Source organism: Collinsella sp. LCP19S3_B6 (genome assembly GCF_052121815.1).
Classification (GTDB): Bacteria; Actinomycetota; Coriobacteriia; order Coriobacteriales; family Coriobacteriaceae; genus Collinsella.
On sequence record NZ_JBQKDN010000005.1, the window covers coordinates 57,672 to 103,761 of the forward strand.

Genomic DNA, 46,090 nt, shown 5'->3' on the forward strand with positions numbered 1-46,090 from the left:
GATGTCCCTCGAGCAGCTCCGGCTTTTGGGGCCAGCCCTGCGTGGCGAAAGTCCACAGCTGCGAGCTGAACCAGGTGTCCAGCACGTTCTCGTCCTGATGCACGTGATGACCGCCGCACTTAGGGCACACGTCGGTGTCCTCGGTAAGGGCATCCTCCCAGCCGCAGTCCTCGCAGTAGAACACGGGAATACGGTGGCCCCACCACAGCTGGCGGCTGATGCACCAGTCCTTGAGGTTCTCCATCCAGGTGGTATAGGTCTGCGTCCAACGCGCGGGGTGGAAGGTCACCTTGCCGGAGTTGACGGCATCGAGCGCCGGCCCCTTGAGCTTGTCGACGGCCACAAACCACTGCTCGGACAGCCACGGCTCCAGTGCGGAGTCGCAACGGTAGCAGTGCATGACGGAGTGATCGTGATCCTCGACGTGATCGAGCAGGTCGTGCTCCTCAAACCACTTGATGACGGCCTCGCGGCACTCCTCGCGGGTCATGCCGGTAAACTCGCCGTAGCCCTCGACGACCACCGCATGCTCGTCAAAGATGTTGATCTGCGGCAGGCCGTGGGCCTGACCCATGGCGTAGTCGTTGGGGTCGTGGGCCGGGGTGACCTTGACAAAGCCGGAGCCAAAGTTGGCGTCGACATGCCAATCCTCAAAGATGGGGATCTCGCGGTCGACGATGGGGAGCTTGACGGTCTTACCCACAAAGGCGGCCTTCTCGGGGTCCTTCGGGGAGACAGCCACGCCCGTGTCGCCGAGCATGGTCTCGGGGCGCGTAGTGGCGACGACGATGTAGTCCTGGCCGTTGACCGGCTCGGTCAGCGGGTAGCGCAGGTGCCACAGGTGACCCTTCTCGTCCTTGTACTCGGCCTCGTCGTCCGAGATGGCGGTGGTGCAGTTGGGGCACCAGTTGACGATGCGCTTGCCGCGGTAGATCAGGCCGTCGTGGTACCAGTCGCAGAACACCTTGCGCACGGCCTGGGCGTAGTCCTCGTCCATGGTAAAGCGCTCGTTATCAAAGTCGACGGAGCAGCCCATACGCTTGATCTGCTCGACGATGATGCCGCCGTACTCGTGGGTCCAATCCCAGCAGGCGTCGACAAACTTATCGCGGCCGATCTCCAGGCGGCTGATGTCCTCGCTCTTGAGCTTCTTGTCGACCTTGGTCTGCGTGGCGATACCGGCGTGATCGGTACCGAGCACCCAGCGGGTGGACCTGCCGCGCATGCGGGCCATGCGGATGATGGCATCCTGGATGGAGTCGTCGGTGGCGTGGCCCATGTGGAGCTTGCCGGTCACGTTGGGAGGCGGAATGGTGACAGTGCAGTCGCCCACGCCCTCACGGCGCTTGTAGTAGCCGCCGTCGAGCCACTTCTGCAGGATCGCCGGCTCGTTGGTCGACGGATCGTAGTTTTTGGGCATCTCTTCCATATATCTCTCCCGTCCCACCGGGGAGGAATGTAGGCCCGCCAGGGTCTGCATTCCTCCCCTTAGGTATCGATTACTTCAGTCTGATACGACTTCGCTGAGGCTTAAACAAACACACAGAATAACACAGGTAGTTGGGGTTATTGCGTATATATAAAATAGCCTCCGACCGCGGGTGGTCGGAGGCTATTCAAATTCACATTTGCGAAACCTACCATTTAGGGACAGGTTTATTTTGGTCGGTTTTATATGGGCAAACATCATTCTCCCTGATAAAACCTGCCAAAATAAACCTGTCCCTTTTTGGCAGGTTAGCCGTAGATGCGCTGGGGCTGTTCGGTGCCCTTTACGGAGGCTTCGGTCACGATGACCTTGGCGACTCCTTCCTCGCTCGGCAGGTCGAACATCGTCTGCTGCAGCACGTCCTCGCAGATGGAGCGCAGGCCGCGGGCGCCGGTCTTGCGGGCAAGCGCCATGCGGGCAATCTCGTGCAGGGCGGCGTCCTCAAACTCAAGCTCAACGTCCTCGAGCTGGAACATCTTGCGGTACTGACGCACAACGGCGTTCTTTGGCTCGGTCAGGATCGACACCAGGTCGTCCTCGTCGAGCGCCTGTGTCTGGGTGACGACGGGCGTACGTCCCACAAACTCGGGGATCATACCAAAGGCGTTGAGGTCCTGCGGGAGCACCTGACGCAGCAGGTCGTTCTCGTCGACCGAGGTGGGGCCGGCGATCTCGGAGTTAAAGCCCACGCCCTTGTTGCCCACGCGATCGGCGATAATCTTGTCCAGACCCACAAAGGCACCGCCGCAGATAAACAAGATATTGGTCGTGTCGATCTGCAGCAGCTCCTGCTGGGGGTGCTTGCGGCCGCCGGTGGGCGGAACGCTTGCCACCGTGCCCTCAAGGATCTTAAGCAGCGCCTGCTGAACGCCCTCGCCCGAAACGTCGCGGGTGATGGAGAGGTTCTCGGCCTTGCGGGCGATCTTGTCGATCTCGTCCACGTAGATGATGCCGACCTGCGCACGCTCGATATCGCCATCGGCAGCGTTGATGAGCTTGAGCAGGATGTTCTCCACGTCCTCGCCCACGTAACCGGCCTCGGTGAGTGCGGTGGCGTCGGCGATGGCAAACGGCACCTCGAGGATGCGCGCGAGCGTCTGGGCGAGCAAGGTCTTACCGGTACCGGTGGGACCGAGCAGCAAGATGTTGGACTTGGCGAGCTCCACCTCGTCCATATCGTCGTCGAGCCGCGAACCCGCACCCGAGGCCTCGTCAAAGGCCGAAAGCGCGGCGCCGCCCTCGATCACGCGACGGTAGTGGTTGTACACGGCAACCGACATGGCGCGCTTGGCGTCTTCCTGACCCATGACATAGGCCGAAAGCTCGTCATAGATCTCGTGCGGGGTCGGCACGTGCGTGATGACCTGACGCACGTCGTCCTCGAGCTCAAAGCCCTCGGCCTCGGGATCCATGGCAGGCTGCCCGGCAGCCTGACCGTGGTCGTTGAGGAAGCCCGGCAGCTTGCCGTTGCAGGCGGCATCCATAAAGTCCGAAGCCAGCGACTCCTCCAAGATCTCGGAGCAGGCGGCAACGCACTCGTCGCAGATAAAGATGTTGGTGGGGCCCTTTACAAGGCGGCGCACCTGACCCTGCTCTTTTCCGCAGAAGGAGCAGCGGATGGGGTTGCCGTTCTCGTCAAAGTTGTCCTGCATGTTACCGGCCATCCTAGGCGTCCTTCGCGGCAAGATCGCGCGAGGTAACGATACGGTCGATCAGGCCGTAGTCAAGCGCCTCGGCAGCGGTCAGGTAGTTGTCGCGCTCGGTATCGGCCTGGACCTTCTCGATCGGCTGGCCCGAGGCGTCGGACAAGATCTGGTTGAGCTCGCGACGGGTCTTCTTGATCTCCTCGGCCACGATCTCGATCTCGGTCTGCTGACCCTGGGCACCGCCACTGGGCTGGTGAATCATGACCTTGGAGTGCGGCAGGCAGAAGCGCTTGCCCTTGGCGCCGGCCGAAAGCAGCACGGCGGCCATAGACGCGGCCATACCGACGCAAATGGTGGAGACCTGCGGCTTGATAAAGTTCATAGTGTCCAGAATCGCCAGGCCCGAGTAGACCTCGCCACCGGGCGAATTGATGTAGAGCGAGATATCCTTCTCGGCATCCTGGCTCTCAAGATGCAGCAGCTGGGCAACGACCAGGTTGGCGCTGACGGAGTTGATCTCCTCGCCCAAGAAGATGATGCGGTCGTTGAGCAGGCGCGAATAGATATCGTAGCTGCGCTCGCCGCGCGGCGTCTGCTCGATAACGTATGGCACGAGGGCGGAATCGAACTTAGCGATCATACGCATCTCCATTTCTCTCTTGCGGACCAAATTGGTTCTAGATAAACGTACGGTGCCCGCATGCTATGCATTGGCTGGCACCGTACGAAGCAACCGAATAACCGGTTTATAACTTTACCCCATCACGGGCGCCTGCATGCGCTCGCGGGAAAGGTGGCGAGAATTACTCGGCGTCCTTGGCGGTCTCGTCGACCTCGGTCACCTTGGCGTTCTCGACCAGGTGGTCGACGGCCTTGGAGCGACGGATGGACTCGCGGACGGCAGGCATGCGTCCATCGGCGATGAACTCGGCCTTGGAAGCCTCGACGTCCTTGACGCCAGCCTTCTCGAACTCGGCGTTGACGTCGTCCTCGGTGACCTCGATCTTGAGCTCACGGGCGAGGGCGTCGAGCGCCAGTGACTCGCGGGCAACGTCGTTGGCCTGCTTGTGCAGGTCGCCGATGAACTGCTCCATGGTCAGGCCGGAAGCGGGCAGCCAGGTGTCCAGCGTCATGCCGCGGGCAGCGAGGTTGGACAGGAAGTTCTGGCCAAGCTCCTCAAAGACAGACTGCTCGTAGTCGGCGTCCATCTCCTCGAGCTGCAGGCGCTCGGCGAGAGCGGCGACGCAACGGTTCTCCTTCTCGGCCGGAAGGCGGGAAGCCTTGTCCTGCTCGATCTCGAGCTTGATGGCGTCGCGCATAGCGTCGATGCTGTCGAAGCCAAAGTCGGACTTGACGAGCTCGTCGGTGAGCTCGGGGGTGTTGCGGACCTTGATGCCCTTGACGGTGACCTCGACGGTGTGGGTCTCGGCCTCCTCGCCCTCCTCGACCTCGTCGGTCCAGGTGACGGTCTTGACGTCGTCGACGTTAGCACCGATCAGAGCCTCGTTGAACTCCTTGGGGTTGCTGTCGCTACCGGCGATGAGCATGCGGCCCTCGGCAGCGAAGTTGTCGGCGTTCTCGACGGCCTTGAGGTCGACGGTAACGTAGTCCTCGGCCTCGACGGCACGATCCTCGACGTCCTCGAAGGTGGCACGGTAGTTGAGGAGCATCTCGACCTGGTTGTTGATCTCGGACTCGGTGACCTCCGCGGGAGGCATCTCGATCTCGACGGCGTCGTAGGAGGAGAGCTCGGCGGCAGGACGCAGAGAGAACTCGACGGTGTAGGTGTAGTCCTCGTGATCCTTGGCGAGGTCGAGCTCCTTGTAGTCACCGTTCTTGGTGGGGACGATGTCCAGCTCGTTGAGGACGGCGGGCTCGTTGGCGGCGATCAGATCGTTGGTGGCCTGAGCGAGGGTGGCTTCGGCGCCAAGAGCAGCGTCGATGACCGGACGGGGAGCCTTGCCGGCACGGAAGCCCGGGAAGCGGTACTTCTTGGCGGTGTCCTTGTAGGCCTTCTTGATCGCGGCGTCGACGTCGGCGGCCGGGATGGTGACCGTAGCGGTGAGCTTGGCGTCCTTGACGTCAGAAGCGGTGATGTTCAACACGTTCCTCCTCATACTGCCCAGCTTATCTGAGGTGCTGGTACCTTTATGCAACAAAGTGTCGCGACGGCCGAGGCCGACGCAGGTGCGTTGGTGCGGGCGAAAGGACTCGAACCTTCACGGGAATCCCACCAGAACCTAAATCTGGCGCGTCTACCAATTCCGCCACGCCCGCATGAGCGCACAGACTAGGAATGATAGCAGATACGAACGGCAAGCGCACGCACACCTTTTTAGGCCCACGACCTCACCACGAGTTACAGCGGAACAGGGTAGCTAATTTGGGACGGGGCGTTTTTTTGTTACCCCCCCACGCGGGGTTGGTCAAAACCCCCGGCCCCAAATATCAAAACCCCTAGGGCATTTCCCCCGGCCCCCCCACAGCCCCCGTTTAAACCGCGGAACGGGGGAGGTATTGGGGGGGGGGGTTTTTTAGGCACCCCCCACCGGGGGGTAACAAAAAAACCCCCCGTCCCAAATTAGCTACCCCCATCGGCTATCTCCCGCAGCCCACAATTCGGTTGAAAAGTGGGCTGCAGTTTCCTCGGGCTTGCCAAAGAGCGGCGGCTGCCGCGCCTCGCCTACTCCCCCAGCAGGGCCTTCTCGGGCGTGATCGGCAGCGAGCGAACCTGGTGGCCGGTGGCGTGCGCCACGGCCGAGGCAACGGCGGCGAGCGGTGTGTTGATGACGACCTCGCCGATCGACTTGGCGCCAAACGGGCCCGTCGGCTCGTAGCTCGGCTCAAAGGCCACGCGAATGCTGCCGATATCCAGGCGCGTGGGCAGCTTGTAGCTCATAAAGTTACCGGTGCGCAGGCGGCCGCGGTCGTCGTGCTCGACAATCTCGTAGAGTGCGTGACCGATGCCCTGGGCAATGCCGCCCTCGGCCTGGACGCGCGCGAGCGCCTCGTTGATCACGGTGCCGCAGTCCACAGCCGCCGCATAGTCCACCACAGTCACCTTGCCGGTGGCCTTGTCAACCTCGACCTCGGCAATGCCGGCCATAAACGGCGGAGGCGAAACGGGCAGGCAGGCAGAAGCATGCGAGGTGAGCGCGTCGCCGCCCGCGATGTTCTTTACGCACAGGTTGGCAAAGTCGCGCAGCGTGAGGTAGCGGCCGCACTCGCGAGCGGCGCGCTCGTCAGACAGACGCACGTACTGGCCGTCGAAGACCACGTCGGCGGCGTCCACGTCCCACATCTGGGCGGCCTTGGCGCAGATCTTCTCGCGCAGCTCGGTCGCGGCATTCTTGGCTGCCAGGCCCGTCACGTACGTGCCCGAGCTCGCGTACGAGCCGGCATCGAACGGCGAGACGTCGGTGTCCACGCCGCGCACCACGATAAGCGAGCTCTCCACGCCCAGCTCCTCGGCGGCAATCTGCGCCAGGATCGTGTCGACGCCCATGCCGTTATCGGTGGCTCCGGTGCCGATGGTAATGAAGCCGTCCTCTTCCAGGCGCATGTCGATGCCGGCGATATCCACATTGGAAATGCCCGAGCCCTGCATGGTGAGCGCGCAGCCCAGAGCACGCACGCGGTCGCCCAGGTCCACGGCCAGCGGCTTGTCGCGCCAGCCGATCATGTCCATCGCACGCAGCAGGCAGCGGTCGAGCGCGCAGGCGTTGAGCTTTTCGTTGTAGTACTGCGGCATAATCTCGCCCTCGCGCACGATGTTCTTAAGACGCAGGTCGGCGGGATCCATGTGCAGCATGTCGGCGAGCTCGTTGACGGCGCTCTCCACGGCAAACTGGCCCTGGGTGGCGCCGTAGCCGCGATACGCACCGCCGCGGTTGGTGTTGGTGTAGACGGCGTCCCACCTAAAGCGGCTCGCCTTCACGTGGTTGTAGATGGGCAGGCTCTTGTGACCCGAGAGGCCGATCGTCGTGGTGGCATGTTCGCCATACGCGCCGGCGTTGGACAACGTGTGCAGGTCGATGGCCGTGATGGTGCCGTCTTTCATGGCGCCCAGCTTGACGGTCATCTGCATCTGGTGACGCGAGTTGCCCGCAGTGATGGTCTCCTCGCGGGTGTAGCAGCAATAGCTCGGACGGCCAGTCTGCTGCGTCACGAACGCCACGAAGATCTCGCAGCAGCCCGTCTGCTTGGAGCCAAAGCCGCCGCCGATGCGCGGCTTAATAACCTGCACCTGCGACTGCGGAATGTCGAGCGACTGCGCGACCATGCGGCGCACATGAAAGGGCACCTGCGTGGAGGTGGTCACCGAGATGCGGCCGAACGCGTCGGTCGTCGCGAAGGCACGGAAGGTCTCCATGGGCGCGGTCTGCGTGGCCTGGCTGGTGTAAGTGCGCTCAAAGACGATGTCGCTCTGGGCGAAGGCCTCGTCCAGGTCGCCAAAATCGCTGGTACCGCTGCACACCAGGTTGCGAGCAACGTCGCCGCCCTGCGGGAACATAAAGGTCACGTCGCCCTCGGGGTGGACCACGATGTCGTTATCGAGCGCCTGGGTAAAGTCGAGCAGGGGCTCGAGCACCTCGTAGTCGACCTTGATGAGCTTGAGTGCCTTGTCGGCGGCCTCCTCGGTCTCGGCGGCGACGATCGCCACCTCCTCGTTTTGGTAGCGCACCAGGTTCTCGAGGATCAGGCGGTCGTAGGGGCTCGGCTGCGGATAGCTCTGGCCGGCGATGGTAAAGCGGCGCTTGGGCACGTCCTCGTAGGTGTAGACGCCCACCACGCCGGGCACCTTCAGGGCGCGCGACGTATCGATGGAGCGGATCTTGGCACGGGCATACGGGCTGCGCTTGAGCTTGACGATAAGGGCGCCGGCGGGCACCAGGTCTCCTGTGTAGACGGGACGCCCCTCGAGCAGGGCCTTCGAGTCCTTCTTGGGCTGCTTATGGGTGATCTGCTTGTACGAGACACCATCGCAGCTGGTGTCGTTGACCGGAAGCTCGGGCATCTCAAAGCCCACCTGCACGCCGGACTCGTTAAGGAAGCGGACGATGGCGCGCAGCTGGCTCTCGTAGCCGCTGCAACGGCAGAGGTTGCCGGCGAGCTGGCGCGAGAGCTCTTCGCGCGTGGCGACGAGGCTCGGGTCCTCCTTGGCGGCGCGGGCAAGCGCCAGCACGTTCATGATGAGGCCGGGGGCGCAAAAACCGCACTGCTCGGCGCCTTCGGCAGCCATTGCGTGGGCGAGCGCCTCGGACTCGGCCTTGAGGCCTTCGAGCGTGGTGACGGAGCGGCCCTCGACGCGCGCAGCGGGAACCGAGCAGCTCAGCACCGGGTCGCCGTCGAGCCACACCGTGCACAGACCGCAGTTAGTAGTCTCGCAGGCGCAGCGCACCGACGCGCAGCCCTGCTCGCGCAGCAGCGCAAAGAGCATGGTGTCGGGGGCAATCTGAACCTTGACCTTGCGGCCGTTGAGCGTAAAGGAAAGATCGATGAGTTTGGCAGCCATTAGCGCACCTCGCTAGAATCGACGCCGGGCACGCGGCGGCAGGAATACTCGTCCGTGGCAAACTTAGGCACTTGCACGCCCTCGAGCTCGCGGGCAAGCGAGGCCGAAAGCTCGATGCCGGCGGCGCGGCGCACGGCCTGCACGGCAAGCGGCGCCGAGATGCAACGGCGATAGTCGGCCGAGCCCCACAGGTTGGTGCCGTAGCTCAGTGCGCGTACGGACGCGGCCAGGGCGCGCAGCTCGTCCTCGGAAGGCTGCTCGCTCACCAGGCCGCACGCCTCGCCCTGCAGCAGGGTCGCGCGCAGCGGGCGTGCGCCCACGGTGACATGCCAGCTGTTGTCCCACCAGGCAGCGGTGACGTTTAAGGAGGGGAAGTCGGTCGCGGCCTTGCGCACGGCCTCGTAGCTTGCGCGGTAATCGTGCTTAACGACCACCACGTGCTCGATCACGTCGCGCACGTAACCCATATCCACGAACTCGGCGAGCGGCACGCGGCCGGCACCCGTCAGCTCAACGTACGAATCGAGCGCCAAAAAGGCCGAGAGCACGTCCGAGAAACCAAAGCGACCGTAGATGCTGCCGCCCACCGTGGCGGTGTTGCGCAGCTGCACGCCCACGATATCGTGGACGGCGAACTCAAAGACATGGTTGACAAGCGCGTTGAGCTCGGCATGGCGCTCGAGCTGGCGCAGGGTGCACATGGCACCGATGCGAAACTCGGTCTCGGTCTCCTCGATCTGATCGAGTCCGCAGGCCGAAAGGTCAATCGCCGTCGCCACGCGACGCGAACCCAGGCGCATCCAGATGCCGCCGCCCACAATCTTGTTGTTGCGGTTCTTCTGTAAGAGCTCATAGGCTTCGGCCGCGTTTCCAACGCGAACGTAGGTACCGAACTTGAGCACGTTCTCCCCCATCTCTTCACTTGTCCAGTACCTCTAAGTGTACCAAACGAGGGCGCACAGCCCTCGCCACCATAGAAAAAGGCTCCCAGCCGGATGGCTGGGAGCCTCATCACATGCTATGTCAAGCGAAGATTTAGCAGACGCCCTGGGCGAGCATGGCGTCGGCGACCTTCAGGAAGCCGGCGATGTTAGCGCCCATGACAAAGTTGCCCTCCTGGCCGTACTCCTTGGCGGTGTCGTCCACGTTGTGGAACATGCCGCGCATGAGCTGCTCGAGCTTGCCGTCGACCTCCTCGAAGGTCCAGGACAGGTGCTCGGCGTTCTGGCTCATCTCCAGGCCGGACACGAGCACGCCGCCGGCGTTGGCAGCCTTACCGGGCATAAAGGCGACGCCGTTCTCCTGGAAGTAAGTCGTGGCCTCGATGGTCGTGGGCATGTTCGCGCCCTCGCCGACCACCTTGCAGCCGTTGGCGACGAGCGCCTGGGCGTCCTCGAGCAGCAGCGTGTTCTCGCGAGCGCAGGGCAGCGCGATGTCGCAGGGCAACTGCCACACGCCGCGGCCGTCGCCCTCGTGCCACACGGCGTTGGGCTTCTCGTCAACATACATGGCGAGCGTGACGCCCTTGTCGTGGCCGGAGCGCTTCTTGTTGTAGACGTGCTCGAGCACGGTGTAGTCGATGCCGTCGGGATCCTCGACCCAGCCGTGGGTATCGGAGCAGGCGAGCACCTTGCCGCCGAGCTGGGCGACCTTTTGGACCGCGTAGATAGCGACGTTACCGGAGCCGTGAACGACAACGTTCTTGCCCTCGAAGGAGTCGCCGCGGCTCTTGAGGTACTCGTCCACAAAGTAGACCAGACCGTAACCGGTGGCCTCGGTACGGGCGAGCGAGCCGCCAAAGGAGAGGCCCTTGCCGGTAAGGACGCCGGTCCACTCGTTGGTCAGGCGCTTGTACTGACCGAACATGTAGGCAACCTCGCGGCCGCCAACGCCCAGGTCGCCGGCGGGAACGTCGGTGTTGGGGCCAATGTGGCGATAGAGCTCGGTCATGAAGGACTGGCAGAAGTGCATGATCTCGTTGTTGGACTTGCCCTTGGGGTCAAAGTCGGAGCCGCCCTTGCCGCCGCCCATGGGAAGGGTGGTCAGGCTGTTCTTGAGGATCTGCTCCAGACCCAGGAACTTGAGCATACCCAGGGTGACCGTCGGGTTAAAGCGCAGGCCGCCCTTGTAGGGTCCAATGGCAGAGTTGAACTCGACGCGGTAACCGCGGTTGACCTGAACCTTGCCCTGATCGTCGACCCAGGGAACACGGAACATGACGATGCGCTCGGGCTCGACGAGACGCTCCAGCAGGGCGGCCTCCTCGTACTCGGGGTGGGCGTCGAGCGCCGGCTGGATGGTGCCGAGGATCTCGGTCGCGGCCTGGATGAACTCAGGCTGCTCGGGATAGCGGGCCTTGAGCTCTTCGAGAACTTTCTGCGTGTAGCTCATGCTTCCTCCAATGATGGGAAACGAAAATGTCGGTCACGGCACCCCATGCGCCGCGAACTTTATCGTGTATGGATAATATCGCACTGTTGCAGCAAAGTTTCGCATAAGCCGACGAGCAGATGTTTCATTTTGATTACGATGCAGGTAGAAGCGTTTTTGAGCGCCCGACGTACAAATCGCGTGTTTCGAAGCTGTTTCGTCCACATGTTCCAAACCACCACATTGGGGACACATGATGCGCCCGGGCACACCGGCGGCAAGACAGACGACACGGCCGACCCGCACAAAAACAAAACAGCGCCTTTGCGGCACGCAGCAAGACCGCGAGCACAAAAGCGCTGGTAGCGTGTGGCGGGAACGTATGTGAATCGAACACATCCAAGACGTTTTGCACGCCTCGCAACGGTTTTGAGGACCGCGGAGCCCACCGGAGCCCATCCGTTCCCAAGTGCGGCGGTATTTTACCAAACCGAGCAGCCAGTCTAGCGTAGGGACCTCAGGCCGCCGGCTTCCTTGTCGAGCACCGTAAAGCGCACGGCATCCAGGTGCTCCAAGATGCTGATGGCACGTCTGCGCGACACGCCCAGCGCCTCGCGCAGCACGCTCGTGGTGGCAGCGCCGCCGGCTGCCTCAATGGCAGCGGCGACAAGCTCGCGCGCATGGGCTTCCGAGATGGCAGACAGGGCAACGTCGCGCTCGACCTTAACGATCGAGCGGTTGAGCGAAAGCTCGCGCAGGGCGCGCGTCATGGTGTCGCGGTCGAGCTGTAGTCGCTCACCCACCTCGGGCAGCGTCGGCGCATCGAGGCCGGCCCCGTCGAGCAGCGCCACAATGCGCTCACACGCCTCGCGCACCACACGCGCCGCGGCGGCAGCGGAGTGCGGGTCGAATACCTCGGCGCCCTCGGCGGCGCACACGCCACGCGAGCAGCCCTCGGCAATCAGAGCCGCGGCAACGCCTTCATCGGCGGCAGGCCACGCAGCATGGGCAACGGCGCCGGGCGTAAAGCCCGTCTCCTTGGGAGCCGCCGCGTGCATGGCAGACAGGGTCGCCGCCAGCACGTCCATGGCGGCATCGAGCACGGCGCCATTCGCATACAACGTGCCGCCCGAGCCGGCAAGCTCGCAAACAACACCTCGCGCCACCAACTCGCCCAGCGCGGCATCGGCCTCACCGGCAACAAGATCGAGCGCCTCGGCAACATCAGCCGCCGCAACCGGCAGCGCTTGCAGCGCCAGCCACGCGTCTACGCCAGCAACGGCATCGCCGGCTTCAAGCGCCGCAAACAGCGCACGCTCGCCGGCCGAAAGCTCACGCGAGCGACGGCAGCGCGAAAGCAGCACACGCCCGCCGCCGATGAGCATAACGGGCGAATACGACAGCACCACGGCATGGTCTCCGGCGCGCAGCGGCAATGGCTCCTCCAGGCGCACCTGCACGGTACGGGTCTCGCCCACCGCCATGGGGGCCTCGCCCTCCAAAAGCATGACGCGGCCGATGACCTCGGCCGTGCCGGCCATCACGTGCACGCGCGCGCCCGACTCGAGCACGCGCGGCTTGGCGCCCTCGCGGCCCAGGTAGGTAAACGTCATCATAAAGCGCAACGTCTGACCAAAGCGACCCTCCACGCCCAGCATCTCACCACGGTCAAGCGCCGCGACACCGTCACCGACCAGGTTGAGCGCCACGCGTTGCCCAGGCAGCGCGCGCGGCGTATCGCCATGCACCTGAATCCCGCGCACACGACAGACCGTACGCGACGGCAAAGCCATCAGCTCGTCGCCCACCGCAACCGGCGCATCGTGCAGCGTTCCCGTAACGACGGTGCCGACACCCTTGATCGTAAAGCAGCGGTCGATCGGCAGGCGAGACGCGGCATCGCTCCGATCGGAACGGTCGCGGCAGGAATCCCAGCAAGCGGCAACCTGCTCGTCGAGCACCGCAAGCAGCCCGTCGATCCCCTCGCCCGTCTTGGACGACACGGGCACAATCGGCGCGCCCGCAAACACGGTACCCGACAAAAAGTCATCGACATCGAGCTCGGCAAGCTCGGTCATCTCGGCATCGGCCAGGTCGCACATCGTCAGCGCGACCACCATATGCGTAACGCCCAGCAGCTCCAGCACATGCACGTGCTCGCGGGTCTGCGGCATCACGCCCTCGACGGCCGAAACCACCAGCACGGCCACGTCGATACCCGTGGCGCCCTGCACCATGGCGCGCAGGTAGTGGGCATGGCCAGGCACGTCGACCAGGCCGACAATCTTGCCACTCGGCAGCGCCAGCTCGCCAAAGCCAAGCTCAACGGTCATACCTCGACGACGCTCAATCTCCAGACGGTCGGGATTCTTGCCGGTCAGTGCCTCGATCAATGCCGACTTACCGTGGTCGACGTGGCCCGCCGTGCCAACGATAACGGGACACTCCACCAGCGCCTGGACCTCACTCATCGAGCAAGCGCCTTCTCAACGCATGCGGCAAGCGTCGACGCCGCCGTCTCGATATCGCGGTCGCCCACGAGCGTACGGACGTCAAACAAAATGCGATCGTGCGAGGTTCGCGTGACGACCGGCGTGTCGAAGTCCTGGACAAGCGAGCGCTTGAGTGCATCGACCGTCAGGCGCGCGTCAACAAGACGCACGGCAACGCACATCGTGGGCAGCTCCATGGTAGGCAGCGAGCCGCCACCGGGGGTCGACGATTCCTCGACGATCTCCACCTGAACGGCGCACGGGCAACCGGCTTTATCGAGCCCGGCGACCATACGATCGCGCAGCTTGCGGGCACGTCGCTCCAAATGGGCCTGCGGCAGCGTAAGCATGCTGAGCACCGGAATATCGCGATGGGCCGCATCCGCCCCGTCCATGTAGATACGCAGCGTGGCCTCGAGCGCCGACAGAGCCAGTTTGCCCGGACGCAGAGCGCGCATGAGCGGATGTGCGCCGCAAGCCTGGACCAGATCGCGACGGCCCATGATGATGCCCGCCTGCGCCGCGCCCAGAAGCTTATCGCCCGAGCACGACACGATATCGAGCCCCGCCGCGACCGAAGCCGGCGTGGGTTCCTCGCCACCGCGCACCAGGATGTCATCGGGCAGGAGCGCGCCCGACCCCTGGTCCTCATAGAACAGCAGGCCATGCTTGTGAGCAAGCGCCGCAAGCTCCCGAGAGCTCACTTCCTCGTGAAAGCCCTCGATGCGATAGTTGGAAGGATGGACCTTGAGAATCATGGCCGTATCGGGCGTGATGGCTTGCTCATAATCTGCTAGGTGCGTGCGGTTGGTGGCGCCGACCTCGACGAGCTTGGCGCCCGAAGACGCCATGACATCGGGGATGCGAAAGCTGCCGCCGATCTCGACAAGCTCGCCGCGGCTAACGATGACCTCCTTGCCTGCGGCATGGGTAGCCAGCACCAGCAGCACCGCGGCGGCGTTGTTGTTGACCACAAGCGCGTCCTCGGCACCGGTGAGCGAGCGGATCAGCTGCGCGGCGTGTTCCTTGCGCGACCCGCGCGAGCAGGTGTCCACGCTGTACTCGAGCGTACTGTACCCGCGCGCAACCTCGGCCACGGCCTTTGCCGCTGACTCCGCGAGCGGGGCGCGGCCCAAGTTGGTATGGATGACCACGCCCGTGGCGTTGACGGCAGGGCGCAGGCTCGGCAGCGCGGAGCGGTGCGCACGCCACTCGATCGCCGAGGCCAGGTCGCGCTTAGAGCGCGGGGCGGCACCGGCGCGAATGGCGGCGCGTTCCTCGTCGAGCTCGGCCGTGACGGCGGCATGCACCACCGCGTCGCAGGTCTCCCCCGCCGCCTTCACTACCGGCCACTCGGCGAGCAGCTCGTTGACGGAGGGAATGGCGCGCAGGCGGGCGCGAACCTCATCGGACATGTTCTGGCTATCGCTCATGTGCGGCCTTTCAAAACCAAAGGTGAATCAATCGTTCGAACGTCAAACAGACGGTACCCTACGCCTCAGACTTCTTGGCGTAGATAAACCAGTAGCCGAGCGCGACCAGAACCGCACCGCCCACGATGTTGCCCAGAGTGGCGGCGGACAGGTTAAACGCAATGCCCGCGGCGTTGAGCGCATCGGCGCCGGCGACATCGGCACCATAGCCGCACGCGTGCATCACGGCACCCATGGGCAAAAAGTACATATTGGCAACGCAGTGCTCAAAACCGCAGGCCACAAAGGCGGCGATGGGCAGCAGAATGCCCACGACCTTATCGACCACGGTCTTGCCGGCGGTACCGATCCACACGGCCAGGCACACAAAGATGTTACACAGGATGCCGCGGAAGAAGATCGTCAGCCAGTCGATCGTCACCTTGCCGGCGGCGACACTCACCATGGAATTGGCGACCGCCTCGCCGTTGAGCTTGTAAACGCCGGCCATGTACACCAAAAAGACGATGAACAAGGCACCGGCAAAGTTGCCAAGCCATACAACGACCCAAGCCTTGAGCATCTGGACCAGGGTGATCTTTTTGCTCTTGAGCGCGCAGACCATAAGCGAATTACCGGTGAACAACTCGGCGCCACACACCAGCACCAGCACCAGGCCCAGGCAAAAGCACAGGCCGCCCACGACGCGCTGGGCGCCCCAGCCCAGCGTGCTGTCGCTCAAAAACACCGTAAAGAATAGACCGCCGAAGGCGATAAACGCACCGGCGAACATTGCCAACAGAAAGGCCTTATCGACCGGCAGGTTAGCCTTGGTCACGCCGGCAGCCTCGGTCTTGGCCTCGATTGCGGCGGGCGCCAGGCAATCGGGAGCAGGGTACTCCACCTTGGAATCTGCCATGTCAATCACTTCTTTCCTAATCACCAGGGACAAGCGTTGCTACAGCTCCTGTCCCAAGCGGACAAAATGGGAAAAGTCGCTGGCGGCCACGGCATCGTACACGGCGTCAACGGCGTCAAAGACTTCCGGGGACATGGGGTTGTAGAACTCCGTGTCGCCCGGCTGAATCCCTATGAAGAAGATATCATCGCACGATTGCTCGATTTCTTCGATCAGAATCGACAAAGGGAGCGAATGCGTGGTGAACATCGACTTGCGGGCTACGTCGTGTTTGTCGAGCAGGCGGATGGTGCCACCTGCTGAGCATGCAGGCCAAAGTCGTCGTCAAACACCGAGATGCCGGCCTTGGCCGACCCGCGAAAACCGCGCTCGTCGAGCAGCGCATCGCAGGCCTCGAGTAGCGACGGCACGTGCCAACCATAATCTGCCAGATAATAGCCGGCGTTTCCTGGCCGAGCAATCTCAACCTGAAGCTCAGGTGCAAGTTGCGGTGAAATACGGACTACATGGGCCATAAAAGCCGGAAAACAGTCCGTATTTCACCGCAACTTAGGAGGGGATGTGGGGTCTCCGGCATGTATATGAAAATGCTCTGCTTCCAAAAGGAAGCAGAGCCATTCATCAATCTTATGGAGCGGGCGACGGGAAGTCCAAGGGTTTGCTTCGCAAACCCTTGTTTCGCTGCGCTGGAAAATGCTCACGCATTTTCTCGGCTTCGCACCCTGCCGGGTTCGATTCCCGTCGCCCGGCACGCTTATGAAAACGGCTCTGGCACCAAATAGAGCCAAAGCCGTTAAAACTATCCTATGGAGCGGGCGACGGGAATCGAACCCGCGTCATCAGCTTGGAAGGCTGGGGTTCTACCATTGAACTACGCCCGCAAGATATGGTCGGGACGACAGGATTTGAACCTGCGACATCCTGCTCCCAAAGCAGGCGCGCTACCAAACTGCGCCACGTCCCGAAGGTGTTGAGCAGCTAAGGTCTAAACCTTGCGTGTCCCAAAGCGAAGGAAATTATAGGGGAGACTTCCCGCCTGTGCAAGCGACGATACCCTAGCTCCTCGAATGTGCGACAAACTGGCTATGAACCAGACCGATCACAAACGCCACCACAGCGACCGGCGCCCACGCAGCGCCGATATCTGCCAGCGGCAGCGCATCGAACGGCAGCCACGCGCCCGCAAAGAACGCGTCGCGGACCGAGGTGATCACGCTCTGCACCGCGACGACGCCGCCGACCCAAACCCACACCCGCGGATGCGCATCGCAAAAACCGTGCACCAGGCCCATAAGCACCAGCACGATGGCAACGGGATACAGGGCGTTGAGCATGGGCACCGAGAACATGAGGATCGCGTCGAGGCCCACGTTGGAGAGCACGCAAGAAAACGCCGCGAACACAAAGGCGAGAACCGCAAAGGGACGGCGCATAGCCTCCTCGGAAGCCCCCGCTCCCCCTTCGACCACATACGTCTCGCAGAAGTAGCGCGAGCAGCAGCTGATGAGGCCGATGCACACGTTCATGCAGGCGAGGAAAAAGATCGCAAAGACCACGACCGTGCCGGCAAGGCCAAAGTGCATGGAGGCAGAGCGGGCAAGGATGGCGGCGCCGTTGGTGGCGTCGGGCATAACCGTGCCGAGCTGCATGCCGGCAAGCGCCAGGCCGCAGTAGATGATGGCCATGAGCACGCCGGCGATCACACCGGAACGCGAGATCTCGAAGGCCACGCGCCTGTCATCGGTCACGCCCAGCTCGTGGATGGTCTCGGCGATGATAATGCCAAAGGCGAGCGAAGCGAGCAGGTCCATGGTCTGGTAGCCGGTCAAAAAGCCCTGCACGGCAGCACCGGCATCGTAGGGAGCCTGCGGCGCGGCAGCCGGTCCCAACGGCGAGACCACGGCGGCACCCACGACCAGCACGATGAGCGCAATGAGCGCGGGGCCCGTAATGCGGCCGAGCACGCGCGTGATGACGCCCGGACGCAGCGTGAGCGCAAACGCGACGACAAAGAACCCGATGGCAAACACCAGACGTGCCGTGCCGAGCGAGACGCCCTCGGGCAGCAGCGGCACCAGCATCTCGAAGGCCGTGGAGCTCGTGCGCGGAATAGCCAGGCACGGGCCGATGGCTAGATACACCGCCGCAACGAAGAATTCGCCAAACTTAGGATGCACACGCCCGGCCAGCTCGCGCGCCGTTCCGGCAAGCGCCACGGCGATAAAACCCATGACGGGTAGGCCGATGGCGGCGATGAGAAAGCCGAGCATGGCGAGCGGTGTGGCAGAGCCTGCCTGCAGCGCCAACAGCGGCGGAATAATGAGGTTGCCGGCGCCAAAGAGCATCGAGAACAGGGCGATGCCGACGGTAACGACATGGTCGGAGCGCAGGCCGCGCGGGGCGGATGAGGCCATGGGACCACCTTTCGGGTCGAAACAAAAACGGAACGGGCAAAAGACCCGTCCCGCAAGTATATACGCTCTAGCAGGCTAAATCGCGGAGCGCGTCAATCGCGGTGTCGACTTCCCCGTCCGTGTTGAAATACCCAAACGAGAAACGAACGACACCCTGACGCTCAGTCCCGAGCGCGCGGTGCATGAGCGGGGCACAATGGGCGCCGGGGCGCGTCGCAATCCCCCACCCCTGCATGAGCGCATCCGAAATCTGGGCAGAGTCGATATCGCCCACGTTGAGTGAGACGATCGCCGAGCGCACGGGCTGGTCAAAGGCACCGTAGAGCTTAATCCCCGGAATCTCGCGCACACCGGCGAGGAAGCGCTCTGCAAGCGAGCGCTCATGCGCCGCAATCGCCTCGACCCCGCCTTGTGCCTCGATAAAGTCGAGGCCGGCAGAAAGGCCCGCGATGCCATGGCCGTTGAGCGTGCCCGCCTCAAGGCGCGTGGGCCACTCAAGCGGCTGCAGCGCATCGAAGCTGTGTACACCGGTGCCGCCCATGGCCCACGGCGCCACGTCAATGCCCTCCGCCACGGCCAGGCCGCCGGTGCCTTGAGGTCCCATGAGCCCTTTGTGGCCGGTAAAGCACACGACATCGAGCCCCATGGCATCCATGTCAATCTTCGCCGTGCCGGCAGACTGAGAGGCATCGACGATCACCAGCGCACCTGCCGCATGGGCCATGGCCGCTACGCGCGCAATGTCGACCGCGTTGCCGGTCACATTGGAGGCGTGCGTCACCACCACAGCGCGCGTGCCCGGCGTCACCAACCGCTCGAGCTCGTCGTAGTCGAGCACGCCGTTCGCGTCGCAGCCCGCATGCTCAACCGCCACACCCTGTTCCGCCGCCAGGCGATTGAGCGGGCGTAACACCGAGTTGTGCTCGAGCACCGTCGTGACCACACGGTCGCCGGGGCACACCACGCCACAGATGGCGGTGTTGAGCGCAGCCGTGGAGTTGAGCGTAAAGCACACATGGTCCGCTCTGGGGCAACCCAAAAGGCGCGCGAGCTTGGCACGGCAACCGTGAATCGTACGAGCCGCATCGAGCGCACCTGACGTCGCGCCGCGCCCGGCATTGCCGAGCGAGCACATCGCCTGCGTCACGGCATCGATGACCGCCTGCGGCTTGAGCATGGTCGTCGCCGCGTTATCCAGATAGATCATCGCACGACCTCCCACATGTCAATCACCGTAAAGCCCTCGGTGGGAACACCAGCTGCGGCAAGCTCGGCGCGCAGCAGCTCCTCATCGGCAGGCAGCGCCTTCCACGCCAAGCCGCAGCCGGCAGCGACCTCCCCGGGCACGGGAATCGTGCGCCCGGGGAGGCCGCGCTCGATGCATAGGGTCTCGCACCCCATGGCGGCCGCCGTGGTGGGAAACGTGATGACAAGCGCCGGACGCTTCTCCCTCATGGCAACTCCAACCAATACGCTACGGGCGCACGACGCGCACGGCCTGCTCCATCTTCTCCACGATCACGTACATGTTGGTGACCTCGCCCACCGCAAGCTGGTCTTTAATGCCAAAATGGTCCAGGCAGGTACCGCAGGTGAGAATCTCGACGCCCTGCTCGGCCAGGCCCTTCAGGTCATCGAGCACCGGCGAGCCCTCGACGGTGAGCTTGGCGCCGCCATTGTAGAACAGCATGGTCGCGGGCAGCTCCTCCTGCTGCGTCACGGCAAAGATAAACGCCTTCATGAGCTTGTGGCCCAGCTCGTCGTCGCCGCGGCCCATGCAGTCGGTGTAGACGGAAATGACGAGCTTGCCCTTGCCGGCGCTGGCATCACAGAAGGCAGCACCGTCCTGCTCGGGGTCCGCAACGGCCACGGCACCGGCGGTCGCCACGGTCACGTGCCACTCGGCGTCAGAAACCTTCTCGAACGAGGCCGTGCAGCCCTTCTCCTGCGCCATCTTGGAGATGTTCTTGACGGCGGTCTCGTTATCGACCGAGGTCACGACAACGCCCTCGCCATCGAGCTGCTTCAGGGCTTTGAGTGTCTTGACGACGGGCAGCGGGCAGGCATCGCCCATGGCATTGACTTCAATCTTGGTAGACATAGCTTTTCCTTTCGAAAGAACCGTTCTAGAGAACGGTAAACAGTTACATAAACGTGCGGGCTAGCGGACAACGTGGACGGCAGAACCGCCCGGCACCGGCTCGCACACGCGGCCGACGACGGAGGCGATACGTCCTTCGGCATGCAGACGGCGCGCAAGCTCATCCACATCGGCAGCAGGTGCCGCGATAAGCAGGCCGCCCGAGGTCTGCGGATCGTACAGCGCGTCGAGCATCCCCGGCTCCAGACCATCGTCGACTGCCACGCGCGGGCCAAAGAAGTCCTGGTTGCGGTAGGCGCCGGCAGGGATAATGCCAAGGCGTGCCATGTCGAGCACCTGGTCAAAGAGCGGCACCGCCCCCGACACAAGCTCAATCTGCACGCCCGAGCCCTCGGCCATCTCGCACGCATGTCCGATCAGGCCAAAGCCCGTGATGTCGGTGCAGCCATGAAGCTCGAGGTCCTCGGCCAGACGAATCGGAGCCTCGTTGAGGGTCCGCATCGAGTCAAACATGGCTGCGGCCTCGTCCTGTTCGATGAGCTCGCCCTTAATGGCCGTAGTGATGATGCCCGAGCCGATCGCCTTGGTCAGCAGCAGAACATCGCCTACGCGTGCGCCGCTGTTGGCGAGCATACGGTCAAGCGCGACAAAGCCACTCACGGACAGGCCGTACTTGGGCTCGTCGTCGTTGATGGTGTGGCCGCCCGCGATGGCACAGCAGGCCTCGACGCACTTGTCGGCGCCGCCCGCCAGAATCTGGCCGGCAACCTCAACGCCCAGGCAACTGGGTATGCAAAGCAGGTTCATGGCATGGCTCGGCCGTCCGCCCATGGCGTATATGTCCGACAGCGAGTTTGCCGCGGCGATCTGGCCAAACAGGAACGGGTCATCGACCATCGGTGGGAAGAAGTCGATGGACTGCACGAGGCCCAAGTTATCGCCAACGCGGAAGACGCTCGCATCGTCGGAGGTATCGAACCCCACGAGCAGGTTGTCGTTATGCACATTGGGTAAGTCGCCCAGGACCTGGGCGAGGGCTCCAGGAGCCAACTTAGCGGCTCAACCGCTCGCGGCAGTCATCTGCGTGAGCTTCATGAGATCGTCAGCCATCGATACCTCCTCTCATCGGTCAATCAGTTCCTCCCAGTATACGCATGACGGCGCCGAGAGCGGGCAATTTATCGCACCGGCCCCCTACGCGAGCGCCTGGGCTCGAATGGCCGCGCCGATGGCACCGGCAAAGCGGGCCTGGGGCGAGGTGGTGACTGGCGAGCCCACCAATGCGCCAAGACGCTCGACGACATAGGCGTTTTCGCACAGACCACCGGTCAGATAGTACGGGGCGCCCGCGGCTTGCGAGGCCATGGTCGCCGCACGCGACACGACGCTGTCGATCACGCCACGCGCAATGTTCTCGCGCGGCTCGCCGCGGCCGATCAGACTAATGACCTCGCTCTCGGCAAACACCGTGCACATGCTGCTGATCTTGGTGGGCTCGCCGGAACGCGCCAGGTCGGCAGCCACGTCATAGCCAGCCGCTGCCAGTGCCTCGCGCAGCCGCTCGGAAGCATCGACCGAGGAGAACCCGGTTGGCTGCACGCAGGTCCACGTCACCGAATCCACCCCATCGACCACAGCGGCCTTAGCCGCCGTAGAAGCCCTCGAGCTCCTCCTTGAGCAGGCGGCACTCCTCGTACCAGCCTTCACGCTCGTAGGCGCGGTCGCGACCCTGAGGAAGATGCAGAATGTGCGTGCGCTTAAGCTCCCCCAGCAGCTCGTACATCTTCTTCTTGCCGTCACAGGTGGTCTCGCCGATGATCATGTCGCTAAAGTACGTAAACGGGCACTTTTGCGAGCAGGCAAAGCCGTACGTCGACTTGATGAGCGGACACAGATTTGCCGGCAGCACCTTCTCGCCCTCGGGAATCACCTCGTCGGACGTACCACACAGAGCCACGCTTGCAGCCCCCGCGGCATCGTCGTACGACAGCATCGTGTGCCGTCGTTTAATAAATAATTATCTTAATTGATAAGAGTTTGTCATCCCTCATTCGGCGAACGGTAAGGCAAAGCCGCCGAGACTTATATCCCCGACGGCATTACCCGGCGCTATCGACAGACCAAATGGATCCTACTGGCATCAAAATGCATGCGCAGCGTCTCGCCTGCTTGTGGCAGCTCGTCGACAGGTACGCTCACCTTGTTGACCTTCCACTGCAGACGCGTTGGCGCATCGACGCGCGGTACGTCCAGCAGCACCAGGCGCTCAAAGCGCGAATCGCTCACTCGGGCCACGTGCAAATCATAGCTGTTGCGGCCCCGCTCGGCACGGTTGTCCACATGGAAGTAACTTGCGCGAATGCCCAGGTACACCACATTATCGGGAACCTCGCGACCCACGTTAAAGGTCATGCCCCAGTCGAGGGCCTCAACTTCTTCGTCGCCGATCTTGCGCGCCCGGCTTGTGTTCTTGCAGCCCGTCAGACGCAGTGCCGCCAGCGTCTGCGGACGGCGGACCACGTCCTCGACGGATCCGATCTCCTCCACATGCCCGTTATGCATCACGCAGATGCGCTGGCAGAGGCGGCACGCTTCGTCGATGTCGTGGCTCACGTAGAGCACGGTGCGGTTGCAGACATCGAACAAGTCGAGCATGTTCTGCTCGAGGGCGCTCTTAAGATAGGAATCGAGCGCGCTCATGGGCTCGTCGAACATAAAAATGCCCGGATGCGCCGCCACCATGCGGGCGAGCGCCACGCGTTGCTGCTGCCCGCCCGAAAGGCGCGCGGGGTAGCGGTCGGCAAAATCGGCCAGGCCGAAAATGCCCAGATAGCGCTCGGCGAGCTTTTTGCGCGCGGCGGCGTCGCCCGCATCCTTTACGCCGGCGCATACGTTATCGGCCACCGTCATGTTGGGAAAGAGCTGATAGTTTTGGAACAGCAGGGCACACTTGCGCTCCTGAGGCGACAGGTTGATGCCCGCCGCCGAGTCAAAGAAGGTCATGCCGTTGACGACGATCTTGCCCTCGTCGGGCGTCTCCACGCCGGCAATGCAGCGCAGCGTGCAGCTCTTGCCGCAGCCCGAGGCGCCCAGCAGCGCCACACGCTCCTCGCCGGCCTCAAGCTGCATGTCGAGCGTAAACCCGGGATAGTGCTTTTTGATATCCAAAACGAGTGACATGGCCTATCGACCTCCCTGCAAAGCGGCATCATCGCGCATGAGCTCGGCCAGCGCCTCGCGATCGATACGCAAGGCATCGCCGCCCGCCGGGTCGAGCGAATCGCCCCGTCCGGCGAGATCCTTGGCCTGCTTGCGCTCCGCACGGGAAAGGCCGCGCTCGCGATACTTTTGCGAATGCGCAGTGTACATGTTGATGAACAGGATGACTAGGAAACTAAACATGATCACGACGGCGACCCAAAAGAGGGCCACCGACGTATTGCCGCCCATCCATTCAAAGTAAATCGCAATCGGAATGGTCTGCGTAATACCGGCGTAGTTGCCCGCAAAGAACAGCGTGCAGCCAAACTCGCCCATTGCGCGGGCAAAGGCGAGCACCGTGCCGGCGGCGATGGAGGGCCAGCCGAGCGGCATCATAAGCTTGGCAAAGATACGACGTTCGGACCATCCCAGCGTGCGCGCCGCATCGAGCATCTGCGTGTCGAGGCTCTCGAAGGCACCGAGTGCCGTACGATAGACGAGCGGGAACGACACCACCACGGCAGATATCACCGCCGCCGGCCACGTAAAGACGATCGAGATGCCGTGCGCGATAAGCCACTGGCCCACCCCGGTCGAGCGGCCAAACAGCATGAGGAGCAGAAAGCCGCAGACCGTGGGCGGCAGCACCATAGGAATCGTAAAAACCGAATCGAGCAGGCCCTTGATGCGACTCGAGGTACCCATAGTCTTCCACGCGGCGAACAGCCCCAGCGCAAAGGAGATCAGCAGGGCAAGGCCGCTCGTTTTTATGGACACCCAAAACGGGCGATAGTCGATGTCGCCCAAGAAGGCTGCGGCGCGCTCCGCCAGCGACGGCGGCACCGTCGTCGACACGTCCGCATACCGCACGAGGGCGGCGTTATCGCTCCACAGGACGCCGTCACCCAAATCTAGCTCGGCATTCGCGGCGTCGGCGGCATTCACTACCGTGTAGTAATCGCCGTTGCCGCCCTTCACCTTAAACTGATAGCGGTAATCGCTCTGCACCAGCGCGTTATCCGAGGTAAAGACCCATTCGAGATTAGAGTCCTCCAGCAACGCCCCACCCATGGAGTGCGACTTGTCGAGCCCCACGAGCATCTTCTTGAGCGCCTTTTGGTCATCTGCCTTTGAGATATCGAGCCCCGCGTCTTTGGCGGCATGGGCGTCGAGCCAGACCACGATGCTCTCAGGCGTCGTCACCGTCACGAGGGTCGTCTTCTTGTAGATAGGAAAACGGTAGCCCTCGGGCTGACCCGCAAACGAACGGGCCGTGCCCTTGGCATTGCGCTCAAACGCGTTGAGGCCAAACCCGACGCCATCGATAAGCGCGGAATCTTCGGTCGCCTGGCGGCCATCGGCGGTGGTAAAGAGCGCCTCGGCCCGAGCAACCCCGGGCGGTGCGGTCAGCACGCACAGAACCGCAGCCAGCACGGCGAGCAGGCGAATCGTTTTCCTTGACACGGGCGACTCCTCAAACACAGGGCAACGGCGCGCGGACACGCCGGTTCAATCAAGAGGGCGGGCGATCGCGAGAACGCCCGCCCTCAAGCATATCGTTATGCAGCGATGTTGCGAACTACGCGGAAAGCTCAAAGCCGTACTTAGCCCAAATCTTCTGGGCTTTCTTGTTGGTCAGGCAGAAGTCGATGAACGCCTTGGCCTCGTCGGCGTGCTCGGAGCTCTCGGCGACAGCGCCGGGATACACGATGGTCTTGTGCGAGTCCTCGGGGCACACGAAGGCCTCCTCGATGCCGTCGTAGCGGAAGATATCGGAGCTGTAGACAAAACCGGCCACGCAGTCGCCCGTAGAGACGTAAGACGCAGCGGTGCCGACCTTGTCGGCCAGAGCCACCTTGTCGGCGAGATCGGGCGCATACTCGCCGTCGTCGCCCTCGGTGCCGGTGTAGAGACCCACAGAAGCCAGCGCCTGGTTGGCGTACTTGCCGGCGGGAACGATCTTGGCGTCACCGATGGCGATCTTGCCGTCCAGGTTCGCGACGTCGGCGATGGCCTCGACCCTGGTGTCGGAGCCCTCGGCACGAATGACCACGAGGTCATTGACGAACATGTCCTCACGCGTGTCGGCGTCGACGAGCTCGGCGGCCTCGGCGTCGTCCATGGTGCCCTTGGAGGCCGTGATGAGTACGTCGACGGCGGCACCGGCGCGCATCTGCTCGACAAGGTCGCCAGACGCCTTAAACTGCGTGTCGGCAAACGTGGTGCCGGTCTGGTCGGTATAGAGCACCTGAACCTCGGGCAGGGCCTTCTCGAGCGAGTTGGCGGCAAAGACCTGCAGCTCGACAGCCTTCTTGGACGAAATCTTGGCGGAGCCGGCATCGGAGCCAGTCGGCCCAGACGTCTTGTTGCCGGAACAGCCGGCAAGCCCAAGGCCGGCAGCGGCGACAGCGGAAAGTGAAACGAACCCGCGGCGAGAAACCGTATCGAACATGTTCAACCCTTTCGAACGCTACGCCCGGGCACCCCGCCGCAAGCTTTATTCTGTTACTAGATTATACTTTTGCACGGATAGTGTTTGTGATAAATATTTCTCGTCTAATAATTTTCCTTTACCGATAACCACGAGACGGCCCGCACTGTCGCTGCATAAAAAAGGCGGAGCAGCCCGTAAGGTCACTCCGCCGCAGGTAATGCGCTTATTTGGCGTGCCTGCCCCCCGCCGTCATTTGAGCTGCGTGCTCCAGCTGGTCGCTCACAGCCTCCCAGCTTTCGCGGGCCGCTTTCGTTGATCCCGGAAAGTTGATGACAAGCGTATGCCCACGCTGCATGCACACGGCGCGCGAAAGCATAGCGCGGCGCGTCTTGGTCATGGAGTACGCACGGATTGCCTCTGCAATACCCGGTACATCGCGGTCGCAGACGGCACGCGTCGCCTCGGGCGTCACGTCGCGCATCGAAAGGCCCGTGCCGCCGCAGGTGAGCACGACATTGGCGTGGCACTCATCGGCCGCTTCCACAATGGCATCACCGATCTCGCTGACGTCGTCGCGCACGACCACATGCGAGGCGACCGTCCAGCCCTGCGCCGCGATGAGTTCCTCGAGCGCAGTACCCGCCTCGTCCTGGGCAAGATCGCGCGTATCCGAGCACGTCACAATCGAAATCTTCAACTCCATAGCGTTCCTCCTATAGCACCGCGCCCTCAGGTAAGTCGACACGCACGACATCCACGACGTCGCCCGCCCTGAGGTCACACGGGCCTTCGTCAATACGCAGCAGGCAGTTGGCCCGCTGCATCGTGCCGAGCAGCGCCGAATTCTGCGTCTTGGCCTCGGTCACCAACAGCTCACCGGTCTCGGGGTCGCGCAAAACCGTGGCACGATCGAAGAAGCGGCGATGCTGTCGCTTCTTCACGCCGTGTGTGAGCTTCGCCTGCTGCACGGGACGCACGCCCTCGGCAAAGCCGCGCATCTTGCGGATCGCCGGGCGGGCAAGCATCTCAAAGCCCACATACGCCGCCGCGGGATTGCCCGAAAGTCCCAAATATGGCTTGCCCCCAAGCAGGCCAAACGTGATGGCCTTGCCGGGACGCATCGAGATGCGGTCGAACAGCACCTCGCCCTCGCGCCGAACGAGCGCCGTCACATAGTCGTAATCACCCGCAGAGGCGCCACCACTCGTAATGACAAAATCGCACTCCTGCGCGGCGCGATGCACCAGCTCGGCAATCGCCTGCTCATCATCGGGCGCAATGCCGTAGAACACGGGCTCGGCTCCTGCATCGAGCGCCTCGGCCATCAACGCCGACGAGTTGGAGTCGCGAATCTGCCCGCGCGCCGGCACGTTACTCGGTGCGACCAGTTCCGTCCCCAGCGAGATAATGCCCACGCGCGGCGCGGCATGCACCTTCACGCTCGCATACCCGGCGCTCGCCAGCAAGCCGGCGCCCGCCGGAGCCACAACCTCTCCAGCGTACATCACGACGTCGCCAGTATGCGCTTCCTCAGCAGCCGATCGAACGTTCTCCCCCACCTTGGCAGGCGCCGAGAATCTCACACGCGAACCCTCGTTGCCGTCACCGTCGAGCACATCGACAATCTCGTACTTCACCACGGCATCGGCACCTTCGGGTACCGGCGCGCCCGTCATGATACGAACCGTGTCGCCCGCGCCGATTGCGCCCTCAAAGACATGGCCCGCCGCCTCGTGCCCCACGACAGAAAGCGTCACGGGCGCATCGGTGGACGCTTTGGCGAGGTCGACGGCGCGCACGGCATATCCGTCCATAGCGCTGTTAGCAAACGGCGAAATGTCGATATCGGCCACCGCGTCCTCGGCCAAGGGAAGACCGGCAGCCTGCCACACGGGAATCTCGACGAGATCGGTCGGAGCAACGTGCGACAGAACAATCGACTGCGCGTCCTCCAGCGGAATGAGCTTCTCTGCCATATGCACCTCTTAATGCCACAGCGCACAACGGGGGCGCCAATTCTTTATGCTTGTCTCAGTATAATCCCCTGCCGCACGACGGCGAAACGACCCACGTTCTCGAATACATCTGTCGACCGCAAGCCGCGAAACAGAACCGAAACCGACCTGCCGGTTTGTCACGTTTGGCACGTTCTATAATGCTCGTGTTGCAACCTAAAAGAGGAACGTATGGCTTTTACCGACAAACCCGAAAGCGCAAACGAGGCGCAGGATCATTCCCAGCCGCTCGACGACGACGGCTTTTTCTCCCTGAACGACGTCATCATGGCAGGCAGGCAACAGCTCACCCGCTCCGAGCATCTCTTGGCTGCCGACACGCGCCGCAATGCCCACAACCTACTCGCGAGCGCTAAGTTGCTCGTACTCGTCGTCATCGTCTCGCTCGCCATGGGCGTTGCCGCTTGGGCGTTTTTGGCCTCGTTGAATATCGCGACCGACTATCGCGAGCACCATACGTGGATTTACGCGCTGCTTCCCGTTGTGGGCGTTGCCACCGCATGGGTGTACAAAAACCACGGTCTTGCCGCCAAACGCGGTAACAACCTGGTCATCGACTCCGCTCTGGGCACACGCCTCATCCATAAGCGCATGGCCGTCCTCACCTTCGTCTGCTCCACGCTCACGCACCTAACGGGCGGATCGGCCGGTCGCGAGGGAGCCGCGGTGCAGATTGGCGGCACCATCGCCAGCAACATCTCAAGCCTCGCCCACCTCAAAAAGCATGACCACCACGACCTCATGCTCGCCGGCATCTCGTCGGCCTTTGGCGCCGTATTCGGTTCGCCCCTTGCCGGAGCTTTCTTTGGCATGGAGATGTGCTTTATCGGCAAGATCGACTACACCGCAGGGATCTACTGCCTGGTCGCCTCGTTTACCGGCTACTTTACATCACTCGCCCTGGGTACCGAGTACGAAGCGAATGCCATCGCCAGCGTTCCCGCCATGACGCCCAAAACGGTCGTTATCGTTGTTATCAGCGCCATTATCTTCGGTCTGACGGCACGCCTCTTTGCCTGGTCGGTTCGAACCGTCAAGAGCCTGTACGGTCGCTTTATCACCAATTACCTCGTTCGCGCGCTTATAGGCGCACTCGTGGTTTTGGCTGTCTATGTTCTCCTCGACGCCTGGGACTACGCCGGCCTTTCCACGTGGCTTTCGGGCGCCGGGTTTGCCGGCAACACCACCCTCGCCGACGCCGCCATCAAGCTCGTCGTAACGGCACTCACCCTGGGTGCCGGTTTCCAAGGCGGCGAGGTCACGCCCCTGTTTGGCATCGGTGCGGCACTCGGTGGCTGGATCGGTTGCCTTACCGGGCTCGACCCCAGCTTTCTGGCGGCTCTCGGCATGCTCGGCGTGTTCTGTGCCGGCCTTAACGTGCCCATCACCACCTGCATGATGGCCATCGACCTGTTCCACGGCACGGCCGCCGGGTTCTTTGTCATCGTGGCCTTTATCAGCTATCTCGCCGGCGGACACCGCGGCGTGTACCCTGCCCAGCGCATCATCTCACCCAAGCGCCGTTCGCTTATAGTGGATGAGGGCGGTACGGTAGCGGATGCTATCGAGCGCCACAACGACCTGATAGAGTAGACGTAAGTATTCGCCGTGCAGCCACAATCGGGGGGCAATTCGACCCGAGCGCGACCGCACCGTCACGCCATATGCCGGGAGTCGCCCATGCACGCAACTGATTTTGGTCGCACGCTCATCATCGCCAACCCAGCCGCCCAATCGGGTGCGGCGCGCGAAGTTGCCGAGCGCCTGCAACGCTTTTTGGACATGACTGCACGCGCATCCCAGTTTGACCTGGTATTGACCGAGCGTATGGGGCACGCCAAGGAGCTGGCCGCACAGGCTCAGGGCTATCGCACCGTTATCGCCCTTGGCGGCGACGGCGTGATCCACGAGGTCGTCAACGGACTTATGGCACAAAAGGAGGACCCCCGCCCCGCTCTTGCCATCCTACCCGTGGGTTCCGGCAACGATTTTGCCCAAACGCTCGGTATAGAAGATTTCTCCGGCAAGGATTTTGGCGCGCTGCTCACCTGCGAGCCGCAGCGTCAGGACATCGGTCGCATTCGCTCATGGAACCCCGCAAGCGGTAGCGGCGAGGCTTCCGTTGAGTACTACGACCAGACGCTCTCCGTCGGTATTGACGCCGCCATCGGCCTGGGCACCACCGAGCTGCGCAAAAAGACGGGCCTCACCGGCGCTCCGCTCTACACCCTCTCGGGACTTGAACAGTTTGGCCTGCGCTATCGCAACTACCCCATGACAGTCAGCTTTGACGGCGCGCCCGCCGAGCGCGTGAGGGCGATCATCATGGCGATTCAGCTGGGCCCCACCTATGGCTCGGGCTATCGCATCTGTCCCGACGCCGACCCGTGCGACGGCATGCTCGACGTTTGCTACGCCTGCGGCCCCGTTCCGCGCGCGGTCGCGCTTCCCATGTTCCTTTCGGCCAAGGACGGCCACCATACCAAGTTGCCGCCGGTTTGCATGCGCCGCTGCCGCCATGCCGAGCTTACCTTTGAGGAGCCCGACTACCCCATCCAGGCCGACGGCGAACCTGTTATCGCCTCGCGCATCGAAGTCGACATCCTACCCGGCGCCCTCCAAGTCTGGCGTCCAACCCGCTAACCACCCCTATGTTGCGGTGAAATAGGGACTGTTTATGCAGGTAAAGCCGCAAAACAGCCCCTATTTCACCGCAACTTATCGAGAAGATCACTCCTTCCCGCCCGGCTTGCGGCGGTTGGCCTTTTTAATGGCGTTGAAGTGCTTGTCATTAAGTCTGCGCTGGCGAGAGCGCTGAGGCACCTTGGTCTTTACGCGTCGACGCGGTGGACGCCCGCGACGCTCAAGCTCAGCGCGTAGCTTACGCAAACAGCAGCTACGATTTTGGAACTGACTGCGACTCTCGCGCGCCGTCACGGTAATCCCCGTAGGGATATGTTTCATGCGCACCGCCGAGTCCGTCGTGTTCACGCCTTGCCCGCCCGGACCCGTCGCGCGAAACACCTGCACCTCGCAATCGCGCGCCAGCTCCTCGACCGACATCTCGACATAGCGCGCATACTCACGCCATCCCATCTTGTTCTCATCCATATCAACACCCCCCTCATACAAAAAATGTGACAAAGGGACAGTCCCTTTGTCACATCGCATACCAATCGCTTGTGTTGCGAGCCTAGGCGAAGGTGATCTCGCCGTTCTCACAGTCCATATCGGCGATACGGGCCAGGCTCTCAACACGGAAGCCGCGCTCGCGGAGCTTATCGCCACCGCCCTGGAAGCCCTTCTCCACCGCAATGCCAATGCCGGACACCTCGGCACCCGCAGCCTCGCAGATCTTGATAAGACCCTCGAGCGCGCATCCGTTGGCCAGGAAGTCGTCGATAATCAGGACCTTGTCGCCCTCGGACAGGAAGCGCTTGCCAACGATGACCGGGTACTCCTTCTGCTTGGTAAAGGAGTAGATGGTCGTGGCATACTGCTCGCCGTCGAGGTTGATGGACTGCGCTTTCTTGGCAAAGACCACCGGCACGCCGCCAAAATGCTGGGCCGCAATGCAAGCCATGCCAATGCCCGAAGCCTCGATCGTAAGGATCTTGTTAATCTCGACATCCTCGAACAGACGGGCCCACTCGGCGCCCATGTGGTCAAACAGCTCAACGTCGCACTGGTGGTTGAGGAAAGCATCAACCTTAAGGACATTACCGGCCTTTACGATGCCGTCATGGCGAATACGGTCCTCAAGCTCCTGCATGGCGCAACCCCTTCTCACGGCAACGATACCGCGCGATTAATAAACGTTGTTCGATAGTCTACCACGGACCGACCCCCGCCCGCCCCACAAGCCGCATCGCACCACAAAGCCGCATCGCCGCACAAGCCGCAAGCAGATACACCGAGCTTACCAGCTGAATGCGATCGAGGCCCACGCCCAGCTCCTTTTGCATCACGGGCAGCGTCACGGTCACGACGGTCGAATCCAGACACACCATAAACGTCATGATGAGCACCGTAAACAGAATCGCCCATTTGTTCTTGCCATGGGTGTCTCCCTCAAGAGCGATGTGTTCGCGGCGCAGTTGCTCTGCGGTTTTCTCCATATCCATCCTTTCGAGTGGCGCAACACAAAAACGGGGCCCCAATCGCCTGCAAACAGTCGCGATTGGGGCCCCGCCTACGGTATCGGAGCTAAAGGTCGCCGAAGCTTTCTGCCGGCATCGGCGCCTTGCACGAACGCTAGCCTAGCACTGCTCAAGCGCCTGCTCAAGGTCGGCAATCAGATCGGCCGTGTCCTCGAGGCCGCACGACAGGCGCACCATGTCGGCGGAGATACCACAGGCGATAAGCTCCTCATCGTTCATCTGGCGGTGCGTGGCGTTAGCGGGATGCAGGCAGCAAGTGCGGGCGTCGGCCACATGCGTGGCGATCTGAGCGAGCTTGAGGCTCTTCATAAAGGTCTCTGCCGCCGCGCGACCACCGTTAAAGCCAAAGCTCACAACGCCGCAGGTGCCGTTGGGCATGTACTTTTGAGCTAGGTCATAGTACTTGTCGCCCTCCAGACCCGGATAGCTCACGAAGCGCACCTTGGGATGGCTCTGCAGGAACTTGGCAACAGCCAGGCCGTTCTCGCAATGACGCGGCATGCGCACATGCAGGCTCTCGAGCGAGCTGTTCAGGAAAAACGCCGCCTGCGGGTTCTGCATGGGGCCGAGGTCGCGCATGAGCTGAGCGGTTGCCTTGGTAATGAAGGCGCCCTCGCGACCGAACTTCTCGGCATAGGTCACGCCGTGGTAGCTCTCATCGGGCGTGGTGAGACCCGGGAACTTGTCCGCATGGGCCATCCAGTCAAACTGGCCGTGGTCGACGATCACGCCGCCCAGGCAGGCCCCATGTCCATCCATGTACTTGGTGGTGGAGTGCGTAACGATATCGGCGCCCCACTCAAAGGGACGGCACATCACGGGCGTCGGGAAGGTGTTGTCGACCATCAGCGGCACGCCGTGGTCATGCGCGGCCTTGGCAAAGCGCTCAATATCGAGCACGGCAAGGGCGGGGTTGGCGATCGTCTCGCCAAAGACGAGCTTGGTATTGGGCTCAAAGGCTGCCTCGAGCTCCTCATCGGTGCAATCGGGGGCAACGAACGTGCAGGTAACGCCCATACGACCCATGGTATGGGCAAGCAGGTTGTAGGTACCGCCGTAGATGGCCGAGCTTGCGACCACATGATCGCCGGCGCCGGCCACGTTAAAGATCGCGAGGAAGTTCGCGGCCATACCCGAGCTCGTGAGCATCGCAGCGGTGCCGCCCTCCATCTCGCAGATCTTGGCGGCAACCAGATCGCACGTAGGGTTCTGCAGACGGCTGTAGAAATAGCCAGACTCCTCCAGGTCAAACAGCTTGCCCATGTGCTCGGACGTGTCATACTTCCACGTGGTGGACTGGTAGATGGGCACCTGGCGCGGCTCCGCGTCTCCCGGGTGATAGCCGCCCTGAACACATGTCGTACCGATGGTCTGCTCGCTCATATCTAGCTCCCTTGCCTGGGTTACATTTTTATCCGGTTCACGATACCGCTACCCCGCACCCCTCTCAACCCATCCCCAAGGTAGGTTATGAGACAAATCAACCGGGGGCATTTATCGCAGATCTTGGCATTTATTCGATAGATAAAAATGAGGCATACATGAGGCTTTCGATGAACAAATGCATCGGCAAGGGTACCATAGGCGAGTACACCGTTACCGAGGAGACAACGATGAAGCAAATCGATACTGCCCAGCTCGACATCACCGCCTGTCAGGCTCAGGCTGCCGAATACCACGCCCGTGGCTTTAACTGCGCACAGGCCGTCGCCTGCACGCTCGCACCCGCCGTCGGTCTCGACCCCCAGACCGCCTTTATCCTCACCGAGGGCTTTGGCGCCGGCATGGGCGGCATGACCGAGACCTGCGGCGCTATCTCGGGCGCCGTGGCCATCATGGGCGCTGTAATGAGCGACGGCATGGATAACCCCAAGACCAAGGGCCAGACTTACAAGCTGTCGCGCGAAATCGCCAAGCGTTTTAAAACGAAAAACACGACGACCGTCTGCGGCACGCTCAAGGGCATCGGATCGGACAATGGTCCGCTCCGCAGCTGCCCCGGCTGCATCGACGACGCCATCGAGATCGCCTGCGATGTGCTAAAGCAGCTCGCCGATTAAACGGCGGCAACAGAAAACGACGGCCGGCGTGCTTGGGATTCATCCAAAAGCACGCCGGCCGTCGCCGTTAGAACTCGGCAAATTTGGGAGCGCCGACCTCAATCTCCTCGCGCCCCGCCATAAGCTCGCGCATCTTAGCGCAAAACGGTTCCTGCTCCCCCGCCTTAAACACCAAATGAATCGTCACGGCATCCGCGTAATCGGTATCCGAAACCTTGGCACCCGAATCCTGCGCCAAACGAAGCACCTGCTCATACTGCGGATAGGCCACGTGCACGTCAACAGGCACGACGCTCGTCATCTCAACGACCTGCCCTGCCTCCTGAGCAGCTGCCACCGCCGCCTGCGTCGCCGCGGTATAGGCGCGCACCAAGCCACCGGGCCCCAACAGCGTGCCGCCAAAATAGCGCGTCACCACGCAGCAAACATTTTTGAGCCCAGCGCCGCGCAACACCTCGAGCGTCGGCATGCCGCTCGTGCGACTCGGCTCACCGTCATCACTCTGACGCTCGCGTCCATCGACCAAAATCCACGCGGGAACATTGTGTCGAGCGTCGTAATGACGCTTGCGAACCATCTCGATGAAGGCATTCGCCTCATCCTCGGATTCAATATGGACCAGCTGGGCAATAAACCGGCTCTTGCGATCCACAAACTCGCCAGAAGCCTCAATATTCGATCGCAGAGTAAAATAGCTGTCCAACAAAGCCCCTCAACAAAACTAAGCGCGGCAACAAACAGCCTCAATAATACGGCAAAGACAGCACCGTTGTCCTCGCCAACAAGAGCGAAAACGCCAATGATGCCGTCACCAACAGCGAGAACCCGCCAGCGCGAGCAAGGTGCCTTGAAAGACGAGATTGCAACAGAAATGAGGCTGCCGATGACCAGGCAAAAACAGCGAGATGCCAAGAACGGAACCGCCGATGATTCCGTCAACGAAAGCGAGAACCCGTCAGCGCGAGCAAGGTGCCTTGAAAGACGAGGGCATTGACCTTATGGTCATGCCCGAAGGCTTGAAAGGCAGATTGTCGCGCTGACGGGTTCGCAGCGTCAACAAAGTGCCGAGTGGGCCTATAAGCCGGGTTCTGTCGTGAACGGTCATTTATCTTGTCTGCACGTTACCGTGCAGCTCCACGCACGCTACCCGAACGCGGACCGGGCCGGCCCATAGCGTTCCTATTCGCGCTTGCTCCGGATGGGGCTTGCCAAGCCGCCGTGTTGCCACGACGCTGGTGGTCTCTTACACCACCGTTTCAGCTTTTCCCTTTACGCCTTGCGACGCAGGTGGGAGTCTTCTTTTCTGCGGCGCTTTCCGTCGGATCACTCCGCCCGGCCGTTAGCCGGCATCCCGCCCTCTGGAGCCCGGACTTTCCTCACGCGTGCCGCAAGCAGCACATCGCGCGACCGTCTGGCCCACTCAGCAGTGCAAGAGTGTAACACACCGTTGCCGCAGGCAAAGGCACAACACAAGCGTTCGACACGATATACCAAGAACCATGCCATGCAGTACAATAGGGTCGTCGATGGGCAACGTCGCCAGTCGAGACGCGACCGCGCTCCGCACCCCTCCGTCTACTCGGTGCGTTCCCGCCTCCTCCCCGAGGCGGGATGTCGGCATTTTCATGCACCGACAACCCAATAGCCCCCGTGAACAGCCCGGACAGCATTGCGCACGAGTAGCATTGCGCACCTCACCGGCAAACGCAAAAAGGGACCCGTCCATTGCGGACGGATCCCTTAAAGCAAGTGATCGTCAAACCGATTTACTCGGCGTCGGTCTCCTCGTCCTTCTTCTCGGAAGGCAGCGGGGTAACCTCGATCTCGACGCCCAGAGTCTCAGCAGCGGACTTCATAGACAGGGAGATACGACGACGGTCGAGGTCGATCTCCATGACCTTGACCTGAACCTTGTCGCCCACGTGGGTGACCTGAGAAGGCTGGTCGACGTGCTTGTTGGCCATCTCGGAGATGTGCACCAGGCCCTCGATGCCCTCGCCCAGATCGACGAAAGCGCCAAACGGGACAAGCTTGGTCACAGTGCCCTCGACGATAGCGCCGACGGGGTACTTCTTGACCAGTGCGCGCCACGGATCCTCGGTGGTCTGCTTGAGACCCAGGGAGATGCGCTCGCGGTTGAGATCGACGTCGAGAACCTCGACCTCGACCTCCTGGCCGACCTTAACAACCTCGGAAGGATGGTTGACGTGGTTCCAGGAGAGCTCGGAGATGTGGATGAGGCCGTCGATACCGCCGAGGTCGACGAAGGCGCCGAAGTCGACGATGGAGGAAACGGTGCCCTGGAGACGCATGCCAGACTTAAGCTTGGACAGGATCTCGGAACGCTCGGCCTTACGGGACTCCTCAAGCACGACGCGACGGGAGAGAACGACGTTGTTGCGGTTGCGGTCCATCTCGATGACGCGGGCCTCGATGCGGGTGCCCATGTAGGAGGTGAGGTCCTTGACGCGACGGAGGTCGACGAGGGAAGCGGGCAGGAAGCCACGCAGGCCGATGTCGAGGATCAGGCCGCCCTTGACAACCTCGATAACCTCGCCCTCGACGTTCTCGCCGGAGTTGAACTTCTCCTCGATGCGGTTCCAAGCACGCTCGTACTCGGCACGCTTCTTGGAAAGGACCAGACGACCGTCCTTGTCCTCCTTCTGGAGAACCAGGGCCTCGATGGAATCACCGAGTGCAACGATGTCTGCAGGGTTAGCGTCCTTGCGGATGGACAGCTCGCGGACCGGGATAACGCCCTCGGACTTGAATCCGATATCAACGAGCACCTCGTCATGCTCGATCTTAACGACAGTACCGTTAACGAGATCGCCCTCATCAAAGTCGGTAATCGTACCGTCGATGAGGTTGTTCATCTCCTCCTCGTTGACATCGTCAAGAGAGAAAATGGACGAGTTCTGAATCTCACTCAAAGGTGGACCCCTTTCGAACTACGGGGCCCCGATTGCTAGGACCTACAGAAGGGTGCGACAAGCACACAACGTTTAGGAACACTCGGGAGCCGACAGATACTAATGTGACGCTTATGCAATCACGTTCGTATAGGTTACGTGGAAATCACTTCGATTTCAAGCGTGAACTGCGATTTTTTACTCGTATGGAGACTTTTTCGCAATCTTGTGAACGACCGTCTCCATAAGTTGACGATAAGCAGTTGAGTATACGGCTTTGGGGTAAAGTATCCGGAGCCAACGTTCTAAACGATTTTTCGAGAAAGGTGCCCGCGTGCTCAAAGCAGTCGTTTTCGATATGGACGAGACGCTTCTCAGCATCAATCTCAACGCGTTTATCCTTCGCTATTTTAAGGATGTCTCGTCAATGCTCGCGGATATCGGACGATGCAGCCGCGGTGGTACGATGGCACGCCTCGGCACCATCCTGGTCGACCTCAACGCCAATCGCCGAAGCGGCACGGACAATCGCACCAATCTTGAGTTTTACCGCACCGAGGTCGAGCGCAGGTGCGGCATCTGCCTCTCGGACCCACTCATCTATGAGGCTTTTATCTACTATGAACGCGAAGTTCTCCCGTACAAGAATGACGATGCCATCAATGCCCACGCCATGCCGGGTGCACACGCCGCACTCCAGGCTGTACGGGACGCAGGACTGCGTTGCGCACTCTTTACCAACCCCAGCTTTCCCCAGGGGGCCATCGAATGCCGCATGGGTTGGGGTGACCTGGCCGACGCCCCCTTTGAGCTCGTGACGCACATGGGAAACGCCACCCGTTGCAAGCCCGATGCCACCTATTACCTGGAGCAGCTGCAGGCCATGGGGCTCGAACCGCACGAGGTCCTTATGGTGGGCAACGACCCCAAGCGCGACTTCCCCAGCCCCGCCTGCGGTATTCAAACTGCCTATGTTGGCCAGGGAAAACCCAGTCGAGCCACCTGGCGCGGAACCATGGAAGACTTCGCCCGCGACTTTAACGCCGTAATCGATGCCTTCTACGAGCACCAAGTAGCCAACGAACTGTCCTAACAAACTTGGGTTTTGCCGATCATAATGTTGAGGATCTCGACGTCGGTGTCCTTCATACCCACGCGACCCACATAGCCCATGCTGGCGATCGTCTGCTCAACGGTATCTTGGATCAGGCCCTCGCCGGCGCGGAAGCCGCGGCCCTGCATGGCCATATCGTGGCCCAGAATCGCCGCATCAACGGCTGCGGAAATCTTGGCGGCACAGCTCGCCTTGGCGCCATCGCACACGATGCCGCCCACGTTGCCGAGCGTATTCGAGACCGTCGCGCCGATCTGATCACGCGTGCCACCGCACAGCCAGGTAATCGCAGCGCCGGCACCGCACGCGGCGCAAATAGCACCGCAAAACGCCGAAAGTTCACCAATATAGCTTTTGATATGCACGGCAATAAGATCGGACAGCATCACGGCGCGCACCAAGCGCTCGTGGTCGCAGCGCAGGTACTCGGCATATTCCATAACGGGCAATGCACAGGTAATGCCCTGATTGCCCGAGCCGCACACAATGGCGACCGGCAGTGCGCAGCCGTTCATGCGGGCGTCGGACCCGGCGGCTGCACGGGCACGGGCACGGCAGGCGACGTCATCGGCACGAGCGCCCAGCAGCGTACGGCCCACCTCGGCACCCCAAGCGTGCGCCAAGCCCTCTGCGCTAATGGCACCGTTCAGCTCGATCTGACGCTCAACGGCAGCGCGAGCACCCTCAACATCGCCGTCCTCAATAAAGTCGATGATGGTCTCAATCGACATGGGCGTGTCGGCGCTATCTGCCGTGCGCTCGGCCACCACGCGCTCGGCGCAGGCGGCACACTCCCCCACCGACTTGCCGCATACCGGAATACCGTCGAGTGTATGGCACGTGACATTGGTGTGGTGGTCGGTAATCTCAACGACCGCGGTATGCCCCCCGGCTGTGGCAGTCACCTTGATGTAGAGGTTGGGCACGCCCTCGACAAGCGACACATCGCAGTAGCCGGCATCGGCGAGGAGCTCGGCTACGCGAGCACGGTCTTTATCGTCAACACTCTCGAGCACCTCGAGCGCGCTCTTGGCGTCGCCGCCCACGGCACCCAGCACGGCCGCGGCTTCAATACCATGCATACCGCCCGAGTTAGGCACGGTCACGCTCTTTACGTTCTTGATGATGTTGCCCGAGCAGGCAACATCCATATGATCGGGTTCGCAACCGAGCGTCAGGCTCGCCAGCGCCGCTGCATAGGCAACGGCAATGGGCTCGGTGCAGCCGAGCGCACAGACAAGCTCACGGTTCAAAACATCGCAAAACGCGGTATCACGAAGGGAATCGGCAGGCATAGGTATCTCCTACTTGTATAACGGGCTGGGCTCTCAAAATAGTTCGCTATTATTATTTGATAACAATGCATCAAAAACCACAACCATGGTTCCGGCGGACGGCGCTCAAGCACAAATTGGCGGCATTATTCATGAGAAGCCGGTCTTATTGCATGCTAAAGCGTTTGAGCAAAAAACGCCCGAGCGTTTAAACAAAAGTCGCGCTATCATGCAGTCGAACGCGGTAAAACCTTTAGCAATCTCGCCGCACAGACCAGAGAGGAAGCATCCATGAAGATCGGTATCGGTAACGACCACGCCGCCGTCGAGCTCAAGAACATCATCTCCGAGCACCTGAAGGAGCGCGGCTGCGAGGTCGTGAACTTTGGCACCGACACCTCCGAGAGCTTTGACTACCCCATCGCCGGCTACAAGGTGGGTAAGGCCGTTGCCAACGGCGACGTCGACCTGGGCATCCTCATCTGTGGCACCGGCGTCGGAATTAGCCTGGCTGCCAACAAGGTCGAGGGCGTACGCGCCGTCGTGTGCTCCGAGCCCTTCAGCGCCAAGCTCTCCCGCATGCACAACAACACCAACGTGCTCGCCTTTGGTGCCCGCGTCGTGGGCTCCGAACTCGCCAAGATGATTGTCGACGAGTGGCTCGACGCCGAGTTTGAGGGCGGCCGCCACGAGCGTCGCGTCAATCTCATCAACGAGATCGACCAGACCCGCGGACTCAAGGTCGTCGACGAGGCCTAAAGACTTACAACACCATACGTTAACGACAGCCCCCGTCCGGAACACACATTCGGACGGGGGCTGTTTAGTAGATTTTTGGGATATACCTAGAAATCTACTGGAATAAAAAGGGCGCCGCGGATGGAATTCCGCGGCGCCAAAGCCACACGCTAACAGCTTTGAGGAGTCAAAGCTGGTTTAGCCAAAGAAGCGCTTGATCTCGATCTCGGCGTTCTCCAGGCAGTCGGAGCCGTGGATCACGTTGGCGTTGACATCGACAGCGAAGTCGCCGCGAATGGTGCCGGGGGCAGCGTCAAGCGGGTTGGTAGCGCCCATAAGGGTGCGCATCTTGGAGACAGCGGAGAGACCGGAAACGACCATCTTGACGACCGGACCGCTCGTCATAAAGTCGCAGAGACCGCCAAAGAAGGGCTTGTCCGCCAGATGGGCGTAGTGCTCCTCGACGGTAGCACGCTCGAGCGTGGTCATCTCCATGCGTTCGATGACAAGGCCGCTACGCTCAATGCGAGCGACGATCTCGCCGATCTTGCGATCGCGCACAGCGTCGGGCTTAATCATGATGAAGGTCTTCTCGATAGCCATAAGGTAGCCTTTCAAGTAGGTTCGCGCGTGCCCAAGTCCCATTCCGGCACCCGCCTGGACTGCATCGTAACAGAGTTTTAGCTGCAGTTAAACAAAAAACTGTTTATTGAAACACTACAATTTATTAAAACGTTCCATATGTGTCACTTCTGTTTCGAAGCCCGATTAGAGTACCATCCGACCGCGCATCAACCGAACCGAACCGAGCGGACGGTCGGTTGCCGCCCGTGAACGTACCCCCTTCACAACCTGCCCAAAGGTCCTACAGAAGTTCTCGACAAGCCCCTTCCCCATTACAACAAAATACGGGCGCCTGCAGCAACAGACGCCCGTAAAAGCAAAAACGATTTATCAATAAATAGCCAAAGCCGCTTCAACTAAACCCTTACTTTGCCCCGTGGCCCATCTCGACGACCTTGGTCAGCGATCCAAGCACACCTTCGTCGGCAACGAGTTGTGCCTGGGCACGCTGCAGCTGCACGGCAACGGCGGCAGGGGCGGTACCGCCCTCGGTCGTGCGTGCAGCGACAATCGACGGGATGTCGAGCGCCTCGGTAATGTCGTGCTCAAAGAGCGGGCTTGCCTCTTGGAACACCTCAAACGGCAGGTCCTCAAGATTGCAGTCGCGCTTCTCGCACATCAGGACCAAATGGCCCACCACGGCGTGGGCCTCGCGGAACGGCAGGCCACGCTTGGCCAGGTAATCGGCAACATCGGTGGCGGCAAGGTGCCCCACGCCGCACTCGCGCGCCATGGCATCCTCGTTGACGGTCCAGGTCGAAATCATACCGGCCATAACGGACAGGCACCGCATGAGCGTATGGGCGGTATCGAGCGCGCCCTCCTTGTCCTCCTGCAAGTCCTTGTTATAGGCGAGCGGCAGGCCCTTCATGGTCACGAGCAGCTGCACCAGGTTGCCATAGACTCGGCCGCTCTTGCCGCGGATAAGCTCGGCAAAATCGGGGTTCTTCTTCTGCGGCATGATGGACGAGCCAGTGGAATACGAGTCGGAAAGCGTGATAAAGCCAAATTCGGAGCTCGACCACAGCACGATCTCCTCGGAAAGACGCGACAGGTGCATCGCCATGACGGAGCCGGCGTAATGCAGATCGAGGAGGAAATCACGATCGGAAACCGCATCGAGCGAGTTGGGAATCACGCCCGCAAAGCCAAGTTCGGCGGCCGTCATCTGACGATCGAGCGGATAGCTCGTACCGGCAAGCGCGGCAGCGCCCAGCGGGCAGTTGTCGGCAGCATCAAAGGCGGCCTTCAGGCGTGTAAAGTCGCGCGCGAACATCCAAGAATACGCCAGCAGATGATGCGACAGCAGCACGGGCTGAGCATGCTGCATGTGCGTGTAACCCGGCAGAATCACCTTGTCGTACTGTTTGGCCGCATCCACCAGCACGTGGCGCAGCTCAAGATTGGCCTCCATGAGCTCCTTGGCCAGCGCCTTGACGCCCAGGCGCGTATCGGTCGCCACCTGGTCGTTGCGCGAACGCCCGGTATGCAGGCGCTTGCCCGCCTCGCCGATGCGACGGGTCAGCTCGCTCTCGATGGACATATGAATGTCCTCGTCGTTGATATCGAAGGTAAAGTTGCCGGCATCGATATCCTGTTCGATTGCGGTCAGACCCTCGGCAATCGCCTGCTCGTCCTTTGCACTGATAACGCCTTGGGCCGCCAGCATCTTGGCATGTGCCTTAGAGCCAGCGATATCCTGCTTATAGAGATGTTTGTCGACCGGCAGCGACGCGCCAAACTCCTGCGTGACCTCGGCCACGCCTGTCTCAAAACGACCGCCCCAAAGAGCCATGGAACCGTCCCCTTTCTCTAAATACCAAAACAAGCGCCCAAAGCAAAGCGCCATGTCGCTAAAGCGATTTATCAACCGCTAGTTTTGCACATTCCCCACCGAGCGCGAGACCATGTGGCTAATTTGCAAAGAAGTGACGCACCAGGCACTTGGCGCCCATCGACTCCCGCCAGCCGTTGCTTGCCGAGCCGTCAATCCATGCCTTCAGGCTCATGGGGACATCCTCGACCTTTGCAGCATCGAACTCGGGCGCGAGGGCAAGTAAAGCATGCGCGATAGCATTGAACATAATGGATACTCCTCAGATATATATAGGCGCAGAGCCGCCAAATTGATAGAAGGAGCCCCGCCGGACAACCCCGGCGGGGCTCGGACTCAGCCGCAGACGCGGCATCATATATGCGGGCGGAATGTAGGGGCCACCGATGTTAAGAAGTGTCAGCAAGCATAACGAAAGGTAGGGACCCCATGCGCCCGTTATGTATCACGCGGATGGGCCGCGCGGATACCAAGGGAGAAAGACTTAAGCCTGGGCGGCAGCAGAGCTGGGACCCTGGACCTTGGCCCACGTCTTGAGCGACAGCGTGTCGATCTCGATAAAGCCGGCGCTGGCCTTCTCGTCAAACGTGGTGTCGCGGTCGTAGGTGGCCAGACCGTAGTCATAGAGGCTGAAGGGGCTCTTGCGGCCGACAACATGGCAGTTGCCCTTAAAGAACTTCAGACGAACGGTACCGGTCACGAACTTCTGGGTATCGGCCATAAAGGCGTCGAGTGCGTTTTTGAGCGGGCTGTACCACTGGCCGTTGTACACGGCGGTGGCCCAATCCTGCTCGAGCTTAATCTTGGTCTTGAGCAGATCGCCCTCGACACAAATATCCTCGAGCGCCTTGTGGGCGGTGATAAGCGTCAGGGCGCCGGGAACCTCATAGCACTCGCGGCTCTTGAGGCCCACCAGGCGATCCTCGACCAGGTCGAGACGACCAAAGCCGTTATCGCCCGAAATCTTGTTGAGGGCGATGACGATCTCGGAGAGCTTCATCTTCTTGCCGTCGACGGCGACGGGCTTGCCGGCCTCAAACTCAATCTCGGTGTAGGTCGGGGTGTCGGGCGTGTCCTCGGGATTCTTGGTCATAACCCAGGCGTCGTCGAGCGGCTCGTTCCAGGGATCCTCCAGGTGGCCGCACTCAATGGCACGACCCCACAGGTTGTCGTCGATGGAATAGGGGTTGTCGTTGGCACCCTCGGGAACCGGCACGTTGTGGGCGTGAGCATAGGCGACCTCGTCGGGACGGCACTTCAGATCCCACTCGCGAACCGGGGCGATAACCTTAAGCTCGGGGTCGAGGGCCTTGACGGCAGCCTCAAAACGAACCTGGTCGTTACCCTTGCCGGTGCAGCCGTGGGCGACGTAGGTCGCGCCAAACTCGTGGGCGACCTCGACAAGCTTCTTGGCGAGCAGCGGGCGAGACAGAGCGGAAAGCAGCGGGTACTTGTTCTCGTACATGGAATTTGCGGCGATGGCCTTGGTCAGGAACTCATCGGAGAACTCATCGCGCAGGTCGAGCACCTGGCAATCAAGAACGCCCAGGTCGAGTGCTTTCTGTTTCTTGGCATCCAGGCCGGTCTCCTCCTGGCCCACGTTGCCGCAAACGCAAACGACATCGAGATTCTTCTCGTCCTGGAGCCACTTGACACATACGGATGTATCAAGTCCACCAGAATATGCGAGAACGACTTTTTCCTTGCTCATGGCTGTTTCCTTTCGCCCTTGATAGCTAGTTAGAACATCGGTCAGTTGCAAGTCATTTCAAGGTCACATATCGTGCAATATCAGGTTAAATAGCAAAAATCAGCACATACATGCCCTAGAAACATGCAGCAATGTCGTGCTAAAACCCAACGACCTTAAAATGACTCTGTTGAGGCAATTCGCCCCATGCGGACAGAGACGATTGTTATCGTCGTCGGGAAATTGCGCGCTGGCGTCGGATGGCATTGTCTGCAGTGGTTATGATCTTTACGAACTGCATCTGCCTCTCCTTTCACCTATCGCCGGGCGCAATTCTAATATCGCAAACGGTACCTTTTCCTCGGTAAGCGGCTCTTTTGCCGTCTCCGTTTTCGATGGTCGCTATATTACGCTAAAGTGCCCGCTGCACAAGCGACAAATTCAAATTTCTGAAAAGTTTTTTCATTAGTTTGTGAAATGCAGTGCAAATACGCTCCGTTCCTGCGAAAATACGCCTGATTACGGGTTGATGGTTATAACGTCTGAAACAATTTCGAAACGAAAGGCTCGCTTTTATGCAAACTTACGAATCGGACGCCAATATCGGAAACATTAAGCTCATCGCCGTCGACATGGACAAGACGCTGCTGACCGACGAGCGCGTGCTGCCGCAAGGCCTTGACGAACGCCTGGACAAGCTCGCCGAAGCCGGCATCGTATTCTGCCCCGCCAGTGGACGTCCCGCCCCCAAGCTCGAGGAGATGTTTGAGGACATCAAGAGCCGCATCGCTTTTTGCCCCGATAACGGCGCGTGCGTGATATATCGCGGCAACTATATCTATAAGAGCAATATCGATGTGGCGCTGTATCAACAGGTGCTCGCTCGTGCCTCGGAGGATTCTCGCGCCGTTCCCGTCCTGTGCTGCTTCGACGAGTTCTACGTGCTTGCCCGCGACCATCAATACCACGACGAGATCAGCGTCTACTACAACACAATCAACTACGTCGACAGCTTTGAGGGCATTGATTTCGAGTCCAACAAGATTTCGATCTTCTTCCCCGCCTACGACGCTGAGTCTGCGTTCCGCGAGACCTATAACCCCGCGTTCTCGGATCAGCTCTACGTCACCAATGCGGGCCGCGAGTGGATCGACTTTATGAATCTGGGCGTCGACAAGGGCGCCGGCGTCGCGCACCTGTGCGAGCACTTGGGCATCGATATCGCCGATGCCGCCGCCGTGGGCGACACCTACAACGATATCCCTATGCTCGAGCGCGTCGGGCATAGCTTTATCGTGGACAATGCCGAGGAGCATATGAACGCGCATGCTAAATGGCGCATTCCGAGCAACAACGACGGGGGCGTACTGACGCTCATCGACGCCATCTTGGCGGCTCGGTAATCTATCTCGTCGCCATGCCCGGGGCCGGCCGTTTGATTTTTGCTCGGTCAGGTCCTGGGCTCGCTCGAAGGCCACATTAAGTGGCCTTCGGCTCGTGCGGAATCTACAAAAATCAAACGGCCGGCCCCGGGCATGGCTATGTTGACTTGCTTGCCGCCTAGATGGTGACGCATAATTTCTTTCGCAAATTGACAACCGCATAGCGGAACACGGCCCGCGCCCCGTCATATGATTTCTAGCGACTAAACAACAAATCACCGACGAAGGGGGCAC

At 61.4% G+C, this 46,090-nt stretch carries 41 protein-coding genes, 4 tRNA genes, 1 other RNA gene and 1 pseudogene (1 of these 47 running past the window's edge); 6 read left to right on the forward strand and 41 right to left on the reverse strand.

The genetic code is table 11. The features are described from left to right. The 29 genes and pseudogenes from ACTQWD_RS03095 to ACTQWD_RS03235 form a co-directional block, all read right to left on the reverse strand. A protein-coding gene (locus tag ACTQWD_RS03095; RefSeq protein ID WP_441559228.1) for a valine--tRNA ligase crosses the window boundary here: on the reverse strand, nt 1–1,429 show its 5' portion. The gene continues 1,268 nt to the left of window position 1, outside the view; only the first 1,429 of its 2,697 coding nucleotides appear in the window; the start codon lies at nt 1,427–1,429; its stop codon lies off the left edge, out of view. A gap of 308 nt (nt 1,430–1,737) precedes the next feature. Further along, complete coding sequence (clpX, locus tag ACTQWD_RS03100; RefSeq protein ID WP_154515377.1) at nt 1,738–3,153, reverse strand: ATP-dependent Clp protease ATP-binding subunit ClpX; 1,416 nt, start codon at nt 3,151–3,153, stop codon at nt 1,738–1,740. A 1-nt stretch (nt 3,154) separates the two neighbouring features. Next, entirely contained in the window at nt 3,155–3,775 is a 621-nt protein-coding gene (locus ACTQWD_RS03105; RefSeq protein WP_022095182.1) for an ATP-dependent Clp protease proteolytic subunit, read from the reverse strand. Nucleotides 3,776–3,938: 163 nt separating this feature from the next. Continuing rightward, complete coding sequence (gene tig, locus ACTQWD_RS03110; RefSeq protein ID WP_441068066.1) at nt 3,939–5,240, reverse strand: trigger factor; 1,302 nt, start codon at nt 5,238–5,240, stop codon at nt 3,939–3,941. A gap of 88 nt (nt 5,241–5,328) precedes the next feature. Further along, nucleotides 5,329–5,412, reverse strand: a tRNA-Leu gene (locus ACTQWD_RS03115). 406 nt (nt 5,413–5,818) lie between these two features. Further along, complete coding sequence (locus ACTQWD_RS03120) at nt 5,819–8,026, reverse strand: xanthine dehydrogenase family protein molybdopterin-binding subunit (RefSeq protein ID WP_441535911.1); 2,208 nt, start codon at nt 8,024–8,026, stop codon at nt 5,819–5,821. A 180-nt stretch (nt 8,027–8,206) separates the two neighbouring features. Next, nucleotides 8,207–8,650 (reverse strand): annotated as a pseudogene (locus tag ACTQWD_RS03125) ((2Fe-2S)-binding protein); the annotation flags it as partial. Next, a complete protein-coding gene (locus ACTQWD_RS03130; protein ID WP_441041645.1) occupies nt 8,650–9,552 on the reverse strand; it encodes an FAD binding domain-containing protein in 903 nt (300 codons plus the stop codon). The pseudogene ACTQWD_RS03125 and the gene ACTQWD_RS03130, both read right to left, overlap by 1 nt. A 133-nt stretch (nt 9,553–9,685) precedes the next feature. Further along, the gene (gdhA, locus tag ACTQWD_RS03135) at nt 9,686–11,041 is read right to left on the reverse strand and encodes an NADP-specific glutamate dehydrogenase (RefSeq protein ID WP_154515369.1); all 1,356 of its coding nucleotides are present in this window, start codon (nt 11,039–11,041) and stop codon (nt 9,686–9,688) included. Between the two features lie 349 nt (nt 11,042–11,390). Continuing rightward, nucleotides 11,391–11,487: transfer RNA gene (locus tag ACTQWD_RS03140), tRNA-Sec, on the reverse strand. A gap of 36 nt (nt 11,488–11,523) precedes the next feature. Further along, nucleotides 11,524–13,491 carry a selenocysteine-specific translation elongation factor gene (gene selB / locus ACTQWD_RS03145; protein ID WP_441559229.1) on the reverse strand — a complete coding sequence of 656 codons (1,968 nt, stop codon included), beginning with the start codon at nt 13,489–13,491 and terminating at the stop codon, nt 11,524–11,526. Continuing rightward, entirely contained in the window at nt 13,488–14,945 is a 1,458-nt protein-coding gene (selA, locus tag ACTQWD_RS03150) for an L-seryl-tRNA(Sec) selenium transferase (protein ID WP_441559230.1), read from the reverse strand. The genes selB and selA overlap by 4 nt, the downstream gene beginning before the upstream one ends. Nucleotides 14,946–15,003: 58 nt before the next feature. Further along, the gene (locus ACTQWD_RS03155; protein WP_441041650.1) at nt 15,004–15,843 is read right to left on the reverse strand and encodes a formate/nitrite transporter family protein; all 840 of its coding nucleotides are present in this window, start codon (nt 15,841–15,843) and stop codon (nt 15,004–15,006) included. A 39-nt stretch (nt 15,844–15,882) separates the two neighbouring features. After that, a complete protein-coding gene (locus ACTQWD_RS03160) occupies nt 15,883–16,092 on the reverse strand; it encodes a hypothetical protein (RefSeq protein ID WP_441559231.1) in 210 nt (69 codons plus the stop codon). Nucleotides 16,093–16,103: 11 nt separating this feature from the next. Next, a complete protein-coding gene (locus tag ACTQWD_RS03165) occupies nt 16,104–16,358 on the reverse strand; it encodes a hypothetical protein (RefSeq protein ID WP_441559232.1) in 255 nt (84 codons plus the stop codon). A 292-nt stretch (nt 16,359–16,650) separates the two neighbouring features. After that, nucleotides 16,651–16,724, reverse strand: a tRNA-Gly gene (locus ACTQWD_RS03170). Nucleotides 16,725–16,730: 6 nt separating this feature from the next. Then, a tRNA-Pro gene (locus tag ACTQWD_RS03175) sits at nt 16,731–16,807 on the reverse strand. A 91-nt stretch (nt 16,808–16,898) separates the two neighbouring features. Continuing rightward, nucleotides 16,899–18,257 (reverse strand): branched-chain amino acid transport system II carrier protein, encoded by a 1,359-nt coding sequence (gene brnQ, locus ACTQWD_RS03180; protein ID WP_441559233.1) that lies wholly within the window; start codon nt 18,255–18,257, stop codon nt 16,899–16,901. A 67-nt stretch (nt 18,258–18,324) separates the two neighbouring features. Beyond that, nucleotides 18,325–19,464 carry an aminotransferase class V-fold PLP-dependent enzyme gene (locus ACTQWD_RS03185; RefSeq protein WP_441559234.1) on the reverse strand — a complete coding sequence of 380 codons (1,140 nt, stop codon included), beginning with the start codon at nt 19,462–19,464 and terminating at the stop codon, nt 18,325–18,327. Continuing rightward, nucleotides 19,461–19,712: a DUF3343 domain-containing protein gene (locus tag ACTQWD_RS03190; RefSeq protein WP_427795782.1), complete on the reverse strand. Its 252-nt coding sequence runs from the start codon at nt 19,710–19,712 to the stop codon at nt 19,461–19,463. Before ACTQWD_RS03190 ends, ACTQWD_RS03185 begins: the two co-directional genes overlap by 4 nt. A 19-nt stretch (nt 19,713–19,731) precedes the next feature. Further along, entirely contained in the window at nt 19,732–20,358 is a 627-nt protein-coding gene (gene yedF, locus ACTQWD_RS03195; protein WP_427747747.1) for a sulfurtransferase-like selenium metabolism protein YedF, read from the reverse strand. Nucleotides 20,359–20,418: 60 nt separating this feature from the next. Further along, nucleotides 20,419–21,468: a selenide, water dikinase SelD gene (selD, locus tag ACTQWD_RS03200; protein WP_441559235.1), complete on the reverse strand. Its 1,050-nt coding sequence runs from the start codon at nt 21,466–21,468 to the stop codon at nt 20,419–20,421. Nucleotides 21,469–21,552: 84 nt separating this feature from the next. Continuing rightward, complete coding sequence (locus ACTQWD_RS03205; RefSeq protein WP_441559236.1) at nt 21,553–21,993, reverse strand: BadF/BadG/BcrA/BcrD ATPase family protein; 441 nt, start codon at nt 21,991–21,993, stop codon at nt 21,553–21,555. 7 nt (nt 21,994–22,000) lie between these two features. Further along, a complete protein-coding gene (locus ACTQWD_RS03210) occupies nt 22,001–22,351 on the reverse strand; it encodes a 2-hydroxyacyl-CoA dehydratase (protein ID WP_441559237.1) in 351 nt (116 codons plus the stop codon). Nucleotides 22,352–22,467: 116 nt separating this feature from the next. After that, nucleotides 22,468–23,538 carry a sulfate/molybdate ABC transporter ATP-binding protein gene (locus tag ACTQWD_RS03215; protein ID WP_441559238.1) on the reverse strand — a complete coding sequence of 357 codons (1,071 nt, stop codon included), beginning with the start codon at nt 23,536–23,538 and terminating at the stop codon, nt 22,468–22,470. A 3-nt stretch (nt 23,539–23,541) separates the two neighbouring features. Next, nucleotides 23,542–25,023: a molybdate ABC transporter permease subunit gene (gene modB, locus ACTQWD_RS03220; protein WP_441559239.1), complete on the reverse strand. Its 1,482-nt coding sequence runs from the start codon at nt 25,021–25,023 to the stop codon at nt 23,542–23,544. 115 nt (nt 25,024–25,138) lie between these two features. Then, complete coding sequence (gene modA / locus ACTQWD_RS03225; RefSeq protein WP_441554551.1) at nt 25,139–26,011, reverse strand: molybdate ABC transporter substrate-binding protein; 873 nt, start codon at nt 26,009–26,011, stop codon at nt 25,139–25,141. A 205-nt stretch (nt 26,012–26,216) separates the two neighbouring features. After that, complete coding sequence (locus tag ACTQWD_RS03230) at nt 26,217–26,696, reverse strand: MogA/MoaB family molybdenum cofactor biosynthesis protein (protein WP_441554552.1); 480 nt, start codon at nt 26,694–26,696, stop codon at nt 26,217–26,219. 10 nt (nt 26,697–26,706) lie between these two features. Next, nucleotides 26,707–27,969: a molybdopterin molybdotransferase MoeA gene (locus tag ACTQWD_RS03235; RefSeq protein ID WP_441554553.1), complete on the reverse strand. Its 1,263-nt coding sequence runs from the start codon at nt 27,967–27,969 to the stop codon at nt 26,707–26,709. Between the two features lie 210 nt (nt 27,970–28,179). Here ACTQWD_RS03235 and ACTQWD_RS03240 point away from each other — a divergent pair, with 210 nt between their 5' ends. Beyond that, a complete protein-coding gene (locus ACTQWD_RS03240; protein ID WP_441559240.1) occupies nt 28,180–29,601 on the forward strand; it encodes a chloride channel protein in 1,422 nt (473 codons plus the stop codon). 87 nt (nt 29,602–29,688) lie between these two features. After that, entirely contained in the window at nt 29,689–30,651 is a 963-nt protein-coding gene (locus tag ACTQWD_RS03245) for a diacylglycerol/lipid kinase family protein (RefSeq protein WP_441559241.1), read from the forward strand. Nucleotides 30,652–30,738: 87 nt separating this feature from the next. Here ACTQWD_RS03245 and ACTQWD_RS03250 read toward each other — a convergent pair whose 3' ends face one another. From ACTQWD_RS03250 to ACTQWD_RS03265, 4 genes are all read right to left on the reverse strand, one after another. Continuing rightward, complete coding sequence (locus tag ACTQWD_RS03250) at nt 30,739–31,119, reverse strand: peptide chain release factor family protein (RefSeq protein WP_441559242.1); 381 nt, start codon at nt 31,117–31,119, stop codon at nt 30,739–30,741. Nucleotides 31,120–31,201: 82 nt separating this feature from the next. Next, nucleotides 31,202–31,780: a xanthine phosphoribosyltransferase gene (locus tag ACTQWD_RS03255; RefSeq protein ID WP_427727567.1), complete on the reverse strand. Its 579-nt coding sequence runs from the start codon at nt 31,778–31,780 to the stop codon at nt 31,202–31,204. Between the two features lie 58 nt (nt 31,781–31,838). Continuing rightward, entirely contained in the window at nt 31,839–32,126 is a 288-nt protein-coding gene (locus tag ACTQWD_RS03260; protein WP_441559243.1) for a hypothetical protein, read from the reverse strand. A 141-nt stretch (nt 32,127–32,267) separates the two neighbouring features. Beyond that, nucleotides 32,268–33,551, reverse strand: coding sequence for an O-acetylhomoserine aminocarboxypropyltransferase/cysteine synthase family protein (locus tag ACTQWD_RS03265; RefSeq protein WP_427719685.1), 1,284 nt, complete (start codon nt 33,549–33,551; stop codon nt 32,268–32,270). 170 nt (nt 33,552–33,721) lie between these two features. Here ACTQWD_RS03265 and ACTQWD_RS03270 point away from each other — a divergent pair, with 170 nt between their 5' ends. Continuing rightward, nucleotides 33,722–34,228 (forward strand): C-GCAxxG-C-C family protein, encoded by a 507-nt coding sequence (locus ACTQWD_RS03270; protein ID WP_441559244.1) that lies wholly within the window; start codon nt 33,722–33,724, stop codon nt 34,226–34,228. A 67-nt stretch (nt 34,229–34,295) separates the two neighbouring features. On the opposite strand, the gene ACTQWD_RS03275 is transcribed toward ACTQWD_RS03270, so the two are convergent. From ACTQWD_RS03275 to rpsA, 3 genes are all read right to left on the reverse strand, one after another. Beyond that, nucleotides 34,296–34,934 (reverse strand): YigZ family protein, encoded by a 639-nt coding sequence (locus tag ACTQWD_RS03275; RefSeq protein ID WP_195838524.1) that lies wholly within the window; start codon nt 34,932–34,934, stop codon nt 34,296–34,298. 355 nt (nt 34,935–35,289) lie between these two features. After that, nucleotides 35,290–35,651, reverse strand: an RNA gene (rnpB, locus tag ACTQWD_RS03280) — RNase P RNA component class A. Between the two features lie 343 nt (nt 35,652–35,994). Beyond that, on the reverse strand, nt 35,995–37,161 hold the full coding sequence (gene rpsA / locus ACTQWD_RS03285) for a 30S ribosomal protein S1 (RefSeq protein WP_154515317.1): 1,167 nt from the start codon (nt 37,159–37,161) through the stop codon (nt 35,995–35,997). Between the two features lie 313 nt (nt 37,162–37,474). Here rpsA and ACTQWD_RS03290 point away from each other — a divergent pair, with 313 nt between their 5' ends. Continuing rightward, nucleotides 37,475–38,233, forward strand: coding sequence for an HAD family hydrolase (locus tag ACTQWD_RS03290; RefSeq protein WP_441559245.1), 759 nt, complete (start codon nt 37,475–37,477; stop codon nt 38,231–38,233). Here the strand turns inward: ACTQWD_RS03290 and ACTQWD_RS03295 are convergent. Next, nucleotides 38,230–39,549: an L-cysteine desulfidase family protein gene (locus ACTQWD_RS03295; RefSeq protein ID WP_441559246.1), complete on the reverse strand. Its 1,320-nt coding sequence runs from the start codon at nt 39,547–39,549 to the stop codon at nt 38,230–38,232. The genes ACTQWD_RS03290 and ACTQWD_RS03295 overlap by 4 nt on opposite strands. 270 nt (nt 39,550–39,819) lie before the next feature. Between ACTQWD_RS03295 and rpiB the strand changes: the two genes are divergently transcribed. After that, on the forward strand, nt 39,820–40,287 hold the full coding sequence (gene rpiB, locus ACTQWD_RS03300) for a ribose 5-phosphate isomerase B (protein ID WP_427719257.1): 468 nt from the start codon (nt 39,820–39,822) through the stop codon (nt 40,285–40,287). 177 nt (nt 40,288–40,464) lie between these two features. On the opposite strand, the gene ndk is transcribed toward rpiB, so the two are convergent. The 4 genes from ndk to ACTQWD_RS03320 all read right to left on the reverse strand — a co-directional run bounded on the left by ndk (nt 40,465) and on the right by ACTQWD_RS03320 (nt 44,435). Next, nucleotides 40,465–40,869 (reverse strand): nucleoside-diphosphate kinase, encoded by a 405-nt coding sequence (ndk, locus tag ACTQWD_RS03305; RefSeq protein ID WP_055251725.1) that lies wholly within the window; start codon nt 40,867–40,869, stop codon nt 40,465–40,467. A 385-nt stretch (nt 40,870–41,254) separates the two neighbouring features. After that, the gene (argH, locus tag ACTQWD_RS03310; protein WP_441559247.1) at nt 41,255–42,685 is read right to left on the reverse strand and encodes an argininosuccinate lyase; all 1,431 of its coding nucleotides are present in this window, start codon (nt 42,683–42,685) and stop codon (nt 41,255–41,257) included. A gap of 118 nt (nt 42,686–42,803) precedes the next feature. Beyond that, nucleotides 42,804–42,974: a hypothetical protein gene (locus tag ACTQWD_RS03315; protein WP_154515301.1), complete on the reverse strand. Its 171-nt coding sequence runs from the start codon at nt 42,972–42,974 to the stop codon at nt 42,804–42,806. Nucleotides 42,975–43,208: 234 nt separating this feature from the next. After that, nucleotides 43,209–44,435, reverse strand: a complete 1,227-nt coding sequence (locus tag ACTQWD_RS03320) for an argininosuccinate synthase (RefSeq protein ID WP_035138001.1) — start codon at nt 44,433–44,435, stop codon at nt 43,209–43,211. Nucleotides 44,436–44,989: 554 nt separating this feature from the next. On the opposite strand from ACTQWD_RS03320, the gene ACTQWD_RS03325 reads away from it, so the two are divergent. Then, the gene (locus ACTQWD_RS03325) at nt 44,990–45,817 is read left to right on the forward strand and encodes a Cof-type HAD-IIB family hydrolase (protein ID WP_441559248.1); all 828 of its coding nucleotides are present in this window, start codon (nt 44,990–44,992) and stop codon (nt 45,815–45,817) included. The last annotated feature ends 273 nt before the right edge of the window (nt 45,818–46,090 follow it).

Coding starts and splice junctions, on each gene's coding strand:
- ACTQWD_RS03235 (WP_441554553.1), bottom strand. CDS start 27,969: ATGGCAGAGAAGCTCATTCCGCTGGAGGACGCGCAGTCGATTGTTCTG.
- rpiB (WP_427719257.1), top strand. CDS start 39,820: ATGAAGATCGGTATCGGTAACGACCACGCCGCCGTCGAGCTCAAGAAC.
- clpX (WP_154515377.1), bottom strand. CDS start 3,153: ATGGCCGGTAACATGCAGGACAACTTTGACGAGAACGGCAACCCCATC.
- ndk (WP_055251725.1), bottom strand. CDS start 40,869: ATGGCTATCGAGAAGACCTTCATCATGATTAAGCCCGACGCTGTGCGC.
- ACTQWD_RS03105 (WP_022095182.1), bottom strand. CDS start 3,775: ATGATCGCTAAGTTCGATTCCGCCCTCGTGCCATACGTTATCGAGCAG.
- ACTQWD_RS03270 (WP_441559244.1), top strand. CDS start 33,722: ATGAACAAATGCATCGGCAAGGGTACCATAGGCGAGTACACCGTTACC.
- ACTQWD_RS03160 (WP_441559231.1), bottom strand. CDS start 16,092: ATGTTCACCACGCATTCGCTCCCTTTGTCGATTCTGATCGAAGAAATC.
- ACTQWD_RS03165 (WP_441559232.1), bottom strand. CDS start 16,358: ATGGCCCATGTAGTCCGTATTTCACCGCAACTTGCACCTGAGCTTCAG.
- ACTQWD_RS03240 (WP_441559240.1), top strand. CDS start 28,180: ATGGCTTTTACCGACAAACCCGAAAGCGCAAACGAGGCGCAGGATCAT.
- ACTQWD_RS03190 (WP_427795782.1), bottom strand. CDS start 19,712: ATGAGGGAGAAGCGTCCGGCGCTTGTCATCACGTTTCCCACCACGGCG.
- ACTQWD_RS03315 (WP_154515301.1), bottom strand. CDS start 42,974: ATGTTCAATGCTATCGCGCATGCTTTACTTGCCCTCGCGCCCGAGTTC.
- ACTQWD_RS03215 (WP_441559238.1), bottom strand. CDS start 23,538: ATGTCACTCGTTTTGGATATCAAAAAGCACTATCCCGGGTTTACGCTC.
- ACTQWD_RS03155 (WP_441041650.1), bottom strand. CDS start 15,843: ATGGCAGATTCCAAGGTGGAGTACCCTGCTCCCGATTGCCTGGCGCCC.
- ACTQWD_RS03320 (WP_035138001.1), bottom strand. CDS start 44,435: ATGAGCAAGGAAAAAGTCGTTCTCGCATATTCTGGTGGACTTGATACA.
- ACTQWD_RS03245 (WP_441559241.1), top strand. CDS start 29,689: ATGCACGCAACTGATTTTGGTCGCACGCTCATCATCGCCAACCCAGCC.
- ACTQWD_RS03260 (WP_441559243.1), bottom strand. CDS start 32,126: ATGGAGAAAACCGCAGAGCAACTGCGCCGCGAACACATCGCTCTTGAG.
- ACTQWD_RS03185 (WP_441559234.1), bottom strand. CDS start 19,464: ATGATCTATCTGGATAACGCGGCGACGACCATGCTCAAGCCGCAGGCG.
- selB (WP_441559229.1), bottom strand. CDS start 13,491: ATGAGTGAGGTCCAGGCGCTGGTGGAGTGTCCCGTTATCGTTGGCACG.
- ACTQWD_RS03295 (WP_441559246.1), bottom strand. CDS start 39,549: ATGCCTGCCGATTCCCTTCGTGATACCGCGTTTTGCGATGTTTTGAAC.
- ACTQWD_RS03250 (WP_441559242.1), bottom strand. CDS start 31,119: ATGGATGAGAACAAGATGGGATGGCGTGAGTATGCGCGCTATGTCGAG.
- ACTQWD_RS03255 (WP_427727567.1), bottom strand. CDS start 31,780: ATGCAGGAGCTTGAGGACCGTATTCGCCATGACGGCATCGTAAAGGCC.
- modA (WP_441554551.1), bottom strand. CDS start 26,011: ATGTTCGATACGGTTTCTCGCCGCGGGTTCGTTTCACTTTCCGCTGTC.
- argH (WP_441559247.1), bottom strand. CDS start 42,685: ATGGCTCTTTGGGGCGGTCGTTTTGAGACAGGCGTGGCCGAGGTCACG.
- yedF (WP_427747747.1), bottom strand. CDS start 20,358: ATGTCTACCAAGATTGAAGTCAATGCCATGGGCGATGCCTGCCCGCTG.
- ACTQWD_RS03230 (WP_441554552.1), bottom strand. CDS start 26,696: ATGGAGTTGAAGATTTCGATTGTGACGTGCTCGGATACGCGCGATCTT.
- gdhA (WP_154515369.1), bottom strand. CDS start 11,041: ATGAGCTACACGCAGAAAGTTCTCGAAGAGCTCAAGGCCCGCTATCCC.
- brnQ (WP_441559233.1), bottom strand. CDS start 18,257: ATGGCCTCATCCGCCCCGCGCGGCCTGCGCTCCGACCATGTCGTTACC.
- ACTQWD_RS03325 (WP_441559248.1), top strand. CDS start 44,990: ATGCAAACTTACGAATCGGACGCCAATATCGGAAACATTAAGCTCATC.
- ACTQWD_RS03210 (WP_441559237.1), bottom strand. CDS start 22,351: ATGCTGTCGTACGACGATGCCGCGGGGGCTGCAAGCGTGGCTCTGTGT.
- selA (WP_441559230.1), bottom strand. CDS start 14,945: ATGAGCGATAGCCAGAACATGTCCGATGAGGTTCGCGCCCGCCTGCGC.
- ACTQWD_RS03265 (WP_427719685.1), bottom strand. CDS start 33,551: ATGAGCGAGCAGACCATCGGTACGACATGTGTTCAGGGCGGCTATCAC.